This is a genomic window from Sorangium sp. So ce1153, assembly GCF_051521595.1.
Taxonomy (GTDB): Bacteria; Myxococcota_A; Polyangia; order Polyangiales; family Polyangiaceae; genus Sorangium.
This window is the reverse complement of sequence record NZ_CP150361.1, coordinates 7,880,003-7,937,673: the sequence shown is the minus strand read 5'-3', so window position 1 is coordinate 7,937,673 and position 57,671 is coordinate 7,880,003. Positions and strand designations below refer to the sequence as shown.

Below are 57,671 nucleotides of genomic sequence, written 5' to 3'. Positions count from 1 at the left end.
CACGGCGGAGGCGCCTGGCGTGCGCGCCAGCTGAGGGGCGAGCTCGTAGCCCGAGCGTGCGCTCCAGTCGCCGCGCAGGAGGGGCGGCGGCTCGGCGCCCGCGGCCTCCAGCGTCGAGCGCCAGCCGTCGATGCGCTGCTCGGCCTCGAGCGAGTCGAGCGAACCGGCGATGTGCCACACCGTCTGGTGACCCAGGTCGAGGAGATGGCGGGTCGCGGCCGCCGCGCCGCCGTGCTGGTCGACGGCGACCACCGGGACCGAATCGTCCGGCCCCCCCTCGACGGCGACCACCGGCACGTCGGAGGTGACGTGGCGGAGCGCGTCCACCGCCGACCGCAGCGGGGCAATGACCATGATGCCGTCGGCGCCCTGATCGCACAGCCCCTTCACCGCATCCACCACCGGCGCGCGGCTGAGCGACTTCAGGCTGCAGACGCTGACGCCGTACCCGGCGTCGTGCGCCGCCGCCTCGAGCCCGTGGAGCGTCGACGCCGGGCCGTAGTGCGTGGTGTCGAAGCTGACCACGCCCAGCGTCCTCGAGCGCCCGGTGACGAGCGCCTGCGCCACCGAGCTCGGGCGGTAGTCGAGCTGGCGGATCGCGTCGAGCACGCGCTCCCGCGTGTCGCGATGCACATGCGGGCTGTCGTGCAGGACGCGCGAGACCGTCTGGTACGAGACGCCGGCGAGCTTGGCCACGTCGGCCATGACCGCGGCCCGGCGTCCGCCTCGCTTGACGCGCCGCTCCGGAAGAGGCTTGTCTATCATCGAAGCCGGAGCTTAGTCGCGGCGGCGCGGATTGGAATCCACATCGACCATGACCGCGGCCCGGCGCCCGCCTCGCGTGACGCGCCGCTCCGGAGGAAACCTGTCGGCCATCGGCGCCGGCGCCTGGCCGTGGCCGCGCCGAACGGAGTTGACGTCGAACCTGTGAGCGTTCACATTCATGCTTCTGCTTTGCCAGGAGAGGGCTGTCAAGCGCACCGGGACCTTCCTGTGCGCGACGAGGAGCTGACGTGATGAGCAGGGTCGCCGTGCAGGATCTTCGAGAGACCGCGGCGGCTCGAGATCGCCCGCTTCGGCGGTGCGACCATGAGAGATGTGGCCGTCGCCGGCGGGGACCGCGTCGGGGCGCAGGTCAAGCTGGGATGTCGGTGAACGGCTACCTCGCCTACCGCCTGATGCACTGAGGGGCTGGACGTGAGCGCGACCTACCGAGAGCTGCGAGAGCGCACTTTTTTGGCGAACCTGGAGATCCCGCGCCGGGGGCTCGCCATCTACACGTTCGGCAACGCCTCGGCGTTCGATCGCGACCGAGGCGTGCTCGCCATCAAGCCGAGCGGCGTCCCGTACGACCGCCTGTCGGTCGACGACATGGTGGTCGTCGACCTGGAGGGGAAGGTCGTTGAGGGCGACCTCCGCCCCTCCTCGGACACGCGGACGCACCTCGTCCTGTACGCGAAGTTCCGCGGGATAGGCGGCGTCGTTCACACGCGCTCGACGTACGCGACGAGCTGGGCGCAGACAGGCACGCCGATCCCGATCTACGGGACGACCCACGCGGATCACCTGGCCGAGGACGTGCCGTGCACCGAGCTGATGAGCGCGAACGCCGTGAAGGGCGACTACGAGACGGAGACCGGGAAGCAGATCGTCGAGTGCTTCAGGGGACGGAGCCCGCTGCGCACGCCGATGGTGCTGGTGGCGGGGCGCGGCCCCTTCGCGTGGGGAGAGGACGCCGAGAAGGCGGTGTACAATGCGGCGGCGCTCGAGGAGATCGCGCGGATGGCGTTCATCACCCGCACGATCGACCCGGGAGCCCCGCGCCTGCCTGACGCGCTCGTGCGCAAGCACTTCTATCGGAAGCACGGGAAGAGCGCGTCCTATGGCCAGAAGTGAGGCCGGGAATCGGGGGAGCGAGAACGAGCCAGCCAGGGCGCGCTTCACCGGGCGACGCGCGGGCGCGCCGTGGGCCGAAGCGCGTGGGCGATGCCGCTCTGCAAGGTGCCCAGCGTGATGATGCCGGTGAGGTCCGCGCCGAGCTCGAGCAGGGCCCTCGCCACCTCGGGGCGGATGCCCGTGAGCACCACGCGCGCGCCGAGCATCTGGGCGGCGCGCGCGGTCCGCGTCAGCGCGTCGGCGACGAGCGCGTCGACGGCGCGAACGCCGGTGATGTCCAGGATCGCGGTGTGGGCGCGCTGGCTGCTGATCCCGGCGAGCAGCGTCTCCATGATCTGCGCCGCGCGCGCGCCGTCCATCGTCCCGACGAGCGGCATCGCCAGGACGCCGTCGGCGAGCGGGATGAGCGGCGTCGACAGCTCCCGGAGCGTCTCCTGCTGCGCGGCGATGATCTGCTCCTGGAGCGCGGCGCGCTCCGCCTCCGCGCGCCTCAGGTCGGTGTCCTCTCTCACGACGCCGCCGACGCCGACCAGCTCGCCGCGCTCGTTGCGAACCGGGTATTTGACGGTATAAAAGTAAAAGTTCTGACTGCCGTAGTCCAGCACCTCCTGGTACCGCAGGGCCTGGCCGCTCGCGAGCACCTCCCGTTCCTTCGCCACGATCACGTCGGCGACGCCGGGCGGCGTGGCGCCGAACTCATGCTCGTCCTTGCCGAGGAACTCGATGGCGTGCCGCCCGAGCGCCCGCGCATAATGGCGGTTGAGGAACAGGTAGCGCCCCTCCGCGTCCTTGATGAACATGACGTTCGGCGAGTTGTCCACGAGCTGCAGGAGCATCTGATAGCGTTCGTGCAGCAGGCGCTCTCTCCGCCGCGGATCGTCGCCTTCATCCACGATGGCCGCGATCTCTCGGACGTCGCCTCGCTCGTCGCGCAGCACCGCGTAGGTCCACCGGCAGGAGATCGCGTTTCCCTCTCTCGTCCTGCCCGCGCTCGTCGTCGTCGCGAAGAGGCTCTCGCCAGGGGCGTGGTTGAACGCCTGCACCTCCTCTGGCGACACCGGGTCCGCGGCCACGAGCTCGGCGAGCCGGCGGCCCATGGCCTCGCCCTCGCTCCAGCCGAAGAGGCACGCGGCGGCGTCGTTCCAGCGCGTCACGGTGCCATCCAGGCGCCAGTGGATCAGCGCCGGCACTTGCGCGGCGCCCCGCGCGAACGGAGGGTCGAGGTACGCCGCCGCGGCGCTGACCAGCCCTCTCTTGGGCCCGAGCTCGCCGCGCCAACTGGCCAGCTCATTCTCCAGCTCCTCGACGCGCGCGCGCAGCGCCCCGCACTCTGCCTTGTAGTCGATGTCGTCATCGGCGTGCACGGCCGCTCCACCCGGCGTCGCGATCCCGTCGAGCTGGCCGTGCCCCGCCGCCGTGCTCCCTGCTTCCGAGTCGTGGTCCCCTCCGGACGACCGGTCCGCGTCCGCGCTTCCGAGCGGTCCGGATGTCCGCTCGCCCCTGTCGCGACTCATGCTCGCTCCTCCGCGCGCTGTTCCAAAAGCGCGTCGCCGGCAGTGTAACGGTTCTGCAAGTCGAGGTCTCGCCAGAAAGTCGGCCAGGGCCACCGCGGGGCGCGCGGTCGCCCGCGGTGGCGGTAGCGCAGTGACGAGCGCCTGCGCTTCCGCGCTGGGCCTATCGCCGAGCCGCCGGATCGCGTCAAGAAGCGTGAAGCCGATCGGACTCGATATTTGATGTGTGAGCTGCCGTAGTCTCCTGGGCAACCGCCGCGGCTTGGCCCATGACTGGGGTCATCATGAGCACCGGAGCTTCGCCATCTGGATCGACCTCGTGCGCGGCGCCGCCGGCATCAACGGCTTGTTAGGCGGGAGACAGAGAAAGAGAGAATACACAGGGAGGCAGGGAGGCGGGAGGCGGGGAGGAGAGAGAGCACAGAGAACGGGGGAGGGGGAGAGAGCGGGACCATCGCCACCTCGCTGGCGGGCTGGCCTCGGCACGGGCGGCCGGCTCAGGCCGGAACGCGCCAGACTACGCGCTCGCCGGAAGCGGCGGTCGCGCGCCGTACCCTCAGTCCAGGCTGCACGGTCGACCGTTCTGCTCGATGCCCCAATCCAGGGAGTCGATCAGGGGCTGCCCCATGGCCTTGTAGTCGTTGACGATGGGTCGCGAGCCGGAGACATTCGGCTCGCCATCGGAGATCACCAGGTACCCGTGCGACGCGATGTCGCCCAGGAAATCTGGGTCGGCGCGCCAACCGCGCCCGCGCCGCCCGCGGCGTTCGCAACGCCGGGTTCAGCTCCAGCGAGGCTCACCGCCCGGCGGCGCCGCTCAGGCGAGCATGTCGTCGATGGGCCCGGAGCCCTTGCCCTCACCGAAGTTCTCCGTCCATTCGGTCTTGTCCCGAACGGCGGCGGCGATGAGGCCGTTGAAGAGCCGGTTGTTCGTGACGTCTCCGGCGTCGATGAAAGCACCCTGCTTCAGGTAGCCGCCGCCGCTTCCGGCGATGATCGTCGGCACGTTGCGGAAGCTGTGCGACGGGCCGTCCGACACGTGGTTCGTCCACATGACGATGGACTTGTCGAAGAGGTCGCGGGCTTTGAACTGATCGAGGCCGTGGAGCAGCGTCTGCATGCGGAGCACGTCGATCTCGGCGTGTGCTTGCTCGGCCGTCGGGTTGTTGCCCGTAGCGGCGTCCGATTGCACACGATGGCTGATGTGGTGGAAGGGCCACCCGAGCGTCGCGTTCGCCGGCACCGAATACCTCGTCCCATCCGTGCCGTCGCCGTGCTGCAGCGTCGCCACGCGGTTGAAGTTGCAGGCGAACGCCAGCGCCACGAGCTCGAGATGGAGCTTCGCGACGTCTTCGATCATGCCGTTCGTCTTGAACGCGAAGCCGCTCTTGAGCGCATCGAGCTCCGACGTCGAGAGGCCCGCCTGGCTGCAGGTGCTGGCCATCTCGCCCATCGTGACCTCGGCGTCGCGGATGGCGTCGAAATGCTGCTGGAGGCGCTTCTTGTCGGCGGAGCTCAGCGCCGACATGCGCATCAGGCTATTCAGCTCCTCGCGCACGAAGTCGTTCGCGCTCTTGCGGCTGCGGATGAGCTCCTCGGCGAGCTGCGCGCCGCTATTACCGCCGCTGCTGCTGCCGCCGCTTTCCGCCAGGCCGACGAGCTTGGAGTAGAGCGTGTACGGGTTGTCGTCCGCAGAACGCACCTGCCCGGCGCCGCCGCCCTTGAACGAGATGCGCTCGGCGATGTACCCGTTCCTGCGGTTGCCGGCGTAGAGCGTGAGCGGCTCGGCGCCGCCCTCGTTCACCAGCTGGGCGATCAGCACGTCCGCGGACACGCCGCCCGCGGATGCGGTGCTGCCACCGCCCTGCGCCGGGCGCGCGGTGAGCGACTGACACAGGCCCTGCGCGTGGCCGCAGTTGGTGGGGCCCCCCATCGGGAAGTTGATCCCGCGGATGAACAGCAGGTCCTTGGCGTGAGGCGCGAGCACGTGCGTCGCCTTGTCCGTCATGGCGGCGAGCCCGTCGGTCGTGAGCGGGCCAGTCTGGTCCGGGAAGAACTTCTTCCCCACGACGCCGCACGCCGCGACGATGTAGAGGCTGAACACGGGCGTGTTGTCCGCGGCCCAGGCGGAGCGCGACGGCAGACCCTCGAGGAACGGAAGGGCGATGGCGACGCCGCCGGCGCGCAGGAACGCGCGCCGATTGATGCCACGCCGGGGAGCTACGTGCGGATGAGCGAGGTTCGTCACGATCTTTGTGTTCACAGCGGGCCTCCCACGCGAGTCCGGAATGCGTCGTTTTTCACGAGATCGAGCATCATCTCCTTCACCGAGCCGCTGGCGCCACGGCTCACCTTGGCGAGCGTCTCGACGAGCGGCAAATCCGACGGGATGACGTCGCGTTGCAGCGCGAAGCTCGCGAGCTTCTTGGCGTAGCAGAGGTGAGCCTGCTCGCCCTCTGCCATGTGGTGCATCAGCTCGCCGGCGTCCGCGAACGACTTGGGCCCCTCGGAGAAGACGTAGACGCCGCTGCTGTCGATCGGCAAGCCGCCGTTCTCCTCGTCCCGATATTGCCCCATGCCGTCGAAGTGCTCGAAGGCGAAGCCGACGGGGTTGATGAGCTGGTTGTGGCACGTGGCACCGCAGGCGCCGGTGAGCTGCGTGATGCGCTGACGGTTCGTCTGCCCGGGTTCGAGCGGCGGGACCGGCGGAATGTTCGGGGCCGGCGCGCCGAGGGGCGCGCACAGCACGTCGAGGTTGATGCTGACGCCGCGGTGGATCGAGTCCGACTCCTCGTTCAGGGCGTTCAGCGTCAGGTAAGGGAGCTGCGAGAAGAAGCCGACGCGATCGGGACCGAGGTCTTGCTCCACGACGCGGCTCCCGCTCGGCGCCAGGCCGTAGAGGCTCGCCATCCCCGGCCCCACGAAGCCCTTGGTGGACGTGAGGATCTCCTTGACTCCGAGGCCCTCGGTGAAGATGTTGTCGAAGAACAGGTATGCGCTCTCCTCGTACTCCGCGTTCAACGATTCGTCGTAGTTCGGCACGCCGAGCTTGCTGATCGTTGTGTAGCGATCGAAGTGGAGCAGCTCGCCATGGAAGTACCGCATGCCCTTGACCGCGGTGGGCTCCTCCAGCATCGACTCGGCGACCGTGGCGATCGCTTCCGGCGTCGTGAGGGTGGGCGCCTTGTCGAGCAGCTCGTCGCTCGGCGCGGCGTCGCGCAGCCAGAGCGAGAGCTTCGCTGCGATCTCGTACCCGTCGAGCGGCTTGCGATTGTCGCCGAGCTCCGTGCGGTAGAGGAAGTGCGGCGACTGGAGCATGGTCCGGATCACGAGCTGCGCGCCCTTGGCGAAGGCGCTCTTCGTGCCGGACATCTCCGCTCCGGTCTCGAAGAGCGTCGTGTACTTGGCGACCTCGTCGTCCGTCAGCGGACGGCGGTACGCACGGCGCCCCACGGTCTCGATGAAGCCGGTCGCGTCCGTGCCCGGGTAAACCTTGGCCAGCGCCGCGTCCGAAGCCGTCACCTCCTCGGCGAGCTCCTCCGCCGCCGACTGGTAGTCGCTCCACGAGCGCTGGTTCACGCTCAGCAGGTGCTCGTTGTTCGTGAAGTCCGTCGTGCCCGCGACGGGCCTCTCGAACCCGTCGGACAGCGACGAGGGCGCGGCGAGGTTCAGGACCACCTGCACGCTGCTCGCCCACTGCGAGTTCGTGAGGCGCACGAACCGGTGGTACTGCGGCGCGCCCGGCATGTCGATGCCGCGCGCCACGCCGCCGGCGGGGGGATCGCCGCCGCCCGGCGTGGTGCCGCCGCTCTCCTCCGGGTCGCCCAGGGAGCCCGTGCATCCCGCGAGCAGGAGCGCCGTGACGCAGAGCCCTGCGCCGAGCGCCCGCCTACAGCGCAGCAGGCCGGTCATCGAAAAAGACGGTGGGGTCATCATTGTCTCCTGACCAAGCTCGGGTGACAGATCAGCTATTTCAGCGTAACTACAATGCAACCATCATCCAGAAACTGTCATGCTCATCTCAAGAACGAGCGCGGCAGTGGTTTGACCTACAACGTTTGCTTCGCGGCTGCTCGACGCCGGATAGTTCGAGCACAACCGGAACTCTTGAGCTCGCACCGGAGCGAAACCGCGAGAGGTTGCGCGCTCTCGAGGGGGCGGCGCGACAGCGGGCGACTTGCGGTGCAATGATCCGCCGTTGGCGGCGAGCACCGCCGAGCGAACGGCGTGGGTGCCGAGCTCGAGCGTATGCCGAAGGTCCCGGTGGGCGCGACGACCCAGCCAGGGCGAAGACAAAGGAAACCGGCCGGGTCTAATGTGAGCGCTCACATCGATAGTGTCAATTCGAATCGACCAGCCCGAGGGGGATTACCCGCGGGCTGGCACGGCTCGTCCGGAGCGCGGCGTCAGGAGGAGGGGGTGCGAGGCGCCGGCCCTTGGGGGGAGCTTACTCAAGCGACTGGAAGAAGCGCCAGGCTCGCCCGCCCGCGCCGGACGGCACGGAGTGACCGCCGGGGTGCGTGCAGTACACGAGCGGCAGGCCCTCGTTGCAGCCTTGATACTCGACGCACGCGCTGCCGAAGCTCGTCGACGGCACCGTGGTCGCCTCGCAGCCGTTCCGGCCGCGCCAGAAGTCGCGGGTGGATTGTCCCAGCGCGGGGGTCACGGTCCCGTCGGTGTCGCCTTGCGTTTGAATCAGCGCGTGCGCGGCGCTGGCGTCGCTGCACGTGGGCTGGGAGCCCTGGGGGCCCCATCCGGCGACCGGAGCGAGGCCGCGGAACACGGACGAGCGCTCACAGCCGAGCGTGTTCGTCATGAAACCACCCTGGCTGAACCCGACCGCGAAGACGCGCTTCGTATCCACGCAGTAGTTCGCCTTGGCGTGCTCGAGCATGGCATCGAAGAACGCCAGGTCGGCCGCCAGGCGCTCCCGATTGGCGTTGGGCGGCGGGCCGCCCCAGTTCGAGTCTGCGGTGCCCCACTGCGATTCGGTGCTCGGAGGCCTGGATCGCCCGTCCGCCGGCAAGCCCTGCGGGTAGATGAGCAGCGCCTGGTCGTCGGTCTCCTGGATGAGCTGGAATCCGCTGTTGTCGTGCGCAGCCCACACGTTGTTCATGTTCAGGCCGTGGATGCCGAAGACCAGCGGCAGCGGCTTGCTCGGGTCGTAGTTCTCCGGCACGTACATCAGGTAGTAGCGCGTCACCCCGCCGACCGTCAGCGTCTGCTGCGCGCGAGGGTCGGGGCGCGTCGCGGCTGCGCCGCAGCCCATCGAGCCGCTGTCGCCAGCGCCCGTCGAGCCGCCGGTGCCGGACGGGTCGCCGCCGGTGCCGGACGGGTCGCCGCCCGCGCCGCCCGTGCCGCCGGAGCTGCTCGAGCTCGAGCTCGAACTCGAGCTCGCGACCGTGACCGCGCCACCGCCCCCACCGGTTCCGGCGCCTGATGACGTCGTCGCCGAGGTGGAGCCGCTGCTCGTGGTCGCGCCAGAAGAACCACCCGCGCCGGGGTCGGCGGGACCCGAGTCCGACGAGCAAGCGGCCAGCCCCGCCGCCACGCCCACAGTGAAAAGAACGCTCAGTCCAGATACAGATCTACGCATAGAGACACCACCTCGCTAACCGCTGCTCGTCGGAGGCTCGGGCGATCGCTGGTCGTCCGCTCCGCTCCCCCGGCCGGTTGATGCAGGCATCACGAGCCGGGCGCCGCCGGGGCCAATCGTGAATCTCAGTAGGTCGAGAACAGGCTCCAGAGGAGCTTGGGCGCGAACGCCGGCCAGCCGTGATTCGTGTTGCTGTAGTTCGGGTCTCCGTGCTGGCACCAGTAGACCGGATAGTCCTCGTCACAGCCCTGATACACGACGCAGCCCGAGAGATCGTCCGTGTACCCTTCGACTGGCGTCGTGCCCGCCTCGCAGTGGTTCAGCGCGGTGTAGAAGTCGCGCGTCTTCGGGCCGTTCTCCGTCCCGACCACAGAGTCGCGCTTTCCGTGGATGACGACCGCCGTGACCTGTCCGGTACACTCTCGGGTGCCGGCGTTGAGCGGGTACTGGGGGACGTTCTTGGTGGCGCACGGGCCCACCGCGCGCAGCTTGTCCGCGTGCTCGCAGCCGAGGATGCTCGAGAAGTCGCCGCCCGAGCTCTCGCCCGCCGCGAACACGCGAGCCTCGTCGATGCAGAAGTTGGCCGTGATCTGATCGTAGAACGGCTGAAAGAAAGCGACGTCGTTCGCCCCCCAGCCCGAGTTGGAGTTGGCCGGGTGAGGGTAGACGCGGATCCAGGCCTCCTTGGGGCCGGTCGCCTCGAAGCCCGCGTTCTGCTCTGCCCAGCTGATCGGGTTGTTCGTCGGGTTGAACATGATCATCACCGGATACGGCTTGCTGGCGTCGTAGCCGGTCGGCAGCTTCACGTAGTACTGGTGACCCGACACGGTGAGCGGGCTCTGCGAGCTGCCCGTCTGCGGATTGGCCTTGTTGCAACCCGCGCTCGGCCGCGGGGGGACCTTGTCTCCCATCGATCCGCCCGAGCCGCCGGTTCCCGGCGAACCCCCGCTCCCGCTCGTTCCCCCCTCACCGCCCGCTCCACCCGCGGACGCGCCGCCGTCGCCGGTCGTCGTGCTGGCGCCGGTCGTCGTGCTGCTGACGCTGCTTGAGACGGCGGCCCCGCCCGTCCCGGGCTGAGGGTCGCCGCCCGACGAGGTCGCGCCGCCACCACCGTCATCACTGCATGCGGAGAGAGCGCAAGAGCCGGCCACCGCCGCGAACAACGCGGCTCGAGCGATAGTAGGTTTGTTGATCATTGGTATACCCAGGCGCGATTTTTCCTCACCGGCGGCGTTCCACGAGGCGCGCCCTCCGCGTGAGGTCGTTTTCAGTTGATTGAGTGACTACGCGCACCCACGCACGCTCCGCCGCTGGGTGCTGGCGCGCGATGCCGAGCAGGCTGCTTGACGGCCGGAAGACCCGGCTCCGAGATGGCCATCGCCCCCCTGGATCTCCGGTCGCCGCTATCGCGGCGAGAGGCATACATTGTGACCGTTCACATCTTTCATGTCAACTTTTGTCGACTTGGTCGCCGTCGACGAGCACAGCGGTGCGCCGGCCGAGAGCCGCCATCTCCTCGAGCTGTGGGCCTCATGGTTTGGTACATCACGAGGCAGCCCGACTGGCTCGAAGCCGACCAGAGCATCGGGATCGAGGATAGTTGCGGGCTGGTTAAATTTGTTTGACGCCTCGAATGTGAGCGTTCACGTTGCGCCCTCGAGGGGTCCTGCTGCTTTGGTCTGGATGGGTCGTGCTCCTGGCTAGCGTCGGCGCATTTTTCTACATGTCGCAGATTGACCATCGCGTCGTGCCAGGAGGCGTTGGAGAACCATGAACGCTCAGCGGCGCTCAGGGCGGGCTGATCACGTCCTCGGAGTGAGCATGAAGAGACATCGATTCCTTTCGTCACTGGCCTGCATCGGCTGCGCGTTGTCGCTCGCGGCTTGCGGAGGCGATGACGCCGACAGCGGCGCCACCTCCACCGGTCAATGCGGCGGCGGGGCCGCCGGCACGTCGGGCGCCTCCTCCAGCGGCTCCAGCGGCGGGTCTCCCGGAGACGCCTCGGCCGGCGCGGGAGGTCAAACAGGCAGCGCCACGGGCGGCGGCGGGCCCAGCGGCGGAACGACGGGGGCCGGCGGCGAAGCCGGCGCCGGGGGCTCGGCGGGGGCGGGCGGTACGGGCGAGTTCGAGCCGGTGACCATCGCGTTCGGGACCAGCCTCGAGCCGCGCGCCCAGGTGCTCGAGGCGCGAGCGCTCGCCGAGTCCGTCGCCGATCCGAGCTCCCCGCAGTGGCGCGCCAAGGGCGATCAGCGCAGGACCTACCACTTTCCTGCCGCTGGGGTCGACGTTCCTTACCGCGTCTGCGTCCCGGAGCGCTGGGACGGCACGTCGGAGTTGCGGCTCGTGATGTTCTTGCACGGCGCCGGGAACGACGAGAGCTCGTACCTGGATCAGAACGACAAGCAGATGGTGAAGCTGGCCAACGAGCATGGCGTGCTGCTGGTCTCGCCGCTCGGCTACAACGGCGCGTACGGCACCTTCCTGCGGCTGCCGGCCGTGTTCGGGCAACCCGAGGAGGCGGAGAGGCTCCTGGCCATGCGTACGCCCGAGCGCGAACGCGATCAGGAGCTCAGCGAGAAGGACGTCATCAACGTCCTGGAGCTGGTGTTGAACGAGTACCCGATCGATCGCAGCGCGATGTTCCTCACGGGGCACTCGATGGGCAGCGGCGGCACCTGGTACATCGGTGCAAAATACTCTGACTACTGGAAGGCTCTGGCGCCCATGTCCGGTCCCTTCGTCCAGGAGTCGGGCTATCCGTGGGACCGGCTGCTCGACGTGCCCATCTTCGTGACGGAAGGGACCGGCGCCACGCCTTCCCTGGCCGGCAGCCGGGAGCTGCGCGACTGGATGACGGCTGGCGGCTACACCATCACGTATAAGGAAGTCGATGCGGACCATCCAGGAATGGTTCCGCTCGTGCTGCCCGACGTCTTCGACTTCTTCGACCGTTAGCAGCCTCCGCGCTCGTCACGACGCCCCCACGTCGCTCCGAGCCGCGGCGACGCTCGCGCTCCGGCGGCGCCGGTGCGCGGCGTCCGTGGCGGCGCTCTCCACGTGCGTGTCACTGCCGGAAAGTTCCAGTCTTCACGGTCGCGCATCCATGCCAGCGTCCTCCTTCGGGCTGCCACGGACTAGAGGGTACCCGCGGGCGGGTCGATTGGATTTGACATCGATCATGTGATCGTTCACATTGTCCCAGAGCAGCATCCTTTTCCTTCATCGTGGGTGGGTCGTCATGCGTACCGAGTCCGTCGTCCTCCGATGGATCTCGGCGCCGGTGCCGTTCGCTCGGCGGTGCGCGCCGGGGACGGCGGAGCGGCGCAACGCAGGTCGCCGGCTATCGGGTCGCCCCCTCGAGACCGCGCGAACTCTCGCGATCGCGTTCGTGCGCGAGCTCACGAGTTACGATCGTGTTTGAATCGTTCAGCGTTGAACGATGGCGGCCAGATGTAACAGGCCAGACCGGCGCCGCGCTCGATGACGGAGTGAACGCTACGGTTTCTGTTGGATGGTAGTCGCGCTGATAGCCACGGTGAACTGGCCGCTCGGTCGCCAGCGCTCAACCAGGAGAGAGCGATGACACCACCGTCTTTTTCGAGGACCGGCTCGCCGCGCCGGAGGCGGGCCCTCGGCGCGGGGCTCTGCGCTGCGGCGCTCCTGCTCGCGGGGTGCACGGGCTCCCTGGGCGCCCCGGATGAGGGCGATGGCCCCTTGCCGGGCGGCGCGGCGGCGTCGCAGGTCGCCGCGCGCAGCATGTTCCCGCGGCTGAGCCACGCGCAGTGGGAGAACACGGTGCGCGATCTCCTGCGCCTCGACGACAGGCCCGGTCTCTCGGCGTCGTTCACGACCGATCCGCTCGGCGGTGTGTTCGACAACAACGAGGCGGCGCTCCTGGTGACCCCGGGGCTCTGGGGCGATTACCAGCGCGCCGCCGAGGAGCTCGCGGCGTTGGTGACCGACGACGAGGCCAAGCTCGATCGGCTCGTGCCCGCCGACCTGCCGGCGGAGCCGGATGCGCGGGGCGAGGCGTTCGTCGAGCGGTTTGGCGAGCGGGCTTTCCGGCGCCCGCTCACGGCCGAGGAGCGGGACACATACCTCGCGCTGTTCCGCCGCGGCAAGGAGCTCTTCGACGGCGAGGACCCGTTCGTCGCGGGCGTGCGCGCGGCGCTCGAAGCGTTCTTGCAATCGCCCCACTTCGTCTACCGGGTCGAGCTCGGCGCCGGGCCGGCGAAGGGCGGGCTCATCCCGCTGAGCGGGTACGAGGTCGCGACCAAGCTCGCGTACCTCTTCTGGAACACGATGCCCTCGGACGAGCTCCTCGCGGCGGCGGAGGCGGGCGAGCTCTCCACGTCCGAGGCCGTCCGCGCCCACGCCGAGCGCATGCTCGAGGACCCGCGCGCCCGCGAGGTCGTGGGCGCGTTCCACCGGCAGCTCTACGACCACGAGCAGTACCACGACCTCAACAAGGACCAGGCGCTCTACCCCGAGTTCGTCCCCGAGATGGGCGACGACATGCAGCGCGAGGCGGAGCTGTTCGTGGAGCACATCGTCTTCGACAAGGAGGGAGGGCTCACTGACCTGCTCACCTCGCGCACCGCGTTCGTGAACGACCACCTCGCGGCGGTCTACGGCGTCGATGGCGAGTTCTCCGATGACTTCAAGCAGGTGGAGCTCGACGAGGCGGAGCGCTCGGGGCTGCTCACGCGCCTCGGCTTCCTCGCGGCGAAGGCGACGGCGCGGCAGCCGGACTCGATCCACCGGGGCGTCTTCGTGAACCTCAGGATCCTCTGCGCCTCGCTGCCGCCGCCGCCGGACAACGCGACCGGGCTGCCGCCGGGCGAGAAGGCGACCAATCGCGAGCGCGTCGAGGCGCACACGGGGAAGGGGACGTGCGGCGCGGCGTGCCACGGGACGATGATCAACCCTGCCGGGTTCGCCTTCGAGCATTACGACGCGATCGGCAAGTACCGCACGACCGACAACGGCGTTCCCGTCAACGCCGCGGATACCTACACTCTCGGCGGCGAGCCGAGGAGCTACGCGGACGCGATCGAGTTCAGCCGGGTCCTCGCCGAGAGCAGCGAGGCGCACGCGTGCTACGCGAGGCGCTGGGTCGAGTTCGCCCAGGGCCGCGAGGTGGGCGCGAAGGACCGGCAGCTCATCGACGAGCTCGGCGAGGCGTCGCACGGCGGCGCCTCGACCAAGGAGCTCATCCTCCAGATCGTCTCGTCCGCTTCCTTCCTCGCTCGCGTTCCCGCGGAGGCGCAATGATCACCCGACGACGTGTGCTTCGAGGCCTTTTTGGCGTCACGGTCGCGCTCCCGTTCCTGGAGACGTTCGCGCCCCGGCGCGCGGCGGCCGGCACGGGCGACGTGCCGCCCTTCGCGATCTTCATGCGCCAGGCGAACGGCGTGGCGCAGGCGGCCGGCGACGAGCCCGAGATGTTCTGGCCCAGCGAGACGGGCCCGCTGTCCAAGGAGTCGCTCGAGCGGGACAGCGATCGGGCGGTGAGCGAGCTCAAGGACCACGCGAGCAAGCTCATCATGGTGCGCGGCATCAACTTCGCGTTCCCGCAGAACGGGTGCGGCCACTCCGGCGGCGGCAACCAGTGCCTCACGGCCGCGCGCGTGTCGGACAACCCGAAGGGCAACGAGTCGCTCGCGATGGGCGAGTCGATTGACAACCGCATCGCGACCGAGCTCAACTCGCCGGGCGTCGAGCCGCTCACGCTCTACGCGGGCAAGATGGCTGGCTACATCAACGAGGTGCTCTCGTACCGCGGGCCGAAGCAGCTCCGCGCCGCCGAGCGCAACCCGTTCAACGCGTACCAGAAGCTCTTCGGTCTCGCGGACGTGGACACCGAGGTCCAGCAGGCGCTGACCGCGCGCCGCACCAGCGTCAACGACCTGGTGCGCAGGGACATGCAAGCGCTCATGAGCCGGAGGGACCTCAGCAAGAGCGATCGCGAGCGGCTGAAGCTCCACTTCGACAGCATCCGCGACCTCGAGGTGGCGCTCGCGTGCGAGCTGCCGGCGGAGCGGGTCGCCGAGATGGAGGCGATCTCGCCGAAGGCCGGCAGCTCCGACAACATCGAGGCCGTCGCCCGCATGCAGATGGACATCATCGCGCTCGCGATGGCGTGCGGCGTGACGCGCGCGGCGACGCTCCAGGTGGGCGACGGCAACGACGGGACCGAGTACACGATCAACGGCGTCCGGCAGAAGAGCTATCACAAGATCTCGCACCGCATCGACAGCGACGGCACCTCGGGTCCGCCGATCGAGGGCGCTCAGGAGCTGCATCACCAGATCGACCGGATCCACGCCCGGATGTTCAAGCACCTGCTCGACCGGCTCTCGTCCTACGAGCTCGGCTCGGGGACGCTCCTCGACCACGGCGTGGCGGTGTGGCTCAACGACAACGCCGACAAGTTCCACTCCTTCCGGAAGGTCCCGTACATCCTCGCCGGCGGCGCCGCGGGCTACCTGAAGACCGGCCAGTTCGTCGACGTGAAGGTCAACAACAACAAGCTGCTCAACACGATCGGCACGGCGGTCGGCTGCACCAACGGGCAGGGAGGTCCGCTCGACAACTTCGGCGACGAGAGCCTCGAAGGCGGGCTCGTCGACCCGATCATCGCCTGACGACCAGGTAATCCAATCATTTCGGAGCTCGAGCCGATGCCTGTCGGCTCGCCGCTCCAGGAATCATCAACTTCAATCGCTCAACTTGTGAAAGTCCAACATGAGTAAGAATCGTTCTTCTCGATGGCTGTGCGGCACGACCTGGATCGCGCTCGGGGTCGCGACCCTCTTTGGGTGCTCGGATGGGGGCGACGGCGGTGACGGCGGCGCGGGCGGCGCAGGGGGAGCGGGCAGCAGCAGCACCACCACCACCGCCGCCACGACCAGCTCCAGCACGACGTCGACCAGCGTGGCGACCACGAGCGCCACCGGAGGCTCGGAGGCGACCAGCTCCTCGACCACGGGCGGATCGAGCGACGGCGGCGGCGGATCGGGCAGCGCGACCACCGGAACCGGCGGAAGCGGCGGTTCTCCCAGCTCCGAGAAGTTCGTCGGCAACATCACGACGAACGGCCAGGTGCGCAACGGCTTCGCGAACTACTGGAACCAGATCACGCCCGAGAACGAGGGCAAGTGGGGCTCCGTCGAGAGGTCCCGCGGCAATCGCAACTGGGGCCCGCTCGACGCGATTTACAAGTACGCGAAGGACAACAACATCATCTTCAAGCACCACGTCTTCGTGTGGGGCGCCCAGCAACCCGACTGGATCGGGGGCATCTCCGGGTCGGAGCAGCAGGCCGCCGTGCGGGACTGGATGAAGGCGTTCTGCGAGCGCTACCCCGACACGAAGTACATCGACGTCGTCAACGAGCCGCCGCCCCACACCACGCCCTCCTACAAGAACGGCATCGGCGGCGACGGCGCCAGCGGCTGGGACTGGATCGTCAACTCCTTCAAGTGGGCTCGCGAGTTCTGCCCGCGCGCTACCTTGATCCTCAACGACTACAACAACATCGAGTACCCGAACGACCACAACAACTTCATGAGGATCGCGAAGGCGGTGATCGACGCGGGCGCCCCGGTCGACGCCCTCGGCGCGCAGGCCCACGACGCGTACAAGATCAACACCAACACCGTGAAGGACTACATCGACAAGATGGCCGCTCTGGGCAAGCCCGTCTACATCACGGAGTACGACATCGGCATCGCGGACGACAACCAGCAGAAGCGGGTGATGGAGGAGCAGTTCACGATGTTCTGGAACCACCCCGCGGTCCCCGGGATCACCCTCTGGGGTTACATCGTCGGCGCCACCTGGAGGGACAACACCGGCCTCCAGCGGCAGGACGGCACCATGCGGCCGGCCATGCAGTGGCTGATGGAGTTCCTGGATCGCGGTTGATCTCACGCTCAGGCGGTGATCCCTGACGAGCTCCCTCCGCGGAGGGAGCTCGCGCGCTCGCCGCCCGGACGCCTGCTGCCGCGCTTGCTCCAGGCCTGCTTCGGCGCCTTCCGTCTTCCCTCTTCCGTCTGTCTTCCCCGTGCTCGTCCTCCGTGCGCGTGCGCGTGCGCGCTGACGCCGGTGAATCGCGCACGCGCACGCGCACGAAGGACGGAAGACGACGGACGAAAGACGGTGTACCGATTCCGGCTGAAAACCGCTCCAGGTCGGATCAGCGCCAGCTTCAAGCCACCCACCTTCTGTCCGCCACGAGGGGAACAGGGAAGGCGACACCCTCGATCGCCGTTGACTCCCTGTCGTACACGGGCTGCTCGAGCGGGCACCCCACGCGCTGGTGTGCGTTCGACGGCGATCACACCCCCTCACCGAAGGACAAGGGCCAGCCGACGACCTGGAATCCCCGCGAGGTCTGGGACTTCTTCACGCAGTTCTGAGCCGAGGGCTCGAGCTCCTGCGCAATCCCCTCATCCGGGGGCGGAGGCCGGCGCCGAGCCACAGGCCTTCGCCCCGTCGCCGCTCACGGCTGCGCCGTCTCGACGGATTGCACGTCGAGCTGGATGAACTGACCGACGAACGGCTCTGGCGCCGGGGGGACGCCCTCCACGACCAGGTGCTTGAAGTTGGCGATCGAGATATGATTGGGATCTTCGCCCAGGAAGGACACGGTGGCTCCGCCCCGAATTGGAATGGTCTTCGTGTGGTCGATGATGAACGTGTCGTGACCCACGTTGGGGCTGTCGTTGAGGTAGTAGACCTCGGCCGGATCCGAGACAGTGATGCTGTAGACGTTGTACTCCGCGTGGTCGGGTGTACCGCCGACGCGAAAGTGCATGCCATCGGGCGTGCCGCCCCGGTACGTCTCCGGCTCGACGACGCCGCGGAGCCGGACGGTCACCTGATAGACTGTGTCGGGCGAGCCGCCGAACGTCTTCTTCTCGTCGACCCGCTTGGACGTCGCGCACTCATCACTGTTGCCAGGGTCCCGATCGCACGGGATCTCCCAGCGGAAGCCGTCGATGCTGGCGGCCGCCGCGGCCAGGTCTTCGCCGCCGCTGCCGCCGGCTCCGCCGCTGCCGCCGGCTCCGCCGCTGCCGCCGACCCCGACGGAGCTCACGCTGCTGGAGCTGGAGCTCGCGCTGCTGGAGGCGCTCGTGCTGGCGCCCGTCGCGGCTCCCCCGCCCGAGCCTCCAGCGCCGGTCGTGCTGGAGGTAGCCTGATCGCTGGGCGGGTCGGCATCGGAGCCGCAGCCAAGAAGGACCATGATTGCAGGGACCACGAGCAGAGAGATTCTCATTTTACACCCGTACGGCGAGGACGCCGGCGTGGAAGCTGGGAACACCAGAATGTGATCGTTCACATGGTGTCCGGCTCGATGTGAACGATCCTATTTTCGGTGTCAATCCCGATCGACCGGCCCGCGATTTCTTCGAGTCCGCGTGAGGATGAGGCTGGCGGGCTCCTCCGGAGCGCGGCGTCGAGAGGAGGGGAGGGGAGACGTTGAAGGAACCTCCAGGCCTGTCGATCGAGGTTGACATCGGTTATGTGAGCGTTCACAATATGCCTCAGCGTATCCTTTTGCTTCGCACCGGATGGGGCGTCCTGCGCACCGAGACCATCGTGTTCCGACCGGACTCCGCGACCGTCTCGCTCGCCCGTCTCGGAGCACGCGCATGACCATGGTCTTGATGGGGCCACACGCGCGCAGTCGAGCGCCACGGCGTCCGGCCCGCTTCGTCGGAGAGCATCCGAGCGTGAGCGCTCGGACGTCGTCTACCGCCGATCGTCTCCTCCCTCGCGAAAGACAGTCACCGCCAGATCGCCCAGCGGGCCGCCGCCGCGGAGGAGCACCCCGACGAGCAGCGCCGGAGAGTCATGAGCCGAGCGATCTGCGAACCATCGACAACACCTGAGGCAGTTTCAGGATAGCAGCAAGGATCCAGGAATGGGAACGATCAGCACATCCCTCCAACGTAAGCTTCTCACGGCGGCATTGTCGATCGGTTGCGTGACCGCGCTGCCGTCCGGCGCCCTGGCAGACAATCCCATCGTACAGACCGTTTACACCCCCGATCCTGCTCCGATGGTCTACGACGACACGGTATACCTCTATACCGGGCACGACGAAGACAGCGCGACGGACTGGTTCGGGATGAACGAGTGGAGGGTGTATTCCTCCAAGGACATGGTGAACTGGACGGACCACGGCTCACCGCTGAAATACAGCGATTTCAGCTGGGCGAAGGGAGACGCGTGGGCAGGCCAGGCCATCCACAGGAACGGTAAGTTCTACTACTACGTCCCCGTGACGAGCCGCTCGCTCAACCGGATGACCATCGGCGTGGCCGTGTCGGACAGCCCCACCGGTCCCTTCAAGGACGCCCTGGGAAAGCCGTTGATCACGGCCAACTGCGGCGACATCGATCCGACGGTGTTCATCGACGACGACGGCCAGGCCTATCTGTACTGGGGAAACCCCAGCGTGTGCTACGTGAAGCTGAACGAGGACATGACCTCCTACCAGGGAGACGTCGTGCGCGTGCCCATGACGGCGGCGAGCTTCGGGCAGCGCACCGGGAACGATGATGGCCGCCATACGACCAAGTACGAAGAAGGGCCGTGGCTCTACAAGCGCGCGGGACTGTACTACCTGGTGTATGCGGCTGGCCCTATCTCCGAGTACATCGCCTACTCCACGAGCAGCAGCCCCACCGGCCCCTGGACTTACCGGGGCGTCATCATGCCCACGGAGGGCACCAGCTTCACCAATCACTCGGGCGTCATCGACTTCAAGGGGAACTCCTACTTCTTCTATCACAATGGCGCCTTGCCGGGCGGTGGAGGGTATCACCGGTCCACGGCTGTCGAGCAGTTCACGTTCAACGCCGACGGTACATTCCCGACGATCAGGATGACCCAGGCGGGAGCGCCTGGCGTCGGCAACCTGAATCCGTATGTCATGACGGAGGCCGAGACCATCGCCTGGAGCTCCGGCGTCGAGACCGAGGCGTGCAGCGAAGGCGGGATGAACGTCGCGATGATCGAGAACGGGGACCACATCAAGGTGAAGGGCGTCGATTTCGGCACCGGCGCGGTGTCCTTCGACGCAAGGGTGGCCTCGGCGACCAGCGGCGGGAACATCGAGCTGCGCCTCGACAGCGCGACCGGCACGCTGGTGGGAACCTGCATGGTTCAGGGGACCGGCGGCTACCAGACGTGGGTCACGACGTCCTGCGCTGTCGACGGTGCGACAGGGATACACGATCTGTACCTCAAGTTCACCGGTGGAAGCGGTTTCCTGTTCAATGTCAACTGGTGGAAATTCACTCCGCTCGACGCCCCGGACCCGGATCCGACGGGCACCGGGGGTGCTCCCAACACGGGTGAAGGGGGAGCCACGGGCAGCGGCGGCTCGGGCGGGGGTGGGACCAGCAGCAGCAGCAGCAGCAGCGCGGTGACGAGCGGCAGCGGAGCCACGGCGGGCAGCGGCACGGGCGGCGCTGGCGGTACCCCTCCTGACGACGCCAGCGAGGACGAGGGCGGGTGCGCGTTCCGGGTCGAATCGGGGCCCAGCTCCCCGGCGGGCGTCATCGCCGCGTTGTTCGCGCTGGGCGCGGCCGTCGCGCGGCGGCGTCGTGCGCGAGGAGCAGCCGGGCGGAGCGGGGCCGCCGCGAACTGACGCTCAGCGCGAGCCAGCAAGCCAGGCCCGGACACGCGGGGCCGACGATGGGCTATGACACGGGCGACGCTCGTGTTAACGTTCACATCGGAGGTTCCATTATGCTTAGAAAATTCGGCGCAGGTCTGATGCTCGCCGCTGGCTCGCTGGTGCTCGCGGTCAGCTCGACCGCTGTCGCGAAGCCTTACAAGGGGGCGGAGGTCTACACGCCCACGGGCTATCTTCATGGTCGCATCGAAGTGCGCATGCGCATGGCGCGCGGGAGCGGCATCCTGTCGACCTTCTTCACCTACAAGGATGGCTCCGAGATGTCCGGAGCATTCTGGGAGGAGATCGATATCGAGGTCTTCGGGAAGGACAACGCCCGGAGCTGGCAGTCGAACATCATCACCGGGATGGGCACGAGGGTGACGTCGGAGCAGGTTCACACGGCGGACGGCTCCCTCGCGGACGGCTATCACACCTACGCGCTGGAGTGGTCGCCGGACTACGTCGCCTGGAGCATCGACGGGAGAGAGGTCAGGCGGACGACCGGCGCGCAGGTGGCCACCCTGAGGAGCCCCCAAGGCCTGCGCATGAACATGTGGTCCTCCGATGCCGTCGAATGGGTCGGAGCGTTCGACGATTCCGTCCTCCCGCAGCACCAGTTCGTCAACTGGATCAAGTACTATCGCTACAACAACGGCGGCTTCGAGCTCGATTGGCAGGACAACTTCGACTCGCTGGACGGCGCGCGATGGGGGAAGGCGGACTGGACGTTCGACGGGAACCGCGTGGACTTCGACCCGCAGAACGTGACGGTGAAAGATGGCACGCTGGTGCTGTCGCTGACACGGGAGGGGCAGACCGGGTTCACCGGGGCTGTGCCCCGCGATGAGGACACCGGGCCAGGCACCGGCGCGGGCGCGGGTGGGGCTGGGGCGACGACGACCTCCTCCGGGGCCGGCGCGGGCGGGGAGGGGGCGACGACGACCTCCTCCGTGGCCGGCGCGGGCGGGGCGGGGGCGGCGACGACCTCCTCCGGAGCCGGCGCGGGCGGGGCGGGGACGGTGACCACCGCCGCCGGGGGCGGCGACGCACCGGGCGAGGGAGGTGGGACCGGCGGAACAACGGTGGACGAGGTGATCTCCGACGCAGATTGCGGGTGCGTCGCCGCCGGAGCCAGCACCACGACGAGCTCGTGGGCCGCGGCGCTCGCCGTGGGGCTCTCCGCCCTGGCGATGCGACGGCGCCGGACCCGCGGCTGACCCTGCAGGATGCTCGGAGGCGCCGCGGGGCGCTCTCGCCGTCACGGCCGTGGCGGCGCGGGGCGCTGCGGCGCCGCTAGAAGACCGAGCACGTTGATCAAGCGAGGAATGAACCGGCAAGACGCCAAGAACGCCAAGAACGCCAAGAAGACAATCTGATCTTGGCGTCCTTGGCGTCTTGGCGGTTCAGATTTCTGCTCTTTCAGGCAGCTTCAACCGTTCATCGCGCTAGATCTTCTCCCAGCGCCCGCTCTCGGCGGAACGGAAGAGCGCGTCGATGACCCGCATGTTGCCGACCGCGACCTCGATCGGGTTCTCGACGGGGCCTCCCGTGCGGATGGCGCGCGAGAACGCCTCGCTCTGGAGGTGGTACTGGTCGACGAGGGCGAATGAGGTGTCCTTGGCCGAGCTGCAGTCCAGCGTCGAGCCGTCGTCGAGGAAGACCTTGCACGGCTGGTAGGCGGGGGCGTTGAACGGGATCTCGATCTCGATGCGCCCCTTCGTGCCGAGGGCGTTCACGCGCTGGTAGGCCACGGCCTGCGTGCTGCACGTGAACGTCAGGTGCGCGCCGCCGTAGTCGAGCAGGCCCGAGGTCAAGCGATCGGTGCCGAACTCGGGATCGCGCTCGACGAGCGCCATCGCCCGCACGGGCTCGCGCCCGAAAAGAAAGCGCGACGTGTTCACCGCGTAGCACCCGATGTCGTAGAGCGCGCCGCCCCCGACTTCCTTCCTGTTGCGGATGTTGGCGGCGTCGCGGTTGAAATACGAGAACGCCGTCTGGACGCTGACAAGGTGGCCGATCCGGCCGCTTTGCACCCAGTCCCTGGCCTGCCGCCACTGCGGGTGGTAGCGGATCATGAACGCTTCGGCGATCCGCTTGCCCGTCTCGTGCTGGACGTCGACCAGCGCCGCCGCGTCCTTGGCGCTGAGCGCGATCGGCTTTTCGCACAGGACGTGCTTGCCGGCGCGGGCCGCGCGCGCCGTCCACTTCACGTGCAGGTGGTTGGGCAGCGGGTTGTAGATGGCGTCGATCTCCGGGTCGTCGAGCAGCTCATCGTAGCTGCCGTACGCCTTCGGGATCCCGAGCGACTGCGCGGCGGTGCGCGCCTTGCCGATGTCGCGCGATGCCAGCGCGGCGAGCTGGGTCAGGGGCCCCCGCCTCATGCCGGGCAGGCTGACCTTCAACGCGAAGTTGCTCGCCCCGAGGACGCCCCAGCGCACGGGGGTGAGGTGTTCGCTCGGCTTCGAAACTTGGGCAGATGTGGACATGGGCACCTCGCAGCGCGCGGCGCTGGCGGCCGACGGCGCGTCTGTGAACGCTCGACGTGGATCGATCCGACGGGTGGGGCCAGGGGCTGGAACGAGAGCGCGCGCCCTGCGCGAGGCGCCGAGAGGGCGAGAGCAGGGCGCGGCGCCTCAGAAGGTGGCGTCACGGTGCTTGGCTTTGTACTCCGCCTTGTACAGATCGTGGCAGGTCTTGCAGCTCGCCTTGGCGCCGTCGATATCCCCCTTCTTGGCCTTCTCCGCGCCTTCCTTCGAGATCGCGACCCACTTCGACATCCCGGGCGGCGGCTTCGACGCCACGTAGTCCAGCGCCGACGCGATCTTCGCGCCGTCGCCGCTCGTGGTCGCAGCCTGCATCACCGTCTTCATCCAGCCCTGCATGGGACAGGCTTTCTGTCCTTTTGCGCCGCAGCCGAAATCCTTCCCCTCGGCGACCGATGCAGGGACGTCCGCCGTCCCCTCCGCGGCCCATGCTGCGCCCGTGAAGCCGCCCGCAAAGCCGCCTGCAAAGCCGATGCCGACGCTCATCACCACGGCACCCATCAGCTTCATGCTCATCGACATATGACGTCTCCTGATCAGGTAAAAGTAAAGCTCAGCTACCTCATCGCAGCTCTGCAAATGTGAGCGTTCACATTGCGTCCGTCAATCGAAATCGGCCGGTGCGGGGGGCGCGCTCCTGGCCGGAGCGCGCGCCGGGGTCGCCGCGCACAAGAGGCGATACGCAGGGCGCCAGCCACCTGCGGCATCGAGCGCCAGCCGGTCGGTGCGGCGGTCGGCGTCGAGCGAATTGCGCTGGCGATCACCGCGATCCTGCGTCCGCCCCCCTGACGCGGCGCTCCAGAGGAACCCGGCAGCTTTGTCCTCACCTTCGGGCTCGACGAGCCCCGTCGGGCCCGGTCGATTGAGTTTGACACAAGAAATGTGATCGTTCACATTCGGCAGGGGGTATCATGGGCTTCGCGGCGCGAGCCGTTGCTCGAGGCATGGTCGCCATGTGCGGGTCCGTGCGTCGCTCCCGCCCTTTGTCTTATCGGAGAGCAAGATGAAGAAGCCGTCCTGGCACGTGCTCCGTTCCTCAACAGAAGTCGCCGCCGTTTGTGCGCTCGCGTTCGCGGCCGCGTGCACGGGCGCGCTGGGTGATTCGGTGGATGACGCTGGGGGATCCTCCGCCGGCGACGATGGACCATCGACAGGCTCGACCCCTCCGGCGTTCCAGCCCGCGGCCGGGATGCTGCGTCGTTTGACGAGAACGCAATTTCGCAATGCAGTGCGCGACGTGTTCGGCGTGGAAGTCGATGTCAATCAGCTCGACTCCGACAGCTGGAATGGAAACTTCGCGGTCATCGGCGCCGCGACCGTCGTGACCTCGGAGCGAGGTGTCGAGCAGTACCACACGGCCATCGAGAAGGCCGTGGACGCGGTGTTCGCGGATTCGGCGAAGCGGGACCAGTTCATCGGCTGCACGCCCAGCGGCGCGCAGGACGACGCTTGCGCGCGCGGTTTCATCGAGTCGCTGGGGCTTCGAGCGTGGCGCCGCCCGCTCGAGACAGCAGAGGTCGACCGGCTCGCGGCGGTCGCCAACAAGGCCGCGACCGAGCTCGAGAGCGCCGTCGAGGGGGTCCGCTGGGCGACGGTGGCTCTCTTCACGTCGCCGAACTTTCTGTATCGCCCCGAGCTCGGCGCTCCGAGCGCCGATGGGTCGCTTCGCTTGACGGGTTACGAGATGGCGTCCCGGCTCGCGTTTCTCGTGTGGAACAGCCTGCCGGACGAGGAGCTGCTCGACCAGGCCGCGAGCGGGGAGCTCGCGACGGTGGAGGGCGTTCGCGCCGCGGCGACGCGGCTGCTCGACGCGCCCGCCGGGCGCGAGGCCGTCGGCGCCTTCGCCGAAGAGTACATGCGGCTGGATCGAGTCGGCACGCAGGCAAAGGACGCGGAGCTGTTTCCGGAGTACGACGCCGCGCTGCAAGCGGCGATGGTCCGCGACATGCGAGGCACCTGGGAGGTCCTCGCGTTCGATGATCAAGCGAGCGCGCTCGACCTGTTCTCGACCACGAAGGCCGTCGTCAACTCGGAGCTCGCCGAGCTCTACGGCCTCGACACGGCCGGGCTGAGCTCGAGCACCTTCGAGGTCCGCTCGTTGCCCGCGGACGGCCCGCGCGTCGGGATCCTCGGCAAGGTCGGCTTCCTCTCGCAGTTCGCGAACCAGAAAGAAGGTTCGCCCACGCTGCGCGGCAAGTTCCTGCGGGAGGCCCTCATGTGCGAGCCCGTCCAGCCGCCGCCTGGGAACATCGCCCTCGAGCTCCCGGAGCCGCCTGCGGACAGGCCCCTCACCAAACGTCAGCGGCTCGAGAACCACCGGACCGCTCCTGCCTGCGCCGCCTGCCACGCGTACATGGACCCGCTCGGCCTGCCGCTCGAGACGTTCGACGCGATCGGCCGTTACCGCACGACCGACCACGGCCTGCCGATCGACCCGAGCGGCGACTTCGACGGGGCGCCGGTGGCCGACGCGCGCGAGCTCGGCACGACCGTCAGCGCGAGCGACAAGGTCGCCCGATGCCTCGTCCGCAAGTACTACTCGTATGCAGCAGGCCACGAAGAGCGAGCCGTGGACGGCAGCGTGGTGAACACGCTGGCCACTTCGTTCGAGGCGTCGGGGTTCAAGCTGCGCGAGCTGGTCCTCGACGTCGTGACGAACAAGGCCTTCTCGACCGTCGCCCCCCAACCCTGAACGCACGGTGCCCTCCATGACCAAGAAAGCTTTGGACCGACGAACCGTACTCCGGGGCCTGCTGGCGACGGGCGCCGCCGTCACCATCCCGCTGCCGCTGCTGGAGATCATGCTGAACGAGAGCGGCACGGCGCTCGCCCAGCCGAGAACGCCGGTTGCGCCGCTCTACGTCACGTGGTTCTTCGGGAACGGCACGCTGCCCGGTCGCTGGAAGCCGGCGCGCACGGGCTCCGGCTCGGCGTGGGAGCTCAGCCCCCAGCTCCAGCCGCTCGCGGACCACAAGTCGTATCTCACGGTGATCAGCGGGCTCGAGAACAAGCTCGTGGTCTCCGGCTTCGAGCACCCCACGGGGTCGGCGGGGGCCACGACCGGCGCGCCGCTCAGCGGGAACGCCGTCCGGGCCCCGTCCATCGACCAGGTCGTCGCGGACCTCAACTCCGAGGGGGCGCCGTACCGCTCTCTCGAGGTGGGATTGACGCCGGCGACGCCGGGCGGCCCTCAGGACTCGCTGCACACGGTCTCGCACAAGGGGCCGAACTCGCGCAACAACCCGGAGTTCGATCCGAGGGCCGTGTTCAATCGGCTGTTCATGGGCGGCACGCCCGTGCCCAACGACGACGGGGCGGACCAGGCCGCGAAGCTCGCGAACGTCCGGAAGAGCGTGCTCGACTCGATCCTGCAAGACGGCGCGAGCCTGCAGCAGCGGCTCGGGGCGGCCGACAAGCAGCGCGTGGAGCAGCACCTCGAGTCGATCCGCGCCATCGAGCGGCGCCTCGAGACGACGACCTCCGGCGGCGGCACGCCGTCCGCGTGCAGCAGCCCCACGGCCCCCACCGCCGGCAAGGACTCGCAGAGCGAAGCGCCCCCGAAGGTGAACTCCGCCATGGTCGAGCTCTCGGCGCTCGCGCTCGCCTGCGAGCGGACCCGCGTGCTCTCGTTCATGTTCTCGCTCCCCGCCGCGCACGTCTACTACCGGCACCTCGCGCAGGACATGAACGACGACTTCCACGACACCATCTGCCACGGGGATGCCGGAGATCAATCGAGCCAGCCTCGCGTCGACAAGGGCGTGATCTACACGATGCGCTGCCTGAACGAGTTCTTGACGAAGCTCAAGAGCACGCCACACGGCAGCTCGAACCTGCTCGACAACACGCTCGTGTTCGTCACGTCCGACACCGCCTGGGGCAAGGTGCACACGAAGGCCGAATGGCCGGTGCTCCTTGCGGGGAAGGCCGGAGGCCGGCTGCGCGGCGACGAGCATCACAACTTCCCCGGCGACAACCTGAGCAAGGCGCTCCTGACGGTCGCCCAGATCATGGGCTCGAAGGCGACGGAGATCGGCCTCGACGCGGGGCGGGTCACGTCACCGCTCGCGGGCATCCAGGTCTGAGCGCGGCGTCGCCGCGCCTGGAAGAGGTGCTCTGTCAACGCCCGCGCGCCCGCGCGCTCGCCCACCTGCACGCGCCACCCCATCGTCCCCGGATCGAGGACAACCTACCTCGCGATCGAGCGGCCCGCTGCCGCGACACACGCCGACCGCGCCGCGAGCCAGCGGCGGCGACCGTCCACCTACGCTCGAAGAGTTGAATGGATATGCTTCGCTGCCGCTTCAGCGACCAAGGTGCTGGAGTAGACGGCCCGACCAGCGGCTGCGCTCGACGCTGCGCCCAGCCGCGTAGCGGGGCTGGACGGCTGGGCGCTCTCCGACTGATTCGCAAGTCGTCGTGCCATCGATTGAATCATGTCCTACGTTCTCTTGCAGGCGCGTCTCAAACGTAGGATACTGGCTCTATGAACTGGAGTCCTTCATCCGCTACACCGCGGCTCGTCTGCGCGAGCCGCACCGTCATCGATCACCCCCATCCCGGTCCCGATACCGCAGGTACGCGGAGCAGCTGCGCAATGCCGGCGATGGCTCTGCTTGCGCTCCTGCTTGCGGTCGCCGGATGCAGCAGCACCGAGACGGGCGGCGCGGGGGGGACCGGGGGAACCGCGGGAGCAGCGCCGGGCGATACCGGTACGCAGGCCGCCGCGTCGGGCCCGGGTGGCGGCGGTGGCGCAGGTGGCGGCGGCGGCTCGGGTGGCGGCGGTGGCGCGGGTGGCGGCGGCGGCGCGGGTGGCGGCGGCGGCGCGGGTGGTGGCGGCGGCGATGCCGCTCCCGATCTGGCCAGCTATGCGAGCGGGTTGGACAAGCTGTTTGTCGATGCCCAGTGCGACCCGTCGACGCCCTTGCCGCTGGCCCGCATGGCGACGTGCAATCATCCGCCCGGTACCCAGCGCATCGAGAAGCAGGTGACCTTCGGCGGCGACCCGGGCACGACGTACTCGGTCAAGCTGCGGGTGCGCGGGATCTGGGAGCCGACGGACATCGTGGGGGGGGAGATGCCCATGAAGCCGTTCATGATCGGCGGCAGCATTGGCCCCGGCGACGCCATCAATTACCAGCAATATTCGATCGAGGTGAGCGAGCCGCGCCAGACGTACTGGCTGAACAATTACCAGTACCGCGCTCACGACATTCACAAGGAGGACTACGAGGCGACGATCCAGGTCAACGGCGGCGCCATGGTCAAGGTGGTGATGAACGACGGCAACGAACGCCAGATCGCCAACTGGACCAAGGACTATTTCGAGGGGCTGCCACCGTACGACACGGCGCCGACCATCGGCCAGATGCTGCGCCTGGACGTTGTGTCGGTGAGCGAGTAGGGCGTATCGGCAAACCGGCTGCGCGCCCCGAACCGTCGCTCGCCTTCCCTCGAACCGCCGAGGATTACTGGGGCGGGCTCGCTAGCTTCGGGGCGCTCGCGACGGCTTGCCGACATGCCCGAGAGCGCTTTTTGCTTGGGTTTCAGGCAGACGTCTTTCGTCTTCCGTCTTCCGTCTTCCGTGCTCGTCTTCCGTGCTCGTCCTTCGTGCGCGTGCGCGTGCGCGATTCACCGGAGTCAGCGCGCACGCGCACGCGCACGGGGAAGACAGACGGAGACGAGAGACGTCTGCATCAAACCCAAGCGAAAACCGCTCTAGAGCGGTGCTCGGCCACGTCTGATACACGAGACACAGAGCGGCGGTCACCCGCACAGGAGACGGGCCCAGATCGGCGTTTTCGGCGCGGAAGCGCACTCCAGTGCGCTGAGCACCGAAAACGTCGAGGTGGGCCCGTATCCGAAGCGGGTGCCCGCCGCTCTAGCGAACGGCCTGCAACAAGCCGAGGCGATACGGGAGCTGCGAGTATTCGCCGCCCGAGCTCGGATTGCGCCCTTGATACAGGAACTTCAGGTTGCAGGTGTCGAGCGTCGCCGTTTCGTCGTTGCCGTCGCGCACCAGCTCGCCATGGCTGACGTCGTCGGTCCAGTCCGCCACGCCCGACGCGTAGGTGACGTTGTTTTGACCCGCGAACGGCGCGTTCCACGTATGCGCGAGCGGGGTCCACGCGCCATCGAGGCGATCCGCGGTGAATGAGCGATAGAACCTGGCGCCCGTCGGGCCGATGGCCTCGATGATCGTCAAGTACTTGTTCATGCCCTTGATCTTGTACGTGGAGCTCCCCTCGAAGAGGTTGTTACGATTCGAGTCCTGAAGGGCGACCGAGATCGGGCCAAACCCGCTGGGGAAATTCTGCACGGTGGTCTGGCTGCGGTACATCTTGCCGTCGTCGCCGGTGAAGAAGAGATAGCAGTTGGAGCTGTCGCAGATCACCCAGTAATCGATCGGCAGGCTGGGCATGCCGGCGGGCGTGGACGCGAAGAAATTCTGGGGTCTGGTCCAGGTCTCCGGGCGGCTCGGGTCGGTGGTCGTGGAGAACTGCGGCGGCTGCGATTGATAGATGAGGTACCACTTGTTGTGAGGCCTGAAGAAGAACATCTGCGGCGCGCACCGGTAGCCGCTGAAGCCAGCCGTGCGATCCATGTAGTATTGCGGGGCGGCCGCGGCCTGGGACCAGTCGGTGAAGTTCAGGTAGGTCATCTGCCAGTTCCCGGCGGTGTTCGCCGTGGTGGCGTAGATGTGCCATTTGTCGTTGAAGAAGGAGACCGTCGGATCTTTGATCGACACGATGTTGTGAGTCGAGTCGGATTTCGGGCTCACCAGCATGCCGCTCGACTGCCAGCGGAAGCTGGTGGGCAAGCCGCAACTTTCGCCGCCGCCGCTGCCGCCGCTGCCGCCGCTCCCGCCGGCCCCACCGGTGCCGCCGGTGCCGCCGGTGCCGCCGGTGCCGCCGGTGCCGCCGGTGCCGCCGGTTCCCGAGCTCACGGGCGTGAGTCGGAACTGCTGGTTGGTCCCGCCGTTGGACGCCCATTGAACCAAGGCGGTGCCGTCCGCGGTGCCGCGGGCGTAGACGTCCAGGGACTTGCCGCTGTTGCGTGCGGTGAGGCGCACGACGCCGGTGGCGACGTCCGTGAACGACCACTGCTGGTTCTCCCCGGTCCAGCAGGAGTATTGCTGGATGCGGGCGCCGTCGGCGGTGGAGGCGCCCGCGACGTCCAGGCAACGGTTGCTGTTGACGTTGCGGATGCGATAGTAGCCGCCGCCCGCCGATTCCATGCGGAACTGTTGCCGCGTCGAGCCGTTGCAGGTGGCGATCTGCATGGCCGCTGCGTCAGCGGTGCTGCCGCCAGCCACCTCGACGCACTTTCCACTCTGGACGCCGGTGAGCGTGTAGGTCGCCCCGGTGTCGATGGTGACGCTCTCAGCCAGCTCGTCGAACTCGTAGCCGTCTTCATCGAGCTGCTCGGCGGAGCCGCACGCAGCCGTGGCGGCGAGCGTCGTGACCAGCCACCATCGTCTAGATCGGATTCTCATCATTATCCCCTCTGTTCAAAGGCATGTGAAGCAGGAACCAAGACACATCGGAAGGCGCCCGGGATCGGCTGCGCGAGCTCTGGCTCCACGGGGAGACTCCGCCGACCTGCGGCCGAGCGGACGAGCCCGCGCAGCGATCTCCGGGCGCGCGATCTCAGTGACGCGCGCGCCGGCGCGCTCGGCGTCAGCGCCCCAGGTAGTTCATCAGCCAGGACATGGCGGGCCGCATCTGGCCGCTGCTGCTCATGAGTCCCGTGTTGGCCACCCACGTCTGGCCGGTGATGTACCCCCACAGCGTGACGCCTCTCACGCTCGGATGCTCGTAGAACATGGGGAACTGGCTCTGCATCACGTTGAGCTGCTGCGTGTCGTTCGCCAGGGCGATGTCGTACTCGGTGATGTAGACCGGTAGACCGGTGGCGGCGAGCCGGTCGAGGAAGCCCTTCACCGTGCTGGTCGGCATCGAGAACGCGGCGTGGGCCTGAGCGCCGATGCCGTCGATGGGAGCCCCTGCCGCCCGGATCCGATTGACGATGTTGATCGTGTTCTGATTGTCACCGCTGTACTCGATGTTGTTGTAGTCGTTGAGCAGCAGCTTGGCGTTCGGGCAGTACTGCCGCGCCCATTTGAACGCTTGCACGATCCAGTCGTAGCCGCTCGAGCCGGCGCCGCCGAGGGCGTTCATGTACGCCGGGGTGGTGTGCGGGGGCGGCTCGTTCACGACGTCGATGATGGCGACGTCGGGATAGCGCTGGCAGAACGCCTGGATCCACTCCTCGACCTCTGCGCGTTGCTCGCTCTGCGACAGACCGCCAATCCAGCCCGGCTGCTGGGCACCCCAGACCAGGGTGTGGCCCTTGTAGGGGATGCCGTTCTCGCGAGCGTAGTTCCGGACCCGGTCCATGCCGGCCCAGTTCATGACGTCTCGCGTGGGTTCGACGGAGCCCCACTTGCCCTCGTTCTCCGGGCTGAGCTGGTTCCAGTACCGGGCCAGATCCGATCGCACCGTCCCGCCGGTGGTGATGTTGCCGACGAACTTGCCGGTGGTGCCGCCGCCGGTGCCGCCGCCGCCGGTGCCGCCGCCCCCCGTGCCGCCGCCGCCGGTGCCGCCGCCGCCGCCGGCGCCGGTCCCGCCCGAGGTCACGGGCGTGAGTCGGAACTGCTGGTTGGTCCCGCCGTTGGACGCCCATTGAACCAAGGCGGTGCCGTCCGCGGTGCCGCGGGCGTAGACGTCCAGGGACTTGCCGCTGTTGCGTGCGGTGAGGCGCACGACGCCGGTGGCGACGTCCGTGAACGACCACTGCTGGTTCTCCCCGGTCCAGCAGGAGTACTGCTGGACGGCGGCGCCGTCGCTGGTGGAGGCGCCCGCGACGTCCAGACAACGGTTGCTGTTGACGTTGCGGATGCGATAGTAGCCGCCGCCCGCCGATTCCATGCGGAACTGTTGCCGCGTCGAGCCGTTGCAGGTGGCGATCTGCATGGCCGCTGCGTCAGCGGTGCTGCCGCCAGCCACGTCGACGCACTTTCCGCTCTGGACGCCGACGAGCGTGTAGGTCGCCGCTGTATCGATGGTGACGCTCTCGGCTGACTCGTCGAGCTCGTAGCCGTCTTCATCGGCCTGCTCGGCAGAGATGCACGCGCTGAGCGCGAGCACGGTCAGCAGGGGCCATCGTTCAAATCGCATTCTCATAAGGTTCTCCTGTACCCAAGCGGGCATGTCGTAGGCTGTAGCGTGAAAGCGGCCCCTTCGACCCATGGACGAGTTGCTGATGCAGCGTCGCTTTTTCATGGGGCCGGATCACGTGGCAACATGTTCTGTCAACCCAGGGCAGCTCCCGCATTTGGGGCTTGACGTCTCCGAGGCGTTTGAACTCCTTCTCCCCCCATCGCGCCGGTCGAGGTGTGCCTGGACCAGTCCGGCGAGAGCGCCGGCATGGAAGCTGGGAAGGCCGAACGTCGTCTCGTTGACATCGCGTCTCGTTCGAATGGCTCGGTCAGCTCCGCGTGCGACCGGGCGCAGCGCCGTGGGCGTGCGGGTCGCCGTGAAGACGAGACCTCGCACCCAGCGCTGCTGAGGCGCGACCGCGATGTTCGCGGGCTCACCGTTGCTCGCGCCCGTGACAACCGAGCGAGCGCAACCGAGGGCCGAGATCGACCGGCTGACGAAGGTCTCGGTGCATGACCGCCCTTCCGAAACGAAGCAAAAGAATACCGACGAGGGTCAATGTGAACGCTCACATCACGAATGTCAACTCCTGAAGACTGTTGAACGTAGATTGCCCGTTCGATGTCGAGATAGGTTGTTGATACGGTGTCGCTTTTCCAGGGAGACCGGATCGCATAGACAGTCTTTTGTGAATCCAGGGCAGGTCACGCAGTCGAGACTTGACGTCTCCGAAGCGTTTGAGCTGCCCTCTCCCTCTCCACATCGGACTTCCTTCTCCCACATCAGACTTCCCTGTCTCCCCTACAGTGGACTTCCTTCTCCCCCTACAAGCGCGAGCTGCACCGCGCGCCCTGGTGGGGTCGCCGCGCAGGCCCTGAGCGCGGCCAGCTTCCAGACGTCCTTCTGCAACAACGCCGGCCTCGGCTTCGACTTTTGCTGGACCGGCAGCTCCGTCGTCCGCACCACCGAGATCTCGAGCGTCAACTGGCCCCACGCGGACGCGGACGCGGACGCGATCTCGGGCTCGATCCAGATGACCGTGTCTTACCGGAACACCTGGGACAACTGGATCGTGGTGTTCGACCAGACCGTCTCCTCGGCAGGGGGCGTGACCCTGTACCAGACCCTGAACAACGACAGGTACCGGGTCACCATCTCCAGTGTGTCCGCCGGCGACATCTACCACCTCGCGGTTCACGGCGATCGGTAGACCGCCGGCGCCGCAGCCTCCTGCGGTCGCGCGCTCGGCCGCCGGGCGATCCTGAGCCCTGTCCAGGGTCCCGCCGGACCCGAGATTGCGACAGCCGCGCTGGCGAACCAGCTCCTCTCACCAGGGCGCGATCCCGGCGGGGAGGATAGGATGGGGGAAGATGGAGCCCATCTATGTCCTGCTGGTCATCTCGGCATACGCGGGGATCGCGATGGTCGGGCAGGTGCACGACGGGGCAAGGCGGGCAGCCGAGGCCCGCTGGCGGGTCGCCCGGCCGATCTGGGAGCGCGCCGCGGCCCTCGTCGGCGGCGAGTTCAAGTCAGGGCCGGACAAGTGGGGAGCTCCCCGGATGCAGATCTCGGCGGTGATCGAGAACGTCGCGCTGCTGGTCGACCACGGCATCGATGAGGACGACGTGTCCGGCGCGCCGTACCACACCCGCATCACCAGCACGGCGCGGAACCCGTCGGGCCTCTGGCTCCGGGTCCACGAGCAGCGGCTGCGCCGGGCAAGCGGCGGGGCCTTCCGGGCGCAGCAGGTGGACGTCGGCGATCCGGCGCTGGACGGCGCCCTCGTCGTCAAGGCCAGCATCCCGGCGCTCGCGCGCTGGTGGCTCGCTCCGCCGCTGCGCGAGGCGCTCCGCGCGGCCTCCGACTACCAGATCACGCTCGAGTCGCACCGGCTCACCGCCGTGCGCGCCGGGCTGGAGGACGACGCGGAGAAGCTCGTGCGCGCCATCCGCGCCGCCGCGCTCGTCGCCGGCCGCGGCCGGGTGCTCACGAGAGAGCTGCGGGCGCTCTCGCACGAGCTCGGCGGGCGCCTCCTCTACGGCGCCAACCCCGCCTCGTCCGAAGGCGAGATGACCATCGAGGTCGAGCACCGCAGCCGGCTGCTCACCGTGGAGTTCGGCCGGGGAGGGAAGAAGGGCGCGTTCAGCACCCGCGTCCGCGTGGCCCGCGCCGCGTCGCCCTCGGAGCGATTCACCCTCAGGCGCCGGCCGAGACGCGGCTCGGGCCGGGGGGCGCAAGAGCCGTCCGGCGACGACGCCCTGCGCCGGGCCTACGAGCTCCTGGCGGACGCGCCCGACCGGGTGGCCCAGCGCCTCGGCGACGAGCTGCGGCGCGAGATCGCCGCGCTCCGACCGGCGGCGGTCGTGGGCGACGAGGCCGCGGTCACGCTCGTCTTCGGCCAGATCGAGACGGGGCGCGACCGGCTCGAGCGCGCGATCGCGATCGTCTCCGCGCTCGCGGCGCCGAGCCCGCACGGGCCGTATCGCTGATCGCCCCGCGCGGCGTCCGGCCGTGCCGCCCGAGGAGGCCACCGGACCGGAGATCCCGCATGACGTTCGCGACCCTGAGCTTCCTCCAGTGGCTGGCGATTGCGGGCGGGATCCTCCTCGTCATGGCGCTCGCGTCCGCGCACGTGAAGCGGCTGCCGGTCTCGTCGTCGCTCATCTACGTCGGCCTCGGCTGGCTCATGGGCCCGCAGGCGCTCGGCTGGATCCGCATCGATCTCGAGGAAGGCAGCGCCTGGTTCGAGCGGCTGACGGAGGTCGCCGTCATCATCTCGCTGTTCATCGGGGGGCTGAAGCTGCGGCTGTCCCCGCGCGACCCCTCGTGGTCGGCGGCCTACCGCCTCGCCGGCCCCCTCATGCTCGTGTGCATCGCCGGCGTCGCCGCCGTCGCGCACCTGCTCCTCGGGCTCGACCCGCCGCACGCGCTGCTCCTCGCCGCGATCGTCGCGCCCACGGATCCGGTCCTGGCCAGCGCTGTCTCGGTCGGCCACGCCGCGGACAGGGACCGCATGCGGTACGGTCTCTCCGGGGAGGCGGGCCTGAACGACGGCATGGCCTTCCCGTTCGTGGTGCTCGCGCTCAGCTGGATGGACCAGGGCGGCGCCGGCGCCTGGGTCCTGCGCTGGGCGCTCGTCAAGCTCGCCTGGGCGGTGCCGGCGGCGCTCGCGCTGGGGGTATCTCCTCGGGGTCCGCGTCGGGCGCTGGGCGATCCGCCTCCGGAGCCGCCAACGCGACACGGAGGCGCCCAGCGACTTCCTCGCGCTGGCGCTCATCGCGCTGTCGTACGTCGCGGCCCAGCTCCTCGGCGCCTGGGGGTTCCTCGCGGTGTTCGCCGCGGGCGTGGGGCTGCGGCGGGCGGAGCTCAAGGTCGTCGCCGAGACGCCTCACCCGGAGGCCGCGCCCCGCGCGTCGCGCCCGGACGCCCCGCACCCGCCGGCGGAGCACCTGGTCCGCGCGCGCGTGGAGCCCGAGGCGATCGCCGAGCCGGCCGTCGCCGCCGGCGTGCTCGTCGCGGAGACGATCTCGTTCGGCGCGACCGCCGAGCGGCTGCTCGAGGTCGCCCTCGTCACGCTCGTCGGCGTCCTCGTGGGCCCTTCCTGGAGCGCGCGCTCGCTCCTCGTCGCCGCCTTCCTGCTCGTCCTGCTGCGCCCCGTGGCCACGCGATGGCTCCTCTCCGGGACGGCCACGTCCCCTCATCAACGCTGGCTGATGGGATGGTTCGGCATCCGCGGGATCGGGAGCCTCTATTACCTCGCCTACGCGCTGAACCACGGCCTGTCCGGCGGCGCCGCTCGCGACGTCATCTCGCTCACGCTCTCGATCGTCACGGTGAGCATCGTGCTGCACGGCATCACCGCGACCCCGCTGCTCAACCGCTATCAGGCGACGCTGAGGGCCCGGGGGCGCTCCACGCCCGGTGATCCTCGGACAGGCGCGCCGGTGTCGCGGGGCGCCGAGCCCTGAGGTGCCCGGCGCCGGGCGACACCGGCGCGAGCGCTCCATGGAGCGCTGCAGGCCGGCGGGGCATGGTAGATCGTCGACCTGGGGTATGCAGGCACAGGTCGATTTCCCGGCGCCTCCGCTGCGTGCGTCCTCCCGCGGGCGGAGAGGGGCAGCATGAGCGCGGCGCGCGACGAGCCGACGACGCTGGTCCGCACCCAGCGGCGCGCCGGCTCCGGCGCCGAGCCGCGGCCGTTCCTGTTCCTCGTCTTGCAGTGCCAGCGGCCGCTGGATCCGCCCGCGCGGTTGCCGCTCGACGGGATCGACGAGGTGCGGTTCGGGCGAGGCCCGGTGCGCTCGATCCACCGGCGGAGCGAGGGCGAGCGGGCGCTCCTCGACGTGCGCCTCGAGGACGGGTGGGTGTCGTCCCGGCACGCGCGGATCACGCGCGACGGCGGCCGGCTCCTCCTGGAGGACCTCGGCTCGACGAACGGCACCTTCGTGAACGGCGTGGCCCGGAAGAGCGCGCCGCTCGCCGAGGGGGACCTGATCGAGCTCGGGCACACGTTCTTCCTGTTCCGCGAGGTCGCCGCGCCGGACGAGGACCCGGGCGACGCGGCGCCGGGGCCGGGCCAGCCGCTCGGCCTCGCCACCTTCTCGCCCGCGCTGGCCGAGCGGTTCGCGGCGCTCCGGGCGGTCGCGCCCGCCAACATCCCCGTGGTCCTCCAGGGCGAGAGCGGCACCGGCAAGGAGGTCATCGCGCGCGCCCTCCACGCGCTCTCGGGCCGCCCGGGCCCGTTCGTCGCCATCAACTGCGGCGCCCTGCCCGACAGCCTCATCGAGTCCGAGCTGTTCGGCCACAGGAAGGGCGCCTTCTCCGGCGCGGCGGAGGACCGGCCCGGCCTGGTCCGCGCCGCGGACAAGGGCACGCTCTTCCTCGACGAGATCGGCGACCTGCCCGCGACGTCGCAGACCGCGTTCCTGCGCGTGCTGCAGGAGTCGGAGGTCGTCGCGGTCGGCGCGACGCGGCCGGTGAAGGTCGACCTGCGCGTCGTGGTGGCCACGCACCGCGATCTGCCGGCGATGGTGGAGGGCGGCGATTTCCGGGGCGATCTCTTCGCGCGCCTGTCGGGCTTCGTGCTCGAGCTGCCGCCCCTGCGCAAGCGCCGGGAGGACCTCGGCCTGCTGATCGCCGCCCTGCTCCGCCGCGCCGCCCCGGACCGCGCCGCGGACATCGCGATGAGCTGCGAGGCGGCGCGCGCGCTCCTGCTGCGCGAGTGGCGGCTCAACGTCCGCGAGCTGGAGAAGTGCCTGGCGACCGCGATCGTGCTGGCGGGGAGCGGCAGGGTGGAGCTCGATCACCTGCCGCCGCCCGCCGGGATGACGCGCACCCCGACCGAGCTCCCGAGGCTCGACGCCCAGCCCGGCGAGCCGCAGCGGCCAGCGGCGCCCGCGGCGGAGGACCAGGAGCGGCGCGAGGAGGAGCGGCGCGAGGCGCTGATCCGCCTCTTCCGCGAGCACCGGGGGAACGTCAGCGCCGTGGCGCGGGCGATGGGCAAGGGGCGGACGCAGATCCACCGCTGGATCGCGCGCTACGGCATCGAGCCCGCCGACTACCGGGAACGCGAAGGAGGCTGAGCGCCCGGCCGGACGGCCGGGCGCCGGCAGGGCGGCCGCCGCTCAAGGGCAGAGCGGCGCGTCGACGAACACCGCGCCGGACACCATCCGCGCAAACGGGGAGTCCCGGATGACGTCCGACGGGTGGTTGAGATAGACCGTGATCGGATGGTGCCATGTGCCCCCGCCGCTGCCTTTGCACTCCTGGAAATCGCCGTCGCCCTCCACGAGCACACCGTCGGCGACGGAGCATTGGTCGAGCGGCGGACAGTCCTTGAAGGCGTGCGCGTCGCCGCAGGCGCCCACCGAGGTCGCGGCGCAGTCTTTTTCCTCGCCGGCGCCGGCGCAGAGGCGGTGCTCCACGTAGGCTGCCTGATCGGTCCAGTATTCGCCCGTGCAGGCGAAGGCGTGTCGAAACACGGACTGCCCGGAGGCCCGGGCACCATGGAACTCGCCGTCTGCGGTCACCTCGTTCATGCCCTCCTCGAGCAGATCGTTGAGCGGGTGATCTCCCCAGAAGCTCCCGTAGAACGCGCCCTCGCGCCAGCGAAAGACGGTCGCCTCCGGCGCCGGATACTCCGCGGCTTTGAACGATGCCGCGAGGATCGAGACGGCGCCGGGCGGCGGCGTGGGGAGCGGCTGCACTTCGCTCGCGACGCTGAAGCGCGCGTGCCGCGGGAGCGTCGCGGCGAGCGCCTTCCCCGGACCCAGGGCGCCGGCGCCGACGCTCGTCCGCGGGCCGCTCATGACGCTGAAGTGGCCGCTGACGGGGCAGACGAAGTGGAGCGCGGGCTCGCTGCGCCCGCTGCAGCGCACCGCGCGCGGCTCGATGTGGTCGGGTGAGCCGCTGTCGCAGCCGCGGATGCCGCTGCAGACGCGAACGACCGTGTCGCCGGGGGAAAGCCCCTCGGCGCTCGACGGGTCGGCATCGCAGTCGCCCAGGGGCTCGGTGCCGGCGCCGACGTACACGTACGAGCCCGGGGTGCAGGAGCCGACGTGCCCGGGCGTCCAGCCGCAGTCGCGCGATTCGCCCGAGATCTCGGTCTTGCACCGCGCAAAGCTCGGGATCGCGTCGCCGTCCTCCGTGACGGTCACCACGCGCACGGACGGCGCCGGCGTGAGGAGACCGGGCCGATGCTCCGGGAAAGCCTGGCCCCGCAGCGAGAGGGTGACGTTGCGGCCCAGGGCGTTCACCCGCGAGAGCAGGCACGCCGTGGTGAGCTGACGGCACTTCGGCCCCACCGGGCCCGTGGCCCACGGTGGGCAGAGCCCGATCTCGCCGGGAAACCTGTACTCCTCGCCCGTCGACGTGTCGGTGTACGAGACGCTCTGGCCCTCCTCCAGGGCGCAGGAGACGAGATAGCGCATCACCTCGCGCGTGGGCTCGTGACGGAGCTGGTAGCGGAGCTCGGGCTCACCGCCGATGTCGGCGTAGCTCTCGGTCGCGAGCGGGACTCTCACCATGACGGGATTGGCGCGCACGTTGGTGATCAGCGCGTTGCGGGTGAGCGCCTCGGCGGAGAGGCCATTGGCATACACGCCCTGCACCGCCTCTGCCCACGACGCCACCAGGTCGACGGCCGACGCGGTGCCGGCCGGCCCGGTGGTGGCCGGCCCGACGGTGGACGATCCGGTGCCGGCCCCGCGCGCCGAGATCGGCGGCTGGTCGAGCGAGGGAGCGTCGCCGCCGGCGACGGCGCAGCCCGCGCCGGCGATCGAGAGCCCGAGACAGGACACAAGCAACCCAGGGATCCGGTAGATCTTCACGCGGTCAGATTCCTTTCTTCGTCCCGGCAAGCCGGCTGACCGGTTCACGCGGTGGCGGTCGCTCCCGGCGCGAGGAGCGCGCGCTCGAGCTCGTCGAACCGCCGCTCCCAGAAGCCCGCCGAGACCGCCCTCGCCTCCTCCAGGAACACGAGCGCCTCGCCCGCGGCGCCCGCCCGGAGGGCCGAGAGGACCGCGGCGTGGAGCGCCTCGGCGTGCTCATGGAGGATCGCGGTGTGCCGCGCCTCCTGTACGAGCGCGCGCCACGCCGCAGCGTCGAACCGACCGGCTGGCCGGTCGTCCAGGGCTTGGTGCACCAGGCGTGCCAGCGTCCGGGCACAGGGGGTGAGATCGATGTCGGGGACGCTCGCGCGGGCCTCGGCCAGGTGGCGGGCCGCCTCGTCGTGCTCGCCGCGGGCGAGATGGATGCGGGCGAGGAGGAGGGCGTCGTCCGGCGAAGGGCGCTGGTTGAAGAAGCGCCGCTGGAGGTCGAGGCAGCGGCGCGCGAGGGGAAGGGCCTCGTCCAGCGCGCCCATCCAGTAGCGCAGCTCGGACAGGTTCAGCGTGGCCCAGCGCTCGAGCTGGGCGTGGCCGAGCTCGCGGGCGAGGCGGACCGCCTCCCGCTGGTCCTCGAGCGCGCGGCCCTCGTCGCGCCGCTTCACCCACATGAAGAGCCGGTTGATGTAGGCGGCGCAGAGGTGGAAGACGTCGCCGGCGCGCAGGCAGGCGTCGACGACGGCCTCGCCATGGCGCTCGGCCTCGTCGAGGCGGCCGGCCACAGAGAGCGAGCCGACCAGCAGCAGCCGCGCGATGACGTGCGCCTCGTGGTCGCCGAGGGCGAGCGCGCCGCGGGCGGCCTGCTCCAGCTTGGGGATCCCTTCGTCGACGCGCTGGCCGCGGCAGTCCGAGCGGCCGCTCGCGAGCAGGCAGCGCGCGTCGAGGCGGGCGTCGCCGAGGCCGGCGCAGAGCTCCGCCGCGCGCGCGGCGGCCGCCGCGGAGGCGGGGAAGTCCTCGAGCCAGTCGAGCGCGGTCGCCTCCTCGAGGAGGAGCTCGGCCGCGCGGCGCCGGTCGCCGGCGGCCTCGGCGAGCGCTCGGGCGGCGCGCAGATCGGCCAGCGACTCGCGGAGGCGCTGCAGGCGGTAGCGCGCCCGGCCGCGGCCGGCGAGCGCCCGGCCGCGGGCCGCGGCGTCGCCGCCGTCGCCGCCGTTGAGCAGGCGCAGGGCCGCGGTGAAGCGCTGCTCGGCCTCGACGACGTCGTGCCGGGCGAGCGCCTCCTCCGCGAGCTCAGCGTGCGCCTCCGCAGCGGCGGCCGCGTCGCCCGCGGCCGCGGCGTGGTGGGCGATCCGGGCGCGCGACCCCGCGGCGGGCGGCGCGCGCATGAGGCGCCGGAGGACGGCGGCGTGCAGCGCGCGGCGGCGGGCGGGCGGGATGCACGCCTCGACGGCCTCGCGCAGGAGCGGGTGCCGGAAGGCGTACCGCGGCGGCGACGCCGGGAGCGCGACGAGCACGCCGGCCCGGGCGAGGCGGGCGAGGCCGACGCCGGCGTCCAGCGCGCCGGTCGGCGGCGGCGCGCCCGGGGCGTCGAGCGCGGCCTCGAGCTCGGCCGGGGACAGGTCGTCGCCGAGAATCGCCGCGCGCTCGAGCAGGTCCACGAGCGGCGGCGGCAGGGCCGCGAGCGCGCGCGCGGCGAGGCGCTCGCCGAGCGGCGCGGCGGAGAGAGAGAGCAGCTCGTCCGGCGCGAGGGTCCAGCCGTCGCCGCCGCGGGCGCGCCGGATGGCGCCGCCGACCCGCAGGGCGCAGGCGACCTCCACGAGATCGCGCGGGACGCCGCGCCCGAGCGCGCGCAGGTGGTCGAGCACGGCGCGCGGGACGAACTCCACCGGGCGAAGGTGGTCCTGGAGCAGCGCGCCCGCGGCCTCGGCGTCGAGCGGGCCGAGGTCGAGATCGAGGCGGCGGGCGGCGCGCTCGCCCAGGCCCGGACGGAGCGACGCGATCGACGGCCGGGCCGCGAGCACGATCGCGAGGCGCGCCGGGCTGCCGTCCGCGGTGGCCAGCTCGATCGCGTCGAGCGCGGCCGCGTCCGCGAGGTCGGCGTCGTCGAGCAGCAGCGCGAGCGGCGCGGCGGCCGTGAGGGCGGCGGCGAGCGCCCGGGCCTCGGCGTGGCGGCGCGCGCCCGCCGCCTCCAGCAGGGGCGCGGCCGCGGGATCGCGGCCGGCCATGCGGCCGAAGGCGAGCCCCACGGCCGGCCACGCGCGGGCGGCCTCCAGCGCGCCCAGGCGGCGCGCGAGCGCCGCGTCGACGGTGGCGTCGAGCGCGCCGCTGTCCGGGAGGTCCAGGGCGGCCCGCAGGAGGGCGACGAGGGTCGCGCCGCGCTCGGCGGCTTCCGGCCGGAGCGCCGCCGCGGCGTGCACGGTCGCGCCGCCGGCGCGGAGCGCCGCCGCGAGGGCGTCGAGGAAGCGGGTCTTGCCGTGCCCCTCGGCGCCGAGCGCGACCACGAGCGCCGGCCCGCCGCCGTCGAGCGCCTCCCTCACGGCCGCGAGGGCCGCGGCGAGCGCGGCGTCGCGGCCGCGCAGGGCGGCCTCGCCGGGCTCGTCCGGGGGCGCGCCGTGATGAGCGGGCGGCGTGTCGAGATGATCGGGCGGCGCGCCGTCCGGGCCCTCCGCGAGCGCGCGCTGCGCCTCGGCTGTGAGGACCGCCGGCGGCGCGGCGCCGGCGTCGCCCGCGGTCGCCGCGCCGGACCCCCACGTTCCGGCGGTCTCCAGCGCGGTGCCCGCGAGCGTGACGCCGTGCGCGCCCTCGCGCACGCGGAGCGGCGCCACGTGGACCACGAGGGGCGGCTCCGCCAGTCCGGCAACGACGAGGTGCCGGGCCGACCGCACCGCCGCGCGCACCCCGTCGGCCGGCGCCTCGGCGGCGGGGAAGGCGAGCACGGTGTTTTCCCCGCGAAAGCGCGCCAGGATGCCGCCCTCCGCGCGGGCTATGTCGACGAGCGCACCGGTGCGCTCGCGCGCGCGGACGGCGAGCAGCGCCACGGGTCGACGCTGGCCGAGGGGAGGGGAGCGCGCGTCGGAGCTGGCCGTGCGCGCGTCGGAGCTGGCCGTGCGCGCGTCGGAGCTGGCAGCGCGCGCGTCGGAGCTGGCCGTGCGCGCGTCGGAGCTGACAGCGCGCGCCTCCGACGAGACAGCGCGCCCGCCGGCCGAGGCGACGCGCGCCCCGAGCGCCGCCGCGAGCGCGCGCGCCACGTCGCTCGCGCGGGCCGGGCGGGCCTCCGGATCCTTCGCCAGGCAGCGCAGGACGGCCTCATCGGCGGCCGGCGGGAGCGGCGCGAACGACGAGGGCGGGTCGGGCCGGCGCGCCACGTGGGCCTGCCGCACCTCGGCCGGCTCCCCCACGAACGGCGGCCGGCCGGTGAGCAGCTCGAAGATCATCGCGCCGAGCGCGTAGATATCCGCCCGCGGGTCCACGCCGCCCGCGCCGAGGCACTGCTCCGGCGCCATGTACGTCGCCGTCCCGAGGATGGCGCCGGTGCGCGTCAGATCGGGCCCGAGCGCGCCCTCCGCGCCGTCCGCGTCGCGCGCGCCCCGCGAGAGCGCCGCGAGGCCGAAGTCGATCAGCGCGACCTCTCCCCCGGGCCGCAGCCACACGTTCTCGGGCTTCAGGTCGCGGTGGACGAGGCCGGCGTCGTGCACCGCGTCGAGCGCCGCCGCGATCGCGCGCGCGAGCGTCGCGGCCTCGTCGAGCGGCATCGCGCCCGCGCCCGGCAGCTCCGCGAGGCGCGACGCGAGCGAGCTGCCCGGGAGCCGCTCCAGCGCGAGGAACGGCCGGAGGTCGGCGGCGCGACCGCGGCCGAGCAGCGCGGGCGCCCGTGGGGGCGCGAGGCGCCCGAGCGCCGCGGCCTCGCGCGCGATCCGGCCGTCGTCCTGCCGCCGCGCCACCTTGAGCGCCACGGCGCGGCCGTCGCCCTCGCGCGTCGCCGCGTAGACGCGCGCGAACCCGCCCTGCCCGAGCATCTGTTCGACGCGGAACCCCGGGACCTGCGGGGGCGGATCCGGATCGCTCGCCTCGGTTGCGACGCTCACCGACGGCGCCGGCGGTGCTGTCAGGGCGTGCTCCGGGCACGCGGCGCCGGTCTGCGCGGGGAGGCGGCGATGGCACTCGGAGCAGCGCATGGGGCGCGAGTATACTGGGGTGGGTTGCCATGCTGCCGACTGCCGAGCTCACCCCCGAAGAGACCGCCGTCATCTCGGGTCGCCCGCAGGAGCTGGAGACGATCGCCGCCGCCGACGCGCTCCCCGCCGGCGCGGTGGTCGCGGGGTATTTGCTCGACGAGGTGCGCCTCGCGGGCGGCTTCGGCGTCGTGCACCGCGCCTGGCCGCTCGAGGGCGGCGCGGCGGTCGCGCTGAAGGTGCTCCGCCGCGAGCTGTCGCTCCTGCCGGCGATGCTCCGGCGCTTCCAGCAGGAGGCGGAGGTGCTCGCGCGGCTCAGGCACCCGGCGATCGTCGAGATCCGCGGCGTCGGCGCCGTCGACGACGGCCGGCCCTACATCGCGATGGAGTGGCTCGAGGGCCGGAGCCTCGCGGCCGAGCTGCGCGCGCGGGGCGCCTTCTCGCCGGCCGAGGCGGTCGCGCTGCTCGAGGAGATCGGCGGCGCGCTCGCGGCCGCGCACGCGATCGGCGTCGTGCACCGCGACGTGAAGGCCCAGAACGTCATGGTCCGCGGCGGGCTGTTCGACGGCGTCGCCGCCCGGGGCGGCGCGCGGGGCGTGAAGCTGGTCGATTTCGGCATCGCCAAGCTGCTCCAGCCCCCGGGCGGCGCGCGCGGCGGCAAGAGCAGCAGCCTGATCCTCGGCACGCCGCTCACGATGGCGCCCGAGCAGATCCTGGGAGGCGCGGTGGACGAGCGCACGGACATCTACGCGGTGGGCCTGCTCGCCTACCAGCTCGTGACGGCCGAGCTGCCGTTCCAGGGCGCCAACGCGGTCGAGACCGAGGAGATGCACCTGCGCGCGCCGCCGCCCCTCCCGAGCGAGCGCGCGCCCGTGTCGGCCACGTTCGACGCCGTGGTCCGCCGCTGCCTCGCGAAGGCGCCGGCGGACCGGTACGCGAGCGTGCCCGAGCTGCTCGCGGCGCTGCGCGGGGCGGTCTCCGCGGCGCGCGTCGAAGCGCCGTGTGTCGGCGCGCCGGCGCGCGCGGGCGTGGACGAGCGCGCGCGGCGCGGGCCGAGCACCGCGCTGCTCGTCGAGGCCGGGCTGGCCGCGCAGGACGACGCGGGCGACGAGGAGCTCGCTGACGTCGAGCGGCTGCTGCAGGCCGCGCGGGCGGCGCTCTCCCGGATCGGGGCGACGCTCGTCGTCGAGAGCGCCGACGCGCTGCTCGCGACGCTGCCCGCGCCCTACGAGGGCGCTCCGGACCGGGCGCTCGGCTGGGTGCTCGGGCTCTGGGCGGAGCTCGGCGCGCGGGCCGGCGCGAGCCCCGAGGTCCACCCGCGCCTGGCGCTGCACGCGGCCACGCCCGAGGCGCTGCGCCGCTGGGCGCCCGGCCCGACCGGGGCGGGCGTGTTCGTCACCGACGCGTTCGCCGAGGGGCTCGCCGGGAAGGCCGAGGCCGCGACGCGTCCGGCCGTGGGCGGCGCGCTGCGCCGGGTGTCACCCTGAGCGGTGTCGCCTTGTGAGCGGTGTCGCCCTGTACGGGCGCGCGCTGCCACTGCCCCTGCCACAGGGGGTGTGACAGGGGGCGGTGTGACGGGGGGCGGTGTGACGGGGGGCGGCCGGCGTGTGGCAGGCGGGGCGCCTGCGGGGTGCTGTCGTGCCGAGAGCGCGGCGAGGTCCGCCGGGGGGCGCCGCGCGTCGTCTCGCAGGCTTTCGGCGTCGAGGGCCGCGCCTTTCGGCGTCGAGGGCCGCGTCCGCGCGGCGCGCGATGCTGCCTGATGGCCATCAGCGCATGTCGCGGCGTCGCATTCCTCTGGGCGCTGGCAAGGCGCTTGCGATGGCGCCCCGGCGCGAGGCGCCGCCGCGACCGGACCAGTCCTGGCCCGCCGGGCGGTCGGCGCCTCTGCCTCGACAACAAGATATCCGAGGAGACATCGCCATGCGCATGGTTCGCTTTGCATTCGCGCTCTTCACCCTGTCCGCGGCCGGCTGCGCCGTCGACGCGGCCGACCCTGATCTCGCGGTGGACGCCCCGAACCTCTCGGAGAACTGGACCGTCAGTAGCTTCACGACCCCCCGGAGCTGGAGCTCGGGCCTGGTCGGCACCGCCTCGGGGTACATTCACTGCAACACCGACTACGGTGAAGGATACATGTTGACTGACCTCAGCGTGAACGAGGAGCCCCTCGCCAATCCTGCCGAGTTCATCGCCAGCATGAACGGCGTGTGCCGGGAGTTCGACCTCCCGGATATCGCCCTTCCGCGGACCGGCACTTACGCGTACGCGGCCATCTCCGCCGCGCCGAGCCGCCCCGGCCTGCACTGGACTCATGTCCCCGCGAACGACTCCTATCCCATCGGCTTGCAGCTCAGGGTGGATCCCATTCCCAGCCCCTACGTGAAAGACGTGCGCATCATGTACGCTCACAAGGACGCGACCGGGATGGCCCTCGACGTCGCCGCGCCTTCCTTCACGCCCTGGGCGATCGGTTACGCCGGGAACGTCGTGAGCCTGAACTGCCCGGCGAAGCAGGTGATGGCGGGGCTGGACCTCGACTACGACCCGGGCTCGGGGCAGATCCGGTTCCTGGAGATCCACTGCCGAGAGCTGAGCTGGCCCTGAGAGACCCCGCCGGCCGCCGCGTCCGCCGGAGGCTCGGCCTCCGGCGGCGCCGGGCCGGAGCGGCGGCCGCTATCTTTCCGCGGTGCGATCGTGCACCCTCGCCGCGAGGGTGCATGAGGGGCGAGCCGAGATCCGGCGGTGACTTCGGGCGGACGACAGGGCCGGACGGCATGAGGACATGACGACTCCGCTGCGCCCCGAGGAAGCGCTCGCGAGCCTGCGTCGCGCGGGGCTCGCGACACAGGTCGACGCCGCGGCGTTCGCGGCCGCGTGCGACGAGGAGCGCGCCGGCGCGCCGCTCGACGCCGAGGTCGCGCTCTCGGCGCTGGCGTCGCTCTACGGCGTGCGCGGTCCCTCGGAGGCGAGCGCCCCTGACGGCGCGTTCGCGGTGGACGAGCACGCCGCGGCCGATCCGGCGGTCCTCGCGGCCGTGTGGCTCGCCTTCGAGCGCTGGCTCGGTCGCCCGATCCCTGTCGCGGTGGCGACCGACCTCGACGAGCTCGTCTCGTACGCGGGCGACATGTTCTTTCTTGGCCGGCACGCTGGCGCCGAGGGGGAGGCGCCGTGTCTCTACTCGATCGACGGCTGGCGCACGCGCGACGACGCGTCGTTCTCGCTCTTCGCGCTGCGGCGCGATGGCGAGCCCCTCTATGCGCTCGGCGTGGCGGTCCAGTTCCACGTGCACCCGGACACGGAGGCCGCGGCCGCGGGCATCTTCCGCCTGGACGGGCTCACGGAGAGCTACCGCGAGCACGCCCCGGCGTGCGCCGTTTGCCGCGACAACCTCCGGCGAGCCGCCGACCGGGGCGTCCTGCCCGACGAGTTCCGGCCGCTCCTCGACGGCTGACAGGACGCCTGCGCGACCGCGGCTGACGAGGCGCCAGCGCGACAGCGGTCGCTGCCGAGGCGCCAGCGCGACCGCGGCGCGACGGCCATTCACGGGGAAACCGACGGCGGGGGGCCGTCGGCGACCCGCGCCCTACCGCTCCAGGAACCGCGCTGGCAAGGCCTGCGCGGCGTCCACGGCGCGACCGGCCGCGCGCGCCGCGCCGCGGAGGGCCTCCTCCGCCCCGCGCGCGCCGGCGCTCCCGGACGATCCCCAGAGGAGGTATGCCGCGATCGCCACCCCGATCGCCGCCGCGACGCCTGCCGCCGCGAGGCGCCCGCGCCGCGCCCGCGCCGCGGCAGGCCCCTTGAGCGGCGCCCCGGCCGCGGCCACGAAGGCCGACACCATCGCCTCCACGCTCGGGAACCGCTCTGAAGGGCTGATGGCGAACGCGCGCGCGAACCACGCCTCCAGCGCGGGCGGCGCCCCCGGGCACACCGTTGTCAGCGGCGGTCGCGCGCCGACGAGGATGGACGCGAGCACGGCGGCCAGGTTGCGGCCCGGGAACGGCTGCTGCCCGGTCAGCGCCTCGTGCGCGACGACCGCGAGCGACCACATGTCGAGGTGCGGGCCCGCCTGCCCGTCGCACGTGTGCTCCGGGCTCAGGTAGGCCGGCGTGCCCAGCACCACGCCGTCCGCCGTCCGCCGGCGGAAGTCGGCCGGCCGGCCCTGACCGACCCACTTGGCGATCCCGAAGTCGGCGATCTTGGCGCGCGCCTGGCCGTCGCTCCCCTCGACGAGCAGGATGTTCGACGGCTTGATGTCGCGGTGCACGATGCCGAGGCCGTGCGCCACCGAGAGCGCCTCTCCGAGCTCTCGGACGAGCGACGCGAGCTCGGGCAGCGGCATCGTCCCGCGCTCCTGGAGCACCTGCCGCAGCGACCGGCCGCGCACGTACTCCATGACCAGGTACGCGCCCGCCGCCGGGTCCTCGCCGGCGTCGTGCACGGCGACGACGCCAGCGGTCTTCTGCCCGAGCTGCGCCGCGACCTGGGCCTCGAGCCGGAACCGATCGAGCGCCTCGTGGTGCCGCCCGTTGCGCGGCAGCACGAGGAACTTCAGCGCCACATCGACGCGCCGGACCGTATCGCGCGCGCGCCAGACCTCGCCCATCGCGCCGCGCCCGAGCGGGTGCTCGAGCTGGTAGCGCCCGCCGACGAGGCGGCCTCGCATCCGACCGGCGCGGCGCGAGGAAGCAGGGCGGGAGTCCGGCGGTCGACGCGAGGAAGCAGGGCGGGCGTCCGCCGGTCTATCAGCGAGCGCGGCCGCGGCGCGCGCGCCGTCTCTTCTCTGGGAATCGGGCTGGGGATCGAACGAGGATGGCTGGAACACGATGGAACACCTCCGTGCCGCCTCTGTGTTCCAGACGCGTCGACGCGCCTCTCGGGCGACGCGGCTGGACCAGGGACCGGGGCATGCCCAGAGCGTATCGCGAACATGGGATCCTGAGAACGCTGGACAGCGCGACCTTCGCAATGACCCTGTCAGGAACCTGCGCTCACAAGATCGCACAGCGGCGCTGAACATCGGTTTCCGCGCCACCTGTGCGATGGAGCCGCAGCCGGAACGTCGACGAGGCTGACGCGCCGCGCGAGGTCTCCCCGAGTCACGGCGCCGCTACTGCTCCGAGCCGATCGGCTGCAGGTCAAATCGGGCTTGAACCAGGCCCGGACACCCACGACGTTGCACGGCCCGACATGGCAGACGACACCCAGGCCGCCACCCCCGCAGCGCCGGCGGCGCCCTTCGACACCCGGGAGGCCCTCCTCGCCTGGCTCGCGCGCCACGGCGTCGCGCACCTCGCCCGGCTGAACCTCGAGGCGGTCGCGCCGCGCGCCGACCCCGCCCTCTGGCCCGAGCTGCGGGTCCTCGGCGCGCGCCGGCGCCTCATCGACCTCGCGAGCGCCGACGCGCTCTCCCGCGCCGCCGAGTGGCTGCCGTCCCCGCGCCTCCGCGCCGCGCTGCCGCCCCTCGTCTTTTGCCTCCTCGAGGACGAGCGCGCCGACGCGGCCCTGGCGCGCGCCGCGGTCCCGTCGCTGCTGCGGCCGCCCGGCGAGCCGCGGGCCCTGCCGGCGCACGAGCGGCTCTGCGCCCTCCGCGCGCGCGTGCCGGACGCCGTGGCCCCGCGCCCCGAGCGCGCGCTCCGGGCCGCCGCCCTGCGCTTCGACGCGGCGCTCCCCGGCTTTCGCTTCGAGGACCCGCTGCCCTTCGAGTCGCACCGCGCGGGCGCCGGCTTCGTCCGGCCGGAGGCGCGGCTCACCCTCGCGCCGGGGGCGCTCCGGGCCGAGTGCAGCTGCGGCGCTGGCGACTGCGTCCACGTGCTCGCGGCCATCGACGCGGCGCTGCTCTGGCTCCGCCAGCCCCCGAGCGAGGCCTTCTCCCAGGCGCTCGACGAGCTCGGCCGCCCCACCTGGGAGCGCACCTTGCTGGCGCTCGACCGCGCCCTCGACGAGGGCCCTGGCGGGCGCGCCGGCGTCGAGATCACCTGGCGGCTCCAGGTCGTCGAGGACGTCGGCGTCGCCGTCGCGCCCTGGGTCCACCGGCTGGGCAAGAAGGGCCAGCGCGGCGCCGGCGCGAAGGTCGGCAAGAAGCGCCTCCTCCAGGAGCACGGCGCCCGGCTCGCGTCCGAGGACGCCCGCGTCGCGGCGCTCCTGCCCGAGGGCAACGGCTTCGCCGCGCGCGCGCTGCTCGAGGCGCTCATCGGCCATCCGCGCCTCTTCCTCGACGACGCCCCCGACATCGCCGTGCGCGTCGAGCGCACGCCGGTGGGCCTCGTGGCCGAGGAGCGCCACGGCGTCGTGCGGGTGAGCGCCGGCGTCGAGGGCACGGCGCTGCCCCCGGCGGTGCTCGAGCGCGTGCGCCGGGCCCGGCCCGAGGACGCGCTGTTCCTCTGGGACTGGGACAAGGGCGCGCGGCGGCTCACGCTGCTCGACGTCAAGGCCGAGGTCCGGACGCTGCTCGACGTGCTCCTGCGCGAGGGCAACCTCTTCCCGCCCGAGAGCCACGCCGCCCTGCTCGCCGCGCTCTCGCGGTGGGCGCTGCGCGTGCCCGTCGCCATGCCGCGCAGCGTGATGGGCGAGTCGGTCCCCGCGCTGCTGCTCCCGGTGCTGCGCGTCTCGCCCCAGCCGAACGGCGCGGTGGAGGTCGAGCTGCGCGTGCGTCCGCTCGTCGACAGCCCCGCGCTCGCGCCCGGCGCGGGCGCGCGCGACGTGCTCGTCCGGCGCGGGGACAAGGCGCTGCACGCGGTGCGCGACCTGCGCCAGGAGGAGGACTTCGCCCGCGCCCTCTGCGCCGAGCTCCCGCTCTCCGGGGCCGAGCTGCTGGAGGAGGGGCGCCCCTTCCACTACCGGTTCGACAGCGCGCACGGGGCGCTCGACCTGCTCGCCGCGTGCGCGCGGCGCGACCCGCCCCCGGAGCTCGAGTGGGTGGGCGCGCCCCTGCGCGCGCTGCCGAGCGGCGGTCCCCAGGCGCTCAAGGTCGTCCTCGAGCGGCGGCGCGCCTGGTTCGGCGTCCTCGGCGGCCTGAGCGTCGAGGGCGAGCGGGTGGAGCTGGCGCGCCTGCTCGAGGCGGTGCGCCGCAAGGACCGCTACGTGGAGGTCGAGCCCCGCACGTACGTGGAGCTCGGCGAGGCGCTGCGCGAGCACCTCGAGCGCCTCGCCGATCACGTGCACCCGTCCCGCGTCGGCCCCACGCTGGGCCCCTCGGCCGCCTGGGTCCTGCGCGAGCTCGAGGCCGCCGGCGCCGCGCTCGACGCGGACGGCCCGCTCCGGCAGCTCCTCGACCGCGTCGCGGCGGCCGGCGAGCTCTGCCCGGCGGTGCCGGCGGCGCTCCGGGCCGAGCTGCGCCCGTACCAGGTCGACGGCTTCCGCTGGCTCGCGCGGCTCGCGTCGTTCGGCGCGGGCGGCGTCCTCGCCGACGACATGGGCCTCGGCAAGACCGTGCAGGCGCTGGCGCTGCTGCTCGAGCGGCGCGACATCGGGCCGGCGCTCGTCGTCGCCCCGACCTCGGTCGCCTTCAACTGGAAGGACGAGGCGGAGCGCTTCGCGCCCTCCCTGCGCCTCACGCACTACGCGGACGCCGTCGATCGCGCCGACGCGCTCGCGCGGCTCGCCCCGGGCGACGTGCTCGTGGTGAGCTACGGCCTGCTCGCGCGCGACGCCGCGCGCCTCGCCTCCCGGCGCTTCGCCACGGTCGTCTTCGACGAGGCCCAGAGCCTGAAGAACGCGACGACGCAGCGCGCCCGGGCCGCGCGGGCGCTCCAGGCGGACTTCAGGTTCGCGCTCTCGGGCACGCCGATGGAGAACCACCTCGGCGAGCTCTGGAGCCTCTTCACCATCGTCTTCCCTGGCCTCTTGGGCGGCTGGGACTCGTTCCGCGACCGCTACGCCGCGCCGATCGAGCGGCAGAGCGACCCGGCCGCGGCGCCCGCGCTCGGGCGGGTGCTCGCCCCCTTCCTCCTCCGGCGGACCAAGGCGCAGGTGGAGGCCGAGCTGCCGGCGCGCACCGAGGTCCGCGTGCCGGTCGTCCTCTCGAGCGCCGAGTGGCAGCTCTACGAGGACGCGCGCCTCGCGGCGCTGTCCGACCTCGAGTCGCGCCGGGCGGCGCTGCGCGAGCAGGAGCGGCGCGTCGAGGTCCTCGCGGCGCTCACGCGCCTGCGGCTCCTCGCCTCGCACCCGCGCCTGTACGACGCGGGCTCGGAGCTCGTCTCGTCCAAGCTCGTGCGCTTCCTCGAGCTCGTCGAGGAGCTGCGCGCCGAGGGCCAGCGCGCGCTCGTCTTCAGCCAGTTCACGTCGCACCTCGCGCTGGTGCGCGAGGCGCTCGACGCGCGGGGCGTCGCGTATGTCTACCTCGACGGCGAGACGCCCCGGAAGGCGCGGGGCGAGCGGGTGCGCGAGTTCCAGGAGGGCACGGCGCCGCTCTTTCTGATCTCGCTCAAGGCGGGCGGCTTCGGCCTCAACCTCACGGCGGCGACGAACGTGATCCACCTCGACCCCTGGTGGAACCCTGCGGTCGAGGACCAGGCCTCGGACCGCGCGCACCGCCTGGGCCAGCGGCGGCCGGTCACCATCTACCGCCTGCTCGCGCTGGGGACGATCGAGGAGAAGATGCTCTCGTTGCAGGAGGAGAAGCGCTCGCTCGTGGCCCAGGTCCTTGGCGGCAAGGACGAGGCGGGCCGGCTCTCGACGCGCGACCTCCTGTCGCTGCTGTCGGAGCGCCTCCGGCGGCCCGACGGCGGGGAGGGGGAGCTGGCGCTCGACGGCGGCCGCGAGGTCGAGGTGCAGGAACCTGCCTGAGGGGGCGCTACGCCCGGGGGGGCGGCCGGTTTCGCGCGGATCAAGGCGCTGCGACGTCGAGCTTCGTGACGAGATTTCCGCCCCAGTTGATCGAATTCACGGCGCTGGCGTCTTGCCCCACAATGGCGACGTTTCCTTCAGGATCCACGGCGAGGTTCTGCACTTTGCTGAACTCGGGGCCGAGGATGTGGGACCACGAGATATGCCCATCCCTGTCGAGCCGCACGACGAACTGCCGCTCAGCTCCGTCCTCTGCGCCGAGCGCCGTGCCGTCGGCGTCCAGGGTACCGGTGACGCTGCCCGCAACGAAGGTGTTCCCGAGAGCGTCGACGACGAGGCTCACGGCTCTGGATGCAAGGCTGCCCTCGATGAGGCGGCTCCAGAGGTGGGCTCCATGAGCATCGAATTTCGCCACGAAGGCATTGTCGGATGAACAATTCGCGCCGACCAGCGGTCCGCCGCCGAAGTCAAAGTCGCAGCGCGCGTTCCCGGCGAGGATCACGCTTCCGTCTCCGTCCACCGCGACACCAGCAAGGCCTTCATGGTGGTCCGAGGCTGATCCAGGATGGAGAGGAGCCGCCAACTCCTGACTCCAGAGATTGTTTCCCGAGGCGTCCAACCGCGCGAGTGCGAACCGCGCAAGTTTGCCTCCCTCTGATCCGTCATCGACGATGTCCGAATCGTCGGCCGCGAGCACAATTTGCCCTGAAGTGTCGACGGCCATGATGGCGCCTGGCATGTACCTGCCGCTGCCGCGGGGGGAGAACTTGCTCCAGACGAAATTTCCCATCGCATCGAACTTCGCCACGTAGCCTCTCGTCGGGTCGTAGTCACTCTGTATCCACGGAAGCAGACCTCCCCCGAGATCGAGGTCCCCATAGTATCTTCCCATGAGCACCACGCCGCCCGTCGTCGGATCCACCGCGATGGATGTGACGTTCCAATCTGCTTCATACCAGGGGTTGAGGCTCGTGCTCCAGAGGGGGTTGCCGGCGCTGTCGAGCTTGTCCAGGAATATGTCGAGCCAGCCCGACGAGCGTTCCATGGAGCGTATGAGGAACATGTTGCAGTCCGCATCGAAAACGATGTGATGGCCGGCCTGCCGGTTCGAATCATCGCCGAAGAGCTTGCTGAGGGTAGGGTTGCCCGCGGCATCGTACTTTGCCAAGAGGGCGTCATCGAGTGCCAAGGACTCGTGCACGGTGACGTCCGACACCGTGTACCCTATCATGCCGAGGTTGCCGGATGGATCAAAGGCGATGCCAGTGATCGCCAGCGGAGAGGTGCCGCTCGTCGCCGCCGAGCCGTCCAGGCTGAAGGGACGGGAGGCCACCGGCGCGCTGCACCTGCTCGACGAGCCGCCCGCGCCGCCGGAACCCGACGAGCCGCCCGCGCCGACGGAACTCGACGAGCCGCCCGCGCCGCCCGCGCCCGAGCCGTCGGGGTCGAGCTCACCGATCGGCACGCGAGCGATGTCGCACCCAAACGTGGTGGTTGAGAGAGCGAGTGGGAACAACAACGAGAGTACACTCTTCAGGAAACGCATGAACAACATCCTCCATGACCAGGCGATCCCTTTTTCCGCGCTTTTGATCACGGTATCGTATTTGAACAGCGATCCACCTTGCTGATGAGGTAGGCGATCGAGCGAGTCGTTGATGCCAATCGATTGTCCCGATGAACCGCGAGCAAGATGCGGAGGTCGTCCCACGAGCGGTCCTGGTCTTCATCTTCGCAAAACGACCCTCGCACGAGTCGCGGCGGCCGTCATCGTCGACGGCACCTCAGGTCAGCGGCGGAAGGAGACATCCACCGCGGCCGTCGCCGCTGCTGCCCCCTGCATGGAATCACGGCGCTGCGACGTCGAGCTTCGTGACGATATTTCCGCCTCGGAGGGTCGAAGTCACGGCGCTGGCGTCATGCCCCACAATGGCGACGTTTCCTTCAGGATCCACGGCGAGGCCCTGCACGCTGCTGAACTCGGGGCTGAGGATGTGGGACCACGAGATATGCCCATCCCTGTCGAGCCGCACGACGAACTGCCGCTCAGCTCCGTCCTCTGCGCCGAGCGCCGTGCCGTCGGCGTCCAGGGTACCGGTGACGCTGCCCGCAACGAAGGTGTTCCCGAGAGCGTCGACGACGAGGCTCACGGCTCTGGATGCAAGGCTGCCCTCGATGAGGCGGGTCCACACGGGCCATCCATGATAAACATCGAATTTCGCCACGAAGGCATTGTCGGATGAACAATTCGCGCCGACCAGCGGTCCGCCGCCGAGGTCAAAGTCGCAGTGCACGTTCCCGGCGAGGAACATGTTTCCGTCTCCGTCCAGCGCGACGCCAACAAGGCCCTCGTGGGAGGCCGAGGCTGATTCATCATGGAGAGGAGCTATAAATTCCTGATGCAAGACAGTGTTTCCCGAGGCGTCCAACCGCGAGAGTTCGAACCACGCCCGTTTGCCTGAACCGTCATCGACGATGGTCGAATTGTCCGCCGCGAGCACAATTTGCCCTGAAGTGTCGACGGCCATGAAGCCGCCTGGCGTGTACCTGCCGCTGCTGCGGGGGGAGGGCTTGCTCCAGACGAATTGTCCCATCGCATCGAACTTCGCCACGTAGGCTCTCGTCGGGTTGTCGTCATCCTCTACCCACGGTAGAAGACCTCCACCGAGATCGAGGTCCCCGGCGTATCTTCCCATGAACACCACGCCGCCCGTCGCCGGATCCACCGCGATGGATGTGATGTTCCAATCTGCTTCATGCCCGGCGTTGAGGCGCCTGCTCCAGAGGGGGTCGCCGGCGCTGTCGAGCTTGTCCAGGAACATGTCGAACCGGGACGAGGTCATGACCGAGCGTACGAGGAACATGTTGCAGTCCGCGTCGAAGACGATTTGCCTGCCGGCCTGCCGGTTCGAATCATCGCCGAAGAGCTTGCTGAGGGTGGGGTTGCCCGCGGCATCGTACTTTGCCAAGAGGGCGTCGTCGTATTCCGAGGACCCGGGCATGTCGACGTCCGACACCGTGTATCCTGTCATGCCGAGGTTGCCGGATGGATCAAAGGCGATGCCAGTGATCGCCAGCGGAGAGGTGCCGCTCGTCGCCGCCGAGCCGTCCAGGCTGAAGGGCCGGGAGGCCACCGGCGCGCTGCACCTGCCCGACGAGCCGCCCGCGCTGCCGGAACCCGACGAGCCGCTCGCGCCGCCCGCGCCCGAGCCATCGGGGTCGAGCGGCGGCTGGTCGGGGTCGAGATCACCGATCGGCTCGCGAACGATGTCGCACCCAAACGTGGTGGCTGAGAGAGCGACCGGGGACCACAACAAGGAGAGTGCTAGTTGCGAAAATCGCATGATCGAGAATCCTCCACTGCCCGGCGATCTCTCTCCCCGCGCTTTTGATCACGGAATCGTATTTGAACAGCGACCCACCTTGATCATGCGCGGCGCCTGAGCGGAGCGCGGGCTCCGCGCGACGAAGGCGCAAGCGTGCGACGCGGCCTCCGTGATGCGCCCTCCGGCCACGAGGGCGTCGACGCGGAGGACATCGCGCTCGATCGCGAGGCTGCCGCCTGGAAAGCGCGCCGCGTGCTCGGCGGTGAGGCGAAGGGCGAGCGGCACGTCTCCACGCTGGAGGGCCGCTCGTGCGGTATCGATGAGCCGGAGCTCGTCCGATAGAATGGAGTTGGGTAGAACGGAGGTGGGTGCCGCAGGGGACTGCGCGACCTCTTCACTGCGGGGTTCTCGTGGAAGGGGGTCGACGGCGGGGACGGCCGTCGCCGCAGGAACGGAGGAGGCGCCCTGGCGCGCGAGCCCGGTCCCCTGGGGCGCGGGCGCCACGTTCGTGATCGACGCCGCTGCGCGCGGGGCGGGCGACGCCGCTGCGCGCGGGGCGGGCGACGCCGCTGCGCGCGGGGCGGGCTCGGCGGCAGGGGCGACGGCGGGCTCCGCCTTCGCAGGCAGGGCGGGCTCCTCCTGCGTGGCCTCCTGCGTGGCCTCCTGCGTGGGTGGCGCGGCTGCCGGCGCCACCCCACCGACCTCCGCCGCGCGAGGCGGGCCCATGGGGGCTGCGGATACGACGGCGTCCGCGTGATGGGTCGCCGCCACGTACGCGCCCCCGAGCACGAGGGCGACGGACGTGACGCCGATGGACGCGACGAGCACCGCCTTCAGGCCGAGCGCGTGAGCGGCCTGCGCCGCGATCCCCCCGCTCGCCTTGGCCGCACCGACGCCGAGCTTCGTCGTCGCGGCCGCGGTCACGGTCCCCGCCGCGGCGGTCGCGAGGGCCTTCGCGCGGAGCGAGGAAGGCGCCTTTGCCGTCTTTCCGGCGCGCAGCAGCGCGCGGTCGAAGTCGTCGTACGAGTCGCTCACGGCCGCCTCCCGCCGCTCACCGGCATACCCCTCTTCAATCGCTCCGTCGCTCGCTTCCACGCTTCACGGGCGCGGCGGAGCCGTGACGCCACGGTCCCTGGCGCCAGGTCCAGCAGAAGGGCGATGTCCGCCATCGTCTCTTCTTCGATCTCATGGAGCACGAACACCGCGCGAAGGTCGTCGTCCAGCGCCTCGAGCGACGCGTCCAGCAGCCTGCGCGCGCGCGCCTCGTCGAGGCGGCTGTCCGGCTGCTCGCCCGTCGGCGCGGACGGCTCTCCCTTGAGCTCTTCGTGACGCGCTCGCCGGGTTCGCTCGCGTCGGACCATGTGAACCGCGACCGAGACGAGGTACGAGCGCTCTTTGCCGGGAAGGATCGCGTCGAGGCGCGACGCCGCCACCACGAACGCTTCCTGCGCGATGTCCTCGGCCGCCGCCTCGCCCACGCCCATCCGGCACGCGAACCGCCACAGGAACTCGAGGTGCGACGCGAGCTCCTCGAGCCGCGCCTCACGGGCGACGTCGGCGGTGGACTTGCAGGGGGAACGCGCCTGCGCGTCGACGAGTCCGCCCCGAGGGCGAGCCAGGCGGAAGGCGGTGGGACCGGGGGCGTCGTCGGTGGTGGTGATCACGAGG

The 57,671-nt window shown here is 70.7% G+C and carries 36 protein-coding genes and 1 pseudogene (2 of these 37 running past the window's edge); 19 read left to right on the top strand and 18 right to left on the bottom strand.

The genetic code is table 11. From position 1 onward, the window contains the following. A protein-coding gene (locus WME85_RS28510) for a LacI family DNA-binding transcriptional regulator (RefSeq protein ID WP_437825641.1) crosses the window boundary here: on the bottom strand, positions 1 to 765 show its 5' portion. 288 nt of this gene lie to the left of the window's left edge; 765 of the gene's 1,053 nt are visible here — the first part of the coding sequence; it begins with the start codon at positions 763 to 765; its stop codon lies off the left edge, out of view. Between the two features lie 324 nt (positions 766 to 1,089). Here WME85_RS28510 and WME85_RS28505 point away from each other — a divergent pair, with 324 nt between their 5' ends. Both WME85_RS28505 and araD read left to right on the top strand, forming a co-directional pair. After that, complete coding sequence (locus WME85_RS28505; RefSeq protein WP_437842372.1) at positions 1,090 to 1,155, top strand: hypothetical protein; 66 nt, start codon at positions 1,090 to 1,092, stop codon at positions 1,153 to 1,155. A 42-nt stretch (positions 1,156 to 1,197) separates the two neighbouring features. Further along, positions 1,198 to 1,896, top strand: coding sequence for an L-ribulose-5-phosphate 4-epimerase AraD (gene araD, locus WME85_RS28500; RefSeq protein ID WP_437825640.1), 699 nt, complete (start codon positions 1,198 to 1,200; stop codon positions 1,894 to 1,896). 44 nt (positions 1,897 to 1,940) lie between these two features. Here the strand turns inward: araD and WME85_RS28495 are convergent, their stop codons facing one another. The 5 genes from WME85_RS28495 to WME85_RS28475 all read right to left on the bottom strand — a co-directional run bounded on the left by WME85_RS28495 (position 1,941) and on the right by WME85_RS28475 (position 9,914). After that, complete coding sequence (locus WME85_RS28495; RefSeq protein ID WP_437825638.1) at positions 1,941 to 3,410, bottom strand: PAS domain-containing protein; 1,470 nt, start codon at positions 3,408 to 3,410, stop codon at positions 1,941 to 1,943. Positions 3,411 to 4,224: 814 nt separating this feature from the next. After that, positions 4,225 to 5,670: a DUF1552 domain-containing protein gene (locus WME85_RS28490; RefSeq protein WP_437825636.1), complete on the bottom strand. Its 1,446-nt coding sequence runs from the start codon at positions 5,668 to 5,670 to the stop codon at positions 4,225 to 4,227. After that, positions 5,667 to 7,343, bottom strand: a complete 1,677-nt coding sequence (locus tag WME85_RS28485; RefSeq protein ID WP_437825634.1) for a DUF1592 domain-containing protein — start codon at positions 7,341 to 7,343, stop codon at positions 5,667 to 5,669. The genes WME85_RS28490 and WME85_RS28485 overlap by 4 nt, the downstream gene beginning before the upstream one ends. A gap of 511 nt (positions 7,344 to 7,854) precedes the next feature. After that, positions 7,855 to 9,003 carry an alpha/beta hydrolase family esterase gene (locus tag WME85_RS28480; protein WP_437825632.1) on the bottom strand — a complete coding sequence of 383 codons (1,149 nt, stop codon included), beginning with the start codon at positions 9,001 to 9,003 and terminating at the stop codon, positions 7,855 to 7,857. Between the two features lie 125 nt (positions 9,004 to 9,128). After that, a complete protein-coding gene (locus WME85_RS28475) occupies positions 9,129 to 9,914 on the bottom strand; it encodes an alpha/beta hydrolase family esterase (protein ID WP_437825631.1) in 786 nt (261 codons plus the stop codon). 910 nt (positions 9,915 to 10,824) lie between these two features. Here WME85_RS28475 and WME85_RS28470 point away from each other — a divergent pair. From WME85_RS28470 to WME85_RS28455, 4 genes are all read left to right on the top strand, one after another. After that, positions 10,825 to 11,958 carry a hypothetical protein gene (locus tag WME85_RS28470; RefSeq protein WP_437825629.1) on the top strand — a complete coding sequence of 378 codons (1,134 nt, stop codon included), beginning with the start codon at positions 10,825 to 10,827 and terminating at the stop codon, positions 11,956 to 11,958. 624 nt (positions 11,959 to 12,582) lie between these two features. Beyond that, on the top strand, positions 12,583 to 14,277 hold the full coding sequence (locus WME85_RS28465; protein WP_437825627.1) for a DUF1592 domain-containing protein: 1,695 nt from the start codon (positions 12,583 to 12,585) through the stop codon (positions 14,275 to 14,277). A gap of 14 nt (positions 14,278 to 14,291) precedes the next feature. Next, the gene (locus tag WME85_RS28460) at positions 14,292 to 15,650 is read left to right on the top strand and encodes a DUF1552 domain-containing protein (protein ID WP_437825625.1); all 1,359 of its coding nucleotides are present in this window, start codon (positions 14,292 to 14,294) and stop codon (positions 15,648 to 15,650) included. A 100-nt stretch (positions 15,651 to 15,750) separates the two neighbouring features. Then, on the top strand, positions 15,751 to 16,932 hold the full coding sequence (locus WME85_RS28455; RefSeq protein WP_437825622.1) for an endo-1,4-beta-xylanase: 1,182 nt from the start codon (positions 15,751 to 15,753) through the stop codon (positions 16,930 to 16,932). 577 nt (positions 16,933 to 17,509) lie between these two features. Here the strand turns inward: WME85_RS28455 and WME85_RS28450 are convergent. Continuing rightward, complete coding sequence (locus tag WME85_RS28450) at positions 17,510 to 18,286, bottom strand: hypothetical protein (protein WP_437825620.1); 777 nt, start codon at positions 18,284 to 18,286, stop codon at positions 17,510 to 17,512. Positions 18,287 to 18,934: 648 nt separating this feature from the next. Between WME85_RS28450 and WME85_RS28445 the strand changes: the two genes are divergently transcribed. Both WME85_RS28445 and WME85_RS28440 read left to right on the top strand, forming a co-directional pair. Next, positions 18,935 to 20,668, top strand: a complete 1,734-nt coding sequence (locus tag WME85_RS28445) for a glycoside hydrolase family 43 protein (protein WP_437825617.1) — start codon at positions 18,935 to 18,937, stop codon at positions 20,666 to 20,668. 101 nt (positions 20,669 to 20,769) lie between these two features. Then, positions 20,770 to 21,915 carry a family 16 glycosylhydrolase gene (locus WME85_RS28440; RefSeq protein WP_437825615.1) on the top strand — a complete coding sequence of 382 codons (1,146 nt, stop codon included), beginning with the start codon at positions 20,770 to 20,772 and terminating at the stop codon, positions 21,913 to 21,915. Between the two features lie 228 nt (positions 21,916 to 22,143). On the opposite strand, the gene WME85_RS28435 is transcribed toward WME85_RS28440, so the two are convergent. Together WME85_RS28435 and WME85_RS28430 are read right to left on the bottom strand one after the other, a co-directional pair. Continuing rightward, entirely contained in the window at positions 22,144 to 23,184 is a 1,041-nt protein-coding gene (locus WME85_RS28435) for a Gfo/Idh/MocA family protein (RefSeq protein WP_437825613.1), read from the bottom strand. Positions 23,185 to 23,331: 147 nt separating this feature from the next. Then, complete coding sequence (locus WME85_RS28430; protein WP_437825612.1) at positions 23,332 to 23,820, bottom strand: hypothetical protein; 489 nt, start codon at positions 23,818 to 23,820, stop codon at positions 23,332 to 23,334. Between the two features lie 424 nt (positions 23,821 to 24,244). Here WME85_RS28430 and WME85_RS28425 point away from each other — a divergent pair, with 424 nt between their 5' ends. The 3 genes from WME85_RS28425 (at position 24,245) to WME85_RS28415 (ending at position 28,645) form a co-directional block, all read left to right on the top strand. Further along, complete coding sequence (locus WME85_RS28425; protein WP_437825610.1) at positions 24,245 to 25,933, top strand: DUF1592 domain-containing protein; 1,689 nt, start codon at positions 24,245 to 24,247, stop codon at positions 25,931 to 25,933. Between the two features lie 31 nt (positions 25,934 to 25,964). Further along, positions 25,965 to 27,326, top strand: a complete 1,362-nt coding sequence (locus WME85_RS28420) for a DUF1552 domain-containing protein (protein WP_437825608.1) — start codon at positions 25,965 to 25,967, stop codon at positions 27,324 to 27,326. A gap of 512 nt (positions 27,327 to 27,838) precedes the next feature. Beyond that, complete coding sequence (locus WME85_RS28415; protein ID WP_437825606.1) at positions 27,839 to 28,645, top strand: hypothetical protein; 807 nt, start codon at positions 27,839 to 27,841, stop codon at positions 28,643 to 28,645. A gap of 477 nt (positions 28,646 to 29,122) precedes the next feature. Here WME85_RS28415 and WME85_RS28410 read toward each other — a convergent pair whose 3' ends face one another. Both WME85_RS28410 and WME85_RS28405 read right to left on the bottom strand, forming a co-directional pair. Beyond that, positions 29,123 to 30,739 (bottom strand): non-reducing end alpha-L-arabinofuranosidase family hydrolase, encoded by a 1,617-nt coding sequence (locus WME85_RS28410; protein WP_437825604.1) that lies wholly within the window; start codon positions 30,737 to 30,739, stop codon positions 29,123 to 29,125. A gap of 181 nt (positions 30,740 to 30,920) precedes the next feature. Next, entirely contained in the window at positions 30,921 to 32,420 is a 1,500-nt protein-coding gene (locus WME85_RS28405) for an endo-1,4-beta-xylanase (RefSeq protein ID WP_437825603.1), read from the bottom strand. Positions 32,421 to 33,435: 1,015 nt separating this feature from the next. Between WME85_RS28405 and WME85_RS28400 the strand changes: the two genes are divergently transcribed. The 4 genes and pseudogenes from WME85_RS28400 (at position 33,436) to WME85_RS28385 (ending at position 37,984) form a co-directional block, all read left to right on the top strand. Next, positions 33,436 to 33,612, top strand: a complete 177-nt coding sequence (locus WME85_RS28400; RefSeq protein WP_437825601.1) for a hypothetical protein — start codon at positions 33,436 to 33,438, stop codon at positions 33,610 to 33,612. A gap of 160 nt (positions 33,613 to 33,772) precedes the next feature. Continuing rightward, positions 33,773 to 34,891: a hypothetical protein gene (locus WME85_RS28395; protein ID WP_437825600.1), complete on the top strand. Its 1,119-nt coding sequence runs from the start codon at positions 33,773 to 33,775 to the stop codon at positions 34,889 to 34,891. Positions 34,892 to 34,965: 74 nt separating this feature from the next. After that, positions 34,966 to 36,370 (top strand): annotated as a pseudogene (locus WME85_RS28390) (cation:proton antiporter). A 153-nt stretch (positions 36,371 to 36,523) separates the two neighbouring features. Then, positions 36,524 to 37,984 carry a sigma 54-interacting transcriptional regulator gene (locus WME85_RS28385; RefSeq protein ID WP_437825598.1) on the top strand — a complete coding sequence of 487 codons (1,461 nt, stop codon included), beginning with the start codon at positions 36,524 to 36,526 and terminating at the stop codon, positions 37,982 to 37,984. A 42-nt stretch (positions 37,985 to 38,026) separates the two neighbouring features. Here WME85_RS28385 and WME85_RS28380 read toward each other — a convergent pair whose 3' ends face one another. Both WME85_RS28380 and WME85_RS28375 read right to left on the bottom strand, forming a co-directional pair. Further along, a complete protein-coding gene (locus WME85_RS28380) occupies positions 38,027 to 39,730 on the bottom strand; it encodes a hypothetical protein (protein WP_437825596.1) in 1,704 nt (567 codons plus the stop codon). A gap of 44 nt (positions 39,731 to 39,774) precedes the next feature. Beyond that, positions 39,775 to 43,896, bottom strand: a complete 4,122-nt coding sequence (locus tag WME85_RS28375) for a protein kinase domain-containing protein (RefSeq protein ID WP_437825594.1) — start codon at positions 43,894 to 43,896, stop codon at positions 39,775 to 39,777. A 29-nt stretch (positions 43,897 to 43,925) separates the two neighbouring features. Between WME85_RS28375 and WME85_RS28370 the strand changes: the two genes are divergently transcribed. The 3 genes from WME85_RS28370 (at position 43,926) to WME85_RS28360 (ending at position 47,344) form a co-directional block, all read left to right on the top strand. After that, the gene (locus WME85_RS28370) at positions 43,926 to 45,380 is read left to right on the top strand and encodes a serine/threonine-protein kinase (RefSeq protein WP_437825592.1); all 1,455 of its coding nucleotides are present in this window, start codon (positions 43,926 to 43,928) and stop codon (positions 45,378 to 45,380) included. Positions 45,381 to 45,819: 439 nt separating this feature from the next. Beyond that, positions 45,820 to 46,497: a hypothetical protein gene (locus WME85_RS28365; protein ID WP_437825590.1), complete on the top strand. Its 678-nt coding sequence runs from the start codon at positions 45,820 to 45,822 to the stop codon at positions 46,495 to 46,497. Between the two features lie 178 nt (positions 46,498 to 46,675). Continuing rightward, on the top strand, positions 46,676 to 47,344 hold the full coding sequence (locus WME85_RS28360; RefSeq protein WP_437825588.1) for a hypothetical protein: 669 nt from the start codon (positions 46,676 to 46,678) through the stop codon (positions 47,342 to 47,344). A gap of 132 nt (positions 47,345 to 47,476) precedes the next feature. Here WME85_RS28360 and WME85_RS28355 read toward each other — a convergent pair whose 3' ends face one another. Next, positions 47,477 to 48,556, bottom strand: coding sequence for a serine/threonine-protein kinase (locus WME85_RS28355; protein ID WP_437825586.1), 1,080 nt, complete (start codon positions 48,554 to 48,556; stop codon positions 47,477 to 47,479). A gap of 524 nt (positions 48,557 to 49,080) precedes the next feature. On the opposite strand from WME85_RS28355, the gene WME85_RS28350 reads away from it, so the two are divergent. After that, positions 49,081 to 52,677, top strand: a complete 3,597-nt coding sequence (locus WME85_RS28350; protein ID WP_437825583.1) for an SNF2-related protein — start codon at positions 49,081 to 49,083, stop codon at positions 52,675 to 52,677. A 40-nt stretch (positions 52,678 to 52,717) separates the two neighbouring features. On the opposite strand, the gene WME85_RS28345 is transcribed toward WME85_RS28350, so the two are convergent. The 4 genes from WME85_RS28345 to WME85_RS28330 form a co-directional block, all read right to left on the bottom strand. After that, positions 52,718 to 54,388 carry a hypothetical protein gene (locus tag WME85_RS28345; RefSeq protein WP_437825581.1) on the bottom strand — a complete coding sequence of 557 codons (1,671 nt, stop codon included), beginning with the start codon at positions 54,386 to 54,388 and terminating at the stop codon, positions 52,718 to 52,720. 136 nt (positions 54,389 to 54,524) lie between these two features. Continuing rightward, positions 54,525 to 56,021, bottom strand: coding sequence for a hypothetical protein (locus WME85_RS28340; RefSeq protein WP_437825579.1), 1,497 nt, complete (start codon positions 56,019 to 56,021; stop codon positions 54,525 to 54,527). 48 nt (positions 56,022 to 56,069) lie between these two features. Continuing rightward, positions 56,070 to 57,038 carry a hypothetical protein gene (locus WME85_RS28335; protein WP_437825577.1) on the bottom strand — a complete coding sequence of 323 codons (969 nt, stop codon included), beginning with the start codon at positions 57,036 to 57,038 and terminating at the stop codon, positions 56,070 to 56,072. Continuing rightward, positions 57,035 to 57,671 carry the 3' portion of an RNA polymerase sigma factor gene (locus WME85_RS28330; protein WP_437825576.1) on the bottom strand. The gene runs 41 nt beyond the window's last position, so 637 of the gene's 678 nt are visible here — the last part of the coding sequence; its start codon lies off the right edge, out of view — the gene reads right to left on this strand; its stop codon occupies positions 57,035 to 57,037. The genes WME85_RS28335 and WME85_RS28330 overlap by 4 nt, the downstream gene beginning before the upstream one ends.

Bases quoted from the DNA above. Each gene is read 5' to 3' on its own strand.
- WME85_RS28440 (WP_437825615.1), top strand. From the start codon at position 20,770: ATGCTTAGAAAATTCGGCGCAGGTCTGATGCTCGCCGCTGGCTCGCTG.
- WME85_RS28485 (WP_437825634.1), bottom strand. From the start codon at position 7,343: ATGATGACCCCACCGTCTTTTTCGATGACCGGCCTGCTGCGCTGTAGG.
- WME85_RS28405 (WP_437825603.1), bottom strand. From the start codon at position 32,420: ATGCGATTTGAACGATGGCCCCTGCTGACCGTGCTCGCGCTCAGCGCG.
- WME85_RS28360 (WP_437825588.1), top strand. From the start codon at position 46,676: ATGACGACTCCGCTGCGCCCCGAGGAAGCGCTCGCGAGCCTGCGTCGC.
- WME85_RS28400 (WP_437825601.1), top strand. From the start codon at position 33,436: ATGACCGTGTCTTACCGGAACACCTGGGACAACTGGATCGTGGTGTTC.
- WME85_RS28425 (WP_437825610.1), top strand. From the start codon at position 24,245: ATGAAGAAGCCGTCCTGGCACGTGCTCCGTTCCTCAACAGAAGTCGCC.
- WME85_RS28475 (WP_437825631.1), bottom strand. From the start codon at position 9,914: ATGGGAGACAAGGTCCCCCCGCGGCCGAGCGCGGGTTGCAACAAGGCC.
- WME85_RS28410 (WP_437825604.1), bottom strand. From the start codon at position 30,739: ATGATGAGAATCCGATCTAGACGATGGTGGCTGGTCACGACGCTCGCC.
- WME85_RS28365 (WP_437825590.1), top strand. From the start codon at position 45,820: ATGGTTCGCTTTGCATTCGCGCTCTTCACCCTGTCCGCGGCCGGCTGC.
- WME85_RS28470 (WP_437825629.1), top strand. From the start codon at position 10,825: ATGAAGAGACATCGATTCCTTTCGTCACTGGCCTGCATCGGCTGCGCG.
- WME85_RS28340 (WP_437825579.1), bottom strand. From the start codon at position 56,021: ATGCGATTTTCGCAACTAGCACTCTCCTTGTTGTGGTCCCCGGTCGCT.
- WME85_RS28435 (WP_437825613.1), bottom strand. From the start codon at position 23,184: ATGTCCACATCTGCCCAAGTTTCGAAGCCGAGCGAACACCTCACCCCC.
- WME85_RS28395 (WP_437825600.1), top strand. From the start codon at position 33,773: ATGGAGCCCATCTATGTCCTGCTGGTCATCTCGGCATACGCGGGGATC.
- WME85_RS28455 (WP_437825622.1), top strand. From the start codon at position 15,751: ATGAGTAAGAATCGTTCTTCTCGATGGCTGTGCGGCACGACCTGGATC.
- WME85_RS28355 (WP_437825586.1), bottom strand. From the start codon at position 48,556: ATGCGAGGCCGCCTCGTCGGCGGGCGCTACCAGCTCGAGCACCCGCTC.
- WME85_RS28415 (WP_437825606.1), top strand. From the start codon at position 27,839: ATGCCGGCGATGGCTCTGCTTGCGCTCCTGCTTGCGGTCGCCGGATGC.
- WME85_RS28445 (WP_437825617.1), top strand. From the start codon at position 18,935: ATGGGAACGATCAGCACATCCCTCCAACGTAAGCTTCTCACGGCGGCA.
- WME85_RS28480 (WP_437825632.1), bottom strand. From the start codon at position 9,003: ATGCGTAGATCTGTATCTGGACTGAGCGTTCTTTTCACTGTGGGCGTG.
- WME85_RS28450 (WP_437825620.1), bottom strand. From the start codon at position 18,286: ATGAGAATCTCTCTGCTCGTGGTCCCTGCAATCATGGTCCTTCTTGGC.
- WME85_RS28375 (WP_437825594.1), bottom strand. From the start codon at position 43,896: ATGCGCTGCTCCGAGTGCCATCGCCGCCTCCCCGCGCAGACCGGCGCC.
- WME85_RS28350 (WP_437825583.1), top strand. From the start codon at position 49,081: ATGGCAGACGACACCCAGGCCGCCACCCCCGCAGCGCCGGCGGCGCCC.
- WME85_RS28370 (WP_437825592.1), top strand. From the start codon at position 43,926: ATGCTGCCGACTGCCGAGCTCACCCCCGAAGAGACCGCCGTCATCTCG.
- WME85_RS28385 (WP_437825598.1), top strand. From the start codon at position 36,524: ATGAGCGCGGCGCGCGACGAGCCGACGACGCTGGTCCGCACCCAGCGG.
- WME85_RS28495 (WP_437825638.1), bottom strand. From the start codon at position 3,410: ATGAGTCGCGACAGGGGCGAGCGGACATCCGGACCGCTCGGAAGCGCG.
- WME85_RS28465 (WP_437825627.1), top strand. From the start codon at position 12,583: ATGACACCACCGTCTTTTTCGAGGACCGGCTCGCCGCGCCGGAGGCGG.